The organism is Bacteroidales bacterium (genome assembly GCA_031275285.1).
Taxonomy (GTDB): domain Bacteria; phylum Bacteroidota; class Bacteroidia; order Bacteroidales; family UBA4181; genus JAIRLS01.
Genome location: JAISOY010000065.1, coordinates 1 through 50533, shown reverse-complemented (window position 1 = coordinate 50533; position 50533 = coordinate 1). Strand labels below are relative to the sequence as shown.

The window sequence follows — 50533 nt, the reverse complement described above, 5'->3', positions numbered from 1 at the left end:
GTTTAGCCTGGACAGATGCGGGAGAAGCCAAATCAAGAGGAATCGACGGGTCGCTTGATTTTAAAAGTAAATTAGGTAAGGATTTCCATATCCGGACATGGGCGAATTTTACTTATGCTGCCAGCGAAATTCTTGTTTTTGAAGAACCAGCTTATGAAGGGCACTCTATCTATCAGCAGTGGGGATTGATTGCTGAAAGGCTCTTTAACGACGATTTAGAGGCAGTTAATTCTCCGGTGCAATTCGGTAGTTATGGAGCCGGGGATATCAAATACCTGGATATCAACAGTGACGGTAGCATAACCACTGCAGACATGGCTCCTATAGGATACCCCACTCTTCCGGAAATCATATATGGATTCGGAATTTCCGCCGGATATAAAAATTTTGATATCTCCTGTTTTTTCCAGGGGTCGGCACGTTCTAGTTTCTGGATCAATGCCGCCGCCACATCACCTTTTGATAAAGGTACCAATCTTCTTAAAGCTTATGCTGACAGCCACTGGTCGGAAAATAACCGGGACATATATGCCATGTGGCCCCGGCTCAGTACCGGGATCAGTGAAAATAATGTTCCGGGAGCCTATTATGATTTATCCGGTGATCTGCAATGGGGAGCAAAGCATACCTGGTTTATGCGCAATGGTTCCTTTTTACGGTTAAAATCTTTGGAAATAGGTTATACATTGCCTTCAAAAATATTAAAAGCCATATATTTAAGTAATGTCAGGCTTTATATTAACGGCATCAATTTGTTCTGTTTCAGTAAATTCAAATTATGGGACGTAGAGATGGCAGGCGAAGGACTTGGCTATCCGATACAAAGATCTTATAATGCCGGAATTACAGTTTCATTCTGATTGTTGTGTTTTGTGTATGCATCAATAAGTTTAAATCTTTAATTGAACGGAAGTGTAACTACGTCGAATGATCAATTGGGTAGAATATTCAGATTATTACATATATTTGTTTTTATGGACAAAAATTTAGCTTTGTGTGGTTTGATTTTACCATGTCCTTCCATTCTTTAAAAGTAATTCAAAGGCCCTATTAAAAATTCTTGGAATCATTTTTTGAATTCAAATAAAGGAAGCAGTAAATCCATGCGACAGTTAGCTGACGGGTATAATAGGCAAATGAAGGATATAAAATAATAATAATAATATGCGTTTAATAGTGTGCTGTAAACGGTGTTCAACAAAAAACACATTAAAAATTAAGGCATCCGATAGAGTTGAATTTAAAAAAAGATATGGATGCAAAATAGATCTGACCTGTAAAAAATGTAATGCTATGAATAAATATGAAATTAGTGATATTAAAGCAGAACATAGATTTGATTCATCAATATTTTTTATAATAACCATAGCATTTATAGTATTAATAACATGGTTTTTATGGAGCTCTGCCAAAGGTCGAATAAGTTATTCATTTGGGTTTTTGCCAATTGGAATTTCTATTCCACTACTTGTTTTTAGTGTATTTACTAAAGTGAGAAATGATAAAGTTCGAAATTTTAATAAAAGTTAAATTCACAAAATAATGCTTAAGCAGATATTGCCATCGTAAGTCCGGAATATTTGTCTTTTGGCGGAAAGAATCTACATTATCAATGGGTTGATAAAGTTTTAATTCCACAATACAAAATGGGAATTTTTGAACATCCAGAAACAATGCCTTATAAATAAAATAACTATGAAAACTTTTTTTAATTATTTATACTATCGGACTTCAAAATTCTATGAGGAGTGGGGCGAAAAGAGTGGATACGTTGCTGGTAGTATCGTAGTGTTTTTAAGTTTTGGTTTTATCTGTTTATCCCTTTGTATATTTGTGCTATATATTTTTGATAAAAAGATCAATAATTATATTGTATGGGCAATAGTAATTATCTTTTGTGTGTTGAGTTTGTTTTTTATCAACAAAAGAAAATTTGCAGAGTTGTCAGAAAAATATAAAGACGAACAAAATAGCAAATTAAAGGGTTGGTTGGTATTTTCCTACTTAATTGGCTCGGTGATATTATTTTTTGTTTCATTATCTTTTTGTGGTTATTGGGTTAGTATAGAGATATGAGCAATAATTTTTAGAGCGTCAACCTCCGTTGTGCAACAGACTCCTGTGACTAGGCATCCCATAATGAAGTTGCACTGAAAACTATTGAAATTGAGTAGTGTAATACACCTGATTTACATTATATTTGCAAATCTTAGCGTGAACAATCATGGGAAGAATTATAGAGATATGTGCCAACTCGGCGCAGAGTTGTGTTGAGGCGGAAGCCGGAGGTGCACAGAGGGTAGAACTATGTGCGGGGATACCGGAAGGAGGTACGACACCGAGTTATGGCGAGATACGTATGGCACAGGAGTTAACGTCAGCTATTGACATAAATATTATCATACGTCCCCGTGGAGGTGATTTCCTTTATACTCCCGCAGAAATAGAATCGATGTTGTATGATATTGAAATGGCCAGACAGTTGAAAATTTACGGGGTAGTATTCGGATGCCTCACGAAACAGGGAGATATCGATGTGTCACTGATGCGCAGATTGATAGAAGCATCCAAGCCTTTATCCGTCACCTTTCACCGTGCTTTTGATGTTTGCCGTGAACCATTTGTTGCACTGGAGCAACTGATAGAATTGGGCTGTGACCGTATCCTTACGTCCGGACAGCAACCGGATGCAGTGCGCGGAATACCATTGATCCGGGAACTTGTCCTGCGTGCGGAGGGACGTATCATTATCATGCCCGGCAGTGGCGTGCGCGAAAATAATATCGCATATATTGAGTCTGAAACAGGAGCTAAGGAGTTTCATACATCTGCCAGGTCTGTCATACATAGCACCATGGAATACCGGAATGAAAATGTTCCTATGGGGAGCAGTGCAGTTACTTCGGAGTTTGAAACCGAACAAACGGATCGTAAAAAAGTAGCCGCTTATATATAGCTTAGAATTCGGCGCTTAACCGTACATTGACCCTGCGGGCCGTCAGGTAATTGGGAACAGCATACTGCTGGTTTTGCCTGTTTTGGTTATTGACAACCTGTACCCATAAATAAGAAATGGTATTTTTGGTATCGAACAGGTTGAATATTTCAGCATTTAACCTGATTTGTTTGAAAACTTTCCCTGAGCGGTCTCCTTTAAAGAATTCCTTGCTCAGGCCGATGTCCACGCGACGGTAGGCACGCATCCGGAATAGCTGGTCGAAGCGGTCGGGATCGGGATAGTTATAGGGTAGAGGGGTGCTGAAAGCCAGGTTAAGAAATACCCGCCAGGTAGATGCGCCCGGAATATAATCCTGGAAAAACAGGTTGAAGTTGACCCGTTGGTCTGTGGGAAGCGGGTAGCTGCCGTGACCGTCATCTTTTATGTTTCCCCTGGCCTGCATAAGCGAAATGCCGACCCATGATTCGGCATCTTTCACAAATTCGCCGTTCAGTTTGATGTCCCATCCTGTTACATATCCGGAAGCCATATTGTCTCCTGCGTAGTAGATCCGTACGTTTTCCATCCGGTAAGGGATGAGCCGGCTGAGTTGTTTGTAATACATTTCGGACGATAGTTTGAAGGGCCGGTATCCTATCCGGAAAGCGTATTCCCCACCGATAACATAGTGGACAGAGCGTTGCGCTTTGATTGTTCGGTTCATATTTCCGTCGGTATTGCGCAGCTCCCGGTAGGAGGGAGGCTGTCCGTACAGGCCGGCAGCAAAATGCGCGGATAGCCGGGGGTGCTGATGGGGTTGTATCCTCACTGATACACGCGGACTGACCAGGCATTCCCGGTTGACGTCGTTGTAGTTCAGCCGTAGGCCTGCGGTAATTGTCCAGTCCAGATGGTTCCCGGTCAGTTTTTGCCGGTATTGTACCCACGAGATCAGTCTGTGGACTTTCAGGTAATTATCGGCATAGCGCGACATTTTCAACCGGATGCTTTCCCCGTCGTAAGGTACCGAGTATCCGGCCGAGTCGATCATTATCCATTCATTCATCTTGTTATCGGTGATCTCCTGCCGGAAAGCCACCGACCATTGTAAAGAATGACGCCCCGTCTGATATTCGCCGATATGTGTTACCGAATAAACGGAAGCATCCAGATAGTTTCTGGCATGGCTCAGCTCACTACCGATACCGATATGTAACGTGCTGTCGGATACGGAAGATCCCGGAGCGTTACTTTCCAGCTCACTGAGCAGGTAGGAGGCTTCAATGTCGAATGTTTCCTTCTCATATGCTTTATAGGCCGATCCGTTTAGTTTAAGTATCCAGTTATCTGATGGACGGTAATTCAGTGTCATTGCCCCCAGGCCGCTGTTATACCGGTCCTGTTCCCGGCCATCGTAATAAATTTTGAGCTGGTAGGCATCGTAAATGGTTCCGAAATTGGTGGTACGGACTTCCGGTTCGAAATGGTATTTATTCTGCGCAATATTCACTAAAAAGTCTATTTCCCATTTTTCCGACATACGGTAGCGTAGCAGGCTTTGTACATCCAGAAAATCAGGAGAATAATCCCCTTCCGTATCCAGGCTGCCCAACAGGTATTGTGATGTTTTATAACGGATACCGGCAAGATAGGAAAAGGTTTTTTTTCCGGCCAGTCCTTCTATGGATGCAGATGCTCCCAACAAACTGACTGATGCATTGACTGCAAATTTTTCAGGAGTCCGGTACCTTACATCCAGTACGGAAGACATTTTATCCCCGTAACGGGCATCGAATCCTCCCGGAGAAAAATCAACCGATTCCACCAGGTCGGGATGAATGAAGCTGAGTCCTTCCTGTTGTCCGGACCGGATCAGAAACGGACGGTGTATCTCGATATCATTCACATAGATCAGGTTTTCATCAAAATTGCCTCCGCGTACCGAATATTGTGCACTGAGTTCATTTCCGGACGCTACTCCCGGAAGTGTTTTGATCAATGTCTCGATACTTCCCGAAGGATTGGGTAGTTGTTTAAATTCTCTGGTCTCGATCCTTTGTAATGTCCCTTCCTGGGGATGTAACCCAACTATAGAGACTTCCGGAATTTTTTCACCAGCCATTGTCAAGGTAAAATCTTGTCGGACAGTACGGGGCTTGTTTTTTTTCAGGTCCACTGTTGTATGTATGGTGGCATAACTGACATGTGATATGACAATGGAATAACTCTTTCCGGACACCAGTGATAATTCGTAGCGGCCATCCGGTGAAGTGCTGGTGCCCGTGTTGGTTTCTTCGATCAGGATGTAGGCCCCTTCTACAGGATGGCCTGTACTGTCGGTAACCGTTCCTGTCAGTAACGTAGATTCCTGGGCTGTCAGATAAGCAGGAAACAAGAAAAATAGTATGACTGTAAGGGAATAAAGACCTTCCTTCATGGATTTCCGTTCTGAAAAGACAAAGATAATCAAAAATGAATCCTGATTTTTAGCTATATTTGAAGAATATTGTTAGAAAGTTAGAAAGTTAGAAAGTTAGAAAGTTAGAAAGTTAGAAAGTTAGAAAGTTAGAAAGTTAGAAAGTTAGAAAGTTAGAAAGTTAGAAAGTTAGAAAGTTAGAAAGTTAGAAAGTTTATAACTAATAATTCTCAATTCTCAATTCTCAATTCGTATTACCCAATGCTTGTATCCAAAATTTTCAACCTGAAGAAAAATGAACGCCGGATTTTTTTTGAAGCTGCGTGGACAACTTTATGGGTACGTATCATCACGACTGTTTTTCATATAAAGCATTATACACGATGGTTAGGACAGTCCCGTCTGGAAACGGATATAACTACTCCGTCTCCGCATGAGAAAGAACAGATTATACAGGTAAAAGCGGCGATTGCCAGATGCCGGCATCTGGTCTGGTCACGTAAATGCCTGGTCGAGTCTATTGCAGCCAAAAGGATGTTACACCGAAGAAATATTCAGTCGACGATATACATGGGTGTTGCTAAAAATGATCGGGGAAGGATGATCGCTCATGCCTGGCTGAGAAGCGGAAATATATGGGTTTCGGGAGGACGGAACCGTCAGAAATATACTATTGTGGGTTGTTTTTCCTGATGTGTCAGGATATCTGTTGTAACTGGTAGATCACATTGGAAGTATGTTTGTCATTATTCCTGCTTTGACAGCTCAATCGGTTTTTTTCGGCGAAATTACGGATATCTTTCTCAGAAAGGAAATGCAGCGGATTGGTGGTTTTATTGAACCGGAATAAGCGGGTAGAGAAGAACTCTGTGAGCTTTGTGATCTGGTGCGCTTTGTTCATATTCCGGTTGGCATCGCGGATGATGATCATTCCCCCGGGATTCAGGTTTTCGACACACCGCTGTAATAACGCTTCCTGCTTTTCGGGAAGCAGATAATGCAACACGTCACTCAGGATCATCACATCGCAGGGGGTAAGGTCAAATACTGAAATATCTTTACCGATGAATTGTACCTGTTGATTGTGAGAAAAGCAATGGTTGGCCACATCGATTTTAGTGTGGTCATAATCCACTCCCGTTATTGTGCGGTCCTTCGACAGGAAGGCTAACATATAGGACAGGAAGCCATAGCCGCACCCGAGATCGGAAATAACAGCTTTTTGTGGGATCATTTCGTCGAATAATTTATAATTATGTTCCATACGCAATTTGATCCGTAAATACCATTCAAGCACCGGCCCTTTATAAATGTAGTTGGTGACCAGTTTGTTCCGGAAGTAAGGATTTTCGGGAACATCACAGTGTTTTTCCATCTTTGCATAGTGTTCCCTGATCAGGTGGCAAATATCATGGGCGTTTTCCCGGACCGTTTTCTGTCGTAATTCGTCATTGCCAATGCGGGGTAATATTTCCGTAGATAACCAGCCGTTACGGATATAGAAGGGATCATTTTTTGGCATTACCTGTCCATTGCCATGCATGACTATAGGTAGCACATCCAGCTGTAGCTGTTGTGCCAGATAAAAAGCCCCGTTATGGAATCTTTTTATGATACCGTCTATGGAACGTGTTCCTTCGGGAAACACAACGATCGAATAACCATCATCTACTAGTGACCGTGCTTTTTCCAAAGATTTTTCCACCCCTTCTTCCACACAATAAAATCCGGCATTACGGACCAATAAGCCGAAGACAGGGGAATACCACACCCATTTGTTCACCAGCATGATCATTTTCGGATATAAGGCAAGAATGCGTAAAATGTCCAGGAATGATTGATGGTTCGCAACAATCACTGCAGGCTGTTTGAAATTTTCACCTGCCTGATTCATGAGCCGGATCTTCATCAGAGGATAGCCGTGGAGCACTGCTTTGGATAATTTACTCATCAACCAGTGTAAAGCATATTTTTTCTTTTTTGAAGGAAATGGAACTATTTTCAAAAGTACGCTTATGATGGAGAGTAAAATACATCCTGAGCCGAATACCAGATAAAAGAATATGGCACACAATAAGCTCCGTAAGGTATATGGATATTTTCCTTTTGCTGTTCTTCCGGAGATAAAGAAACGGAACAGGAAAGGCTGTACGGTATAAGCGATCAACACTACCGATAACATCCCGAAGGTGGAGATCAAGGCAATGGACTTCAGGGCGGGGTGTTTGGCAAAGATCAGGACTCCGGTGCCGACAATCATAGCGAAAGTCGACATAAAGATGGCTGTTTTATGGAATGACAGGGTCTTTTTCCCGCTTTTGTATTCTTCGGTTAATCCGTCTGTGATAAAAATACTGTAATCATCCCCCAATCCGAATATGAATGTAGATACAATAATATTTACGATATTGAACCCGATACCGGTCATTCCCATGATACCTGAGATCCATATCCAGCTGAGCGCCATTGGAGCGAAAGTCATTAAGGTAAGCTCCATACGTCCGTAAGTTATTAAAAGAGCGAAGAATACTATGAATGAGGATATGAATAAAATCAAGTAGAAGTCATCGCTAATGATACGGACAAACTTACTGGCGAAATACGATCTGTCGAATATAACCAGGTTGTCAATTCCGTCGAGCTGTTGGTATACTTCGGCTTTTTGGCCTTCGGGAATGGTGATCTGGGACAGGATCATACTCATTCCTTCGGTTTCGGTCAGCCATTCGGAAAGTAACCCATCTTTCACCCACGATTCTTTAGTGAAATCAACAGGTCGGTAATCTTCATCAAGGAGCTCAAGAAAAGGTATAAAGGCTTTTTCGCTGAATTTCAGTTTTTTCCCTTCTTCGAATAATTGGTTTTTTAATGAGTTTTTTCGTTCTTTGGTCCAGAAGCTGTTCCAGCGATGGATACGAATTTCCTGTTCTTTTTCAGGAATCAGGAAAATATCTGCCGACGCATGATGAGTGATGAGTCCCTTATCCTGTAGTCCGGCAATTTTTTTCCTGTTTTGCAATTCGTTGAGTTCGGCTTCCTGCAGGTCGCTTCCTGTAGATACCAGGTATACAGTGTTTTTGCCGGGATCGGAATTGATCAGTTCCAGGTTCTTTTCTGCCTGTTGTAACTTTTTATCCATATAGTTAAGGTTCATCATATCGCTGTCGAATCTTGTTTTTCCGATAAAAAACAGACAGACGATACTAAAGACGCCCATAATGATCAATAAAACGCGTTGTTTTTCCGGTTGGTAGGACGCGATGCGCTCTATGGATTTCAATAATTTTGATTCTTTGGCTTCTTTTTGCTTCTTGGGTAATAAATGAGGAAGGACAGTAAGACAGAAGAGGGCGCTCCCCATCAGGCAGAATGCTGAGAATAGACCGAAATCAGCCAAAGCCTGTGACTTGGCAAAAGTTAATCCGAGAAATGCACCTATGGTGGTAAGGCTGCCTAGTGTTAATGGGAACGACAATCCTGCAACGACTTCGCGAGGTGAACGGGAATGTTTCGAATGGCTGATGACATGTATGGAATAATTCAGCGCAATACCTATTACTATCGATCCTGCACCGATTGTGATGGCGGAAACAGATCCCTTGATAAAGTAGAGGATCATTAAAGAAACGGCACCTCCGAATAATACGGGCAACAACATCAATACCGGATTCCTTTTACTTCGGAAGGCAATGATAAAAAACAAAAGGATAACAATAAGGGCGATGTTGAGCGTCAGCATCGTGTCCTGCCTTATCTGGCGGGCATTGCACACGCTTACGGCCGGTCCTCCGAAATACTCTGCAGTGATTTCCGGAAAAGTAGCTTTTAAATGATCAATGGATTCGTCCAAATGATCGACGATTTCTGCATTATGGGCACTTTCCGTGCCACTGCTTTCCGGAACCAGGAAAAACAGTAAATGGCGGAGGTCTTTAGTGAAAATATGCTGCCGGTAATGGTTGTATTGTTTATCCGGTTGTAACTGTTGAAGATGTCTTAATGCAAGTGCATTGATGGCCAACGGATCGGCTGCGATGAATCTGCGCATAGCAAAGCCGCTTGGGTTCGACAGTGTCGTATAATTGGACTGTAAGCGTGTTGCAATGGCTTTTTGTGTCAGCATACTGTCAATGATAACATAATCATCTTCCTCTAAAAAAACAGGAAGATGATCATATACCAGATCATATACATCATCTATCATATCGTCCTGTACCTGGCTGATGATATTTTTTACATAATCGGGTATTAACGGGGAGAGTAGGTTGGTCAGGCTGTCGCAGTAATCGATCAGCCTGTCCGGATTTTGAGAAGTATCTGTTTGACTCAGGTGTATGACAATGCGGTCGCGGATTTTAATATTCCTGAAAACGGTATTGGCCGTTTTCATTTCCCCGTCATCGGGAATGAACTGGGTAATGTCTTCTTCGAAATGTATGCGTGAAGTAAAGAATAGCGAAACGATAAAGATAGCTACAGTGATACCATATAGCAAAGCCTTTCGTTTATCAAAGAAGTCAAAAAGGAATAAAAATATTTTTGCCATCGTGCCTGCAAAAATATCAAATATTAATATATATGTCCATTAATTTATGGTTTCTGTAATAATGGCGGTTTACTCTGCGATTTTGCTTTTTTCTGTATTTCGATTTGTTTGACATATAACATAGGCGAAATACAGGATACTTGTATGGATCCGGATTCTGCTCCGCATATTCCTATAAAATACCCATAATCACCTCCTGCCTGTTCGATCTGGGAAAACATAGCCAAAGGAGTGCCTACCAGGTCAACGCCACGTACCAACTCATCCGGTCGTCCGTCGGCATAGATGCGGTATACTTCATTGGGTGTTACATTAAAAGCATTGGGGGAATACCTCCCTGTTTGTGTGAATCCTCCGGTTACCTTGGCAAAATAATAGCCAAATTCCTTGGATTGCCGTTTGAGTTCATCCCTGAGCGTTTGTTTCAGGTCTTTTTCGCTTTTGCGTTGTGATGTCTCTATGATCAGGTTCGATTGCCTGGTTACAGGGTTAAGTCCCGCAGATGCCCGCCCATGTCCGTTTGAGGAGGGGAACCCTTCAATGGGCACCCTTGACATCAGGAACCCTTTCAGGATACCGTTCTCTACCAGCATGACCTTTTCACTTTTCACGCCTTCATCATCATATTGATAGAAACCATTGATTTCCTTTCCCCTGAATTTATTGATGGTCGGATCCATATAAACAGTCATGAATTCAGGCAATACTAACTCATTGATTTTCTTTTTGAATGTTTGTCCGTCCGTTTCCTGACGCATTCTTTGTCCTTCTACCCGATGGCCGAAAATTTCATGGAAAAAAACACCTGATGCTTCGGCGGATAATAGAGCCGGCCCTGAATAGGTGTCTACCACAGGGGCATCTTTTAGCTCTTTCAGTTTCTTTACCATCAGTTCAGCTTCCCTGATCACCTCCTTATCCGATGGCATCTGGTTGGCCGATAACGCAAACCAGTTTTTATAGGTTGGTAGTTCCATACCATCGTCTGCTTTGACCATTGCGCCGATATTTAATTGCATATATACCAGGTTATGTGCTATTTCACTTCCTTCCGAAGATACATAGTATTTTCGTACAATCTGGACACTGATATCTGCCCACCCGTTAATGATATCTTCCGATTGCTTGAATACATCGGAGTAACGTTTCAGTTTCTTTTCCCAGTCCGCACGATTGAATCTGGTATGCGTGCCGGATAATTCAGGTTCAAAGTATTTGACAGGATTTTGGGGAGTGTAGTCCGGGGATGTATCTTCTTCCTTTACTTTCACGGCAAGATTGGAACGTACTTTTTCATACCTTTCCACGGCATTCTTATGCGCCTGGTCTGTCATCCACCAGATAGATTGTTTGATGGCATCTTCCGAGTCTTCAATGGGAAGATATGACGGATCGGTGTAGTTTGCAGGCATTGTTTCACGTAACTGATGGTAATTATCCAGTTCGTATGTCCCTATACGTACCATTGGCGTAAAGACACGGTTATGGGCAGCGCGGGAATAGACCAGACTACCCAAAGAAGTTCTTACCGTTTCAGACCGGGTATCATCCACCCGAAAGCTGATGAAGTAAGGCCGGTCAATGGAATCACTTTTTGTGGTAAAACCATCCATTTCGCGTTTCATTTCATCTTTTAATATCTCCATCAGCTTGTCTTGTGCGGAGACCGGAAAAGAAAATAAGGCGAAAAAAATGAAGAAAATGATATAAAGAAAGATTTTTTTTGTATCTTTAAGCATTTTTAAAATCAATTTGATTTATATTATCGAATATGGTACTTTCTGAACAACAAACACAGATAATTAATTGCAAATGTAACACAATTAAATCATATTTCGGTAAGAGGAATATCTAATCATTTATTAAAACACAGTATCATGAAAGCAACATCAATTTTTGCATTTTTAGGCGGAGCAGCGTTAGGTGCTGCCACAGCTTTGTTATTGGCTCCCGATTCAGGCCTTAAAACACGTAAGAAGCTAAAAAAGAGATTGAAAGATTATGGAATTGATTTAAACAAAGAAGAGTTGACTAATCTGATCCACAATCTTAAGACCAAGGCTAAACCGGAAAAAGAAACGGTTGAAAAAAAAGCGTAGTTTATTGTTGAGGAAAATGTAGAAAACATCTACATTTTCCTATTTTCAAAAATTGAAAAAATGGCACCTCGGGGAAAATACAAAACATTATTAAAAGACGGGAAAAATTACCTGGATACACGGTATGATCTGTTTCGTCTGGAACTGCTTGAAAAAACATCTACTATAGTTGCCATGGTGATCGTGGCAGTAATCGTACTTTTGTTATTGGGTTCGGTTTGGGTGTACATATCCTGCATTCTGATCGTATTGATGGAACAGGCTTTCGGAAGTTTTATTCCGGCATTCCTGATCATGGGAGGTGCAACATTATTGATTATGGGATTTCTTCTCTTGTTCAGGAAGAAATTGGTGTTGAATCCTTTAATTCGTAGTTTCAGCACGATTATATTTGATAGGTATTTAGATGATGACGATGATGATGACGACGATGAAGACGAAGAAAATGAATATGATGAAGACGACGATGAGGAATAGTTATTATTATCGTCTTTCCAATCTTGATGATATTTATCGGGAGAAAGAGCGGTTACGCAGAAAGATTAAACGGCAGGAAAAAAAGCTTTCCAGGGACTGGGAACGGATTGAGGATTCATTCCGTGTTGTGAACAAGGTTTTTAGTGTTGCCGGAAATTTATTTTCTTCAGCCACGTTATTGGGAAGTGCTGAAGTCGGCTACAAGTTAATATCCCACTTTTTAAAAAAACGTAAACAAAAGAATGTCGTACCTACCGGCAATAGCGACTGACTTGTAATGAAAAGAGATATTCATCAATGAATGCTGGGGATAATAAAGGCATTTATTGATATCAATACTCATTCCTGAAATAGAAAATATACAGATTGCCGGTATTGGTTTATTTTGTGATCCGGATCTCCATACATTAGTGATACTGCTTACAATGAACGGAATATCTCATTGATGAGATAGCGCAATGTTTCATAATTAGAAAAACAAAACCTATTTTTTTGAATCGATATTAACCATTAATATGCTCAGGGTTAATGTTAAAGCTGTTGATTTTTCAATAAAAGCACCGGTTAAAAAAACTTGATTTGTTAACCGGTAAAAGTTTCAGGTACCTGTGAATGAATCAGGGTAAATATTATGATATATAATTATTGAAAAACGCGGACATAATCAATTGTAAATTCCTGTGGGAGTGCTGATATATCCACTCCTTTTTGGGCGCCCCAGGCACCGCCGAATGCAAAGTTTAAAATGAGGTAAAATGGCTGGTCAAACGGCCAAGCTTCCCATCCGGGCTCATTATTATGCACGGTGAAGACTTTCTTTTCATCAAGAAACCAGTCTATTTTTTCGGCAGACCACTCTACGGCATAAATATGAAATTCTTTATCAGGGCCGGGGCATTCTACGGAAGTTCCTCTCCCTGTATTTTTGGTATGGTTGTATTTTTCGGAATGCAGGTTGAAATATATTTTGTCCGGATCATATCCCACATGTTCCATGATATCTATTTCCCCGCTTTTCGGCCATCCCCCATAATGTCCGGTTGTCGGCATCATCCAGATGGCAGGCCAGCTGCCAAGACATGAAGGCAGTTTTGCACGGACTTCTATACGCCCGTATGTCCAGTCCCCTTTACCGCGGGATATCAGGCTTGCCGATGTGACCGGACGATTTTCACCATCGATCGTTACAGAGTCGTTACGGGCGGTAATGATCAGGTGTCCATTACGTTGAACGACATTTTCGGTGCGTCCTGCCGTATAATACTGTATTTCATTATTACGCACATACCCTTGTTCGTAACTCCATTTTTCAGGATCGGGGAGTCCTTCACCGTTGAATTCATCCTGCCATACCAAATGAGTATAGGTTGATGTCCTGTAAAAGTTACTAAAAGATAATCGGGAAAATGTGGATTGCGTATCGTCATAAAACTGCATCATTAACTTTTTGTCTGCCTCGTTGATGATGTATTTTGACGGGTGATTCAGATAGTCATTAACAGGGATGATCCGGAAAACAGATACTTTATTGTCAGGGAAACGGTGTACCCACAGGGGTTCATACCCATATGAACGAATACGTGTAATACTATCTTCTTTGGTGAGATTGACTTCAAAAGCGATGCCGCCATCCGAATATCTCCAGCGCTGATTGGATACAAAATTTCCTAAAGAATAGAGAACCGGAACAGAATCAGAATCCGTGGCTATTTTTCCGAAAGGCTGTACGACATGCGGATGGGAACCGATAATGAGGTCGCAACCGTTTTTGGCCAGAAAAGAAGCCAGTTTTCGTTGCTTCGCATTTTCAACGTTTTCATATTCTTCCCCCCAGTGAATACAGGTAATAATTAAGTCGGGTTGTAATTCACGGGCCCTGGATAGATCTGCCGCCATACGAACGGTATCTATGCGGTTAATGATATTGGGTTTTAGTACGGGAAATCCGTTGGTGCCGTATGTGTAATTCAGGATCGCCAGTTTGATATTATTCTGTTCTAGGATTAACGGGTATTCGTTTTTCCATGATACGGAGTCTTTGAATGTCCCGGTATGTATAATCCCAAGGCTGTCCAGTTCGTCAATGGTTCGTTCCAGTCCTTGTTTCCCACGGTCCAATGAATGATTATTGGCCAAGGTCATTACATTAAATCCAGCATCTTTTAAAGCAACGGCAAAAGAACTGTGTGATGAAAATCGCGGATATCCTTCATACGGTTCGCCGGCCAGTGTCACTTCAAAATTTGCTATGGCTATGTCGGCTGAAGAGATATAATCCCTGACATATTGTAAAGAAGGGAAATAGTTATAGGAACTGTCTCCACCATCATGCCATGCTCCTTTGAGTTGCATGCCATGTCCCATTACATCACCGACAAAAATTAATTTAAGACTGTCAACAACAGGGACTTCCAATACATCGACCTGGTGTATTTCTTCATCGGGAGTGAACTTTGCAGAGAACAATACAAAAAAAACCACTGCACAAGCCAGTATAATCAATAACTTCTTCATCCGGAAACAATCATCATTCGACCCCCCATACAATAATGCAACTTATTCTTATACAAAGATAAGAAAAAAAGCGAATAATATTGATAAAACCTGAAAGGTTCGATTGATTAAGTAATACCAAACCATAAATTTCATACAATCATCATTTTTTAAAGGTTACATGGGAACTCGCATGACTTTTATTATTATGAACTTAGACGATTTTATAGAAATTATACTTTGTTTCATATTTAAGTAAACGTAATCAATTTGATCAATATGACTTAAGAAAACAACAAATAGCACTGAGTGCTTAAATAACATGATTCATTGCTGAAAATACACTATATTTGTTCTTTTTTTGCGAGGTAGTTCTGAGAATTAAATCATTAATTATAGGATAATTAAAGTTTATTTGGTCGCCTCAGGATCCTTATTTACTAAAAATTGATTGTTATCATAAAAAGTACGCTGTATGCAAGTATCGTATCGATGGTTAAAGGAGTATATCCAAACCGACCTGAAACCTGAAGAAATATCTAAGATTTTGACCTCTATCGGTCTGGAAGTTGATTCATTGGATGAATGGTGTCCTGTTAAGGGCGGTCTTGAGGGTTTTGTGATCGGAGAGGTTTTGACTTGCGAAAAACATCCGAATGCCGACAAATTGAGTGTAACGACAGTAAACGTAGGTACCAGCTGTCCGCTTGGGATCGTGTGTGGGGCTCCTAATGTCGCTGCCGGGCAAAAAGTGGTGGTAGCAACTATAGGTACGACCATATATACAGATGAAGGGAATTTTGAAATCAAGAAATCAAAAATACGCGGGGTTGAATCCGAAGGGATGATCTGCGCTGAAGATGAAATGGGACTGGGACAATCGCATGACGGTATTATGGTGCTTGACGCCGCAGCTGTTCCCGGAACATTGGCTAAGGATTACTTTAAAATAGAAACCGACTATATTTTTGAGATCGGACTTACTCCCAACAGGATTGATGCGGCTTCCCATATTGGTGTGGCCCGTGATCTGGCTGCATATCTGGAAGTAAATGTTCCTGAATTTTCAAAAAAAGAGAGATATCAGATACCTTCAATTGATCACTTTTCAATAGATAATAAGCATCTTCCTGTCGAAATTGTGGTGGAAAATGCAGAAGCATGTCCCAGGTATTGCGGGTTGACTATCAGTGGTGTTCAGGTGGCTCCATCACCGGAATGGTTGCAGGTCCGCTTGCGTTCTATCGGTATTTCTCCCATCAATAATGTTGTGGATATCACTAATTTTGTACTTCATGAAATGTGCCAGCCGCTACATGCTTTCGATGCGGATAAGATCAAGGGAAACAAAGTAGTGGTAAAAACTTTGCCGGAAGGTACGCCTTTTGTTACGTTGGATGGAGTAAAACGGAAGTTGGCTGCGGATGACCTGATGATCTGTGATGCAGAAAAAGGAATGTGTATCGGTGGTGTATTCGGTGGACTGGATTCCGGTATTACGGACGGGACAGTGAATGTTTTCCTGGAAAGTGCATATTTCAATCCCAGGTTTATCAGGCGGACTGCCAAACGGCATGGATTGAACACAGATGCATCGTTCAGGTTTGAAAGGGGAATCGATCCCAATAATACCGTGTATGCTTTGAAACGGGCAGCTCTTCTTATCAGGGAGATAGCCGGAGGAAAAATCAGTTCCGATGTGGTGGATGTTTATCCCGATCCTATCGGTCCTTTCCCTGTTGAATTGAAATACAAACGGATCAACAGGCTGATAGGTCACGAAATAGCGCCGGATATCATAAAAAATATCATGGAAGCCCTGGATATCCCGATAGAAAGCCGGACAACGTACGGCATGGAAATTAAGGTACCTCCCTACCGTGTGGATGTTCAGCGGGAAGCGGATGTCGTGGAAGAAATCCTGCGTATTTACGGATACAATAATGTGGATTTCAGTGATGAACTGCATTCTACGCTTTCATACTCTCAAAAACCTGAACGGGAGAGGATCGTGAATATAACCGGTGATTTTCTGAGCAGCTGCGGATTTAATGAGATCATGTCCAATTCCCTGACGAAAATGTCTTATTATCAGGATTCGGAAATGTTTAAAGCAACACAATCTGTGACCATCCTCAACCCTTTAAGCCAGGATCTGGGATGTATGCGCCAGACATTGCTTTACGGCGGATTGGAAGCAATTATCTATAATTCCAACCGTAGAAATCCGGACCTGAAATTATATGAATTCGGTAATTGTTACTTTAAAGAACCGGCACATCCCGGCCAGCCATTGGCGGGCTACACCGAGCAGCATCACCTGGCTTTGTTTGTTACCGGAAATAAAATGGACGGGAACTGGAATACTCCGGTGCAGGCTTCCACTTTTTACACTTTGAAGGCATATGCTGAGAATATCTTTAAGCGTTTGGGAATTCACCTCTCTGCATTAAAGATGGATGAAATCGATTCCAATGAGATATTTTCAGAGGGACTTGTTTATTCAGAGAAATCGGATGTCGTTCTGGAAATGGGAGTTGTACATCAGAAGTTATTGAAACAATTCGATATAAAAACGCCGGTTTATTATGCGGATTTTCGTTGGGATACCGTATTACGGTTATTGAACGGCCTGAAGATAACCTATGTGGATCTTCCCCGTTTCCCGGAAGTGCGTCGTGATCTGTCTTTACTGGTAGATAAAAAGATTCGTTTTGCAGAAATACAGGATGTGGCCCGTCGTGCCGAGCGCAAATTGTTGAAAAACACCTCGCTCTTTGATGTATATGAAGGTGAAAAAATAGCAGAGGGAAAGAAATCGTATGCGGTGGCATTTACCTTACAGGATATGGAGCAGACCCTTACCGATAAACAGATCGATAAAGCCATGCAACGGATCGTCCAGGCGCTTGAAAAAGAAACAGGAGCCCAGGTACGTCAATAAGTTTGAAATTTAAAATACGCTGAAAATAATGAGTGATTCTACCCATTTACCGGTTGAAGAAACAAAGCAAAGCCTGAATTTTATCCAGGCGATCATCGAAGAAGACATCCGTTACGGAAAGGACGGAGGGAAGGTGCATACGCGTTTTCCGCCCGAACCGAACGGATATTTACATATCGGTCATGCTACGGCTATATGTCTTAATTTTGGCCTGGCCAAGCAATACAACGGAAAATGTAATCTTCGTTTTGACGATACCAATCCTACCAAAGAAGATGATGAATATATCGGATCGATACTGGAAGATGTTCAGTGGTTAGGTTTCCGGTGGGACGGAGAGGTGCTTTATGCTTCGGACTATTTCGGGCAATTGTATGACTGGGCAGAAAAAATGATCCTGGATGGGAAAGCCTATGTAGACGACCAGCCGGCAGAAGTGATCAGCGCTCAGCGGGGAACACCCACGGAGCCAGGAACCAACAGTCCTTACCGCGACAGGTCCCCGGAAGAAAACCTTGATCTTTTCAGGAAGATGCGGGTAGGGGAATTTGAAGCCGGAACAAGGGTGTTACGGGCTAAGATCGATATGTCTTCTCCCAATATGCTGTTGCGGGATCCGATCATGTACCGCATCATGTTTGTACCCCACTACCGGACCGGAACCCAATGGTGTATTTATCCGATGTATGACTTCACCCACGGACAGAGTGATTACCTGGAAGGAATTACCCATTCCATCTGTACACTTGAATTCGAGGTACATCGTCCTTTGTATAACTGGTTTCTTGATCAGTTGATCGATACGGAATACCGTCCCCGGCAGATCGAGTTCGCCCGCCGCAACCTGAGTTATACGGTGATGAGTAAAAGACGTTTACTGGAGCTTGTACAGAAAGGTATTGTGGCCGGATGGAATGATCCCCGTATGCCGACATTATCGGGATTACGCAGGGCCGGATATACACCCGAATCCATCCGGATGTTTGCAGAAAAAGTAGGTGTAGCACGCCGGGAAATTGTCGTGGATATTGCCCTGCTGGAATATTGTATCCGGGAACATCTGAACCGGATAGCTCCCCGGGTGATGGCCGTACTGGATCCGGTGAAAGTGGTCATTGACAACTATCCTGTCGGATATAGCGAAGAGGTGGAAATTGAAAATAATCCGGAGGATCTCTCTTCAGGTACGCGGATGGTTCCCTTCTCAGGGGAATTATATATTGAACGTGGTGATTTTATGGAAGATGCACCTAAAAAGTTCTTCCGGATGACGCCCGGCAATGAGGTCCGGCTGAAAGGGGCCTACATAGTGAAATGTGTCGGTTTGGATAAGGATGCGGATGGAAATATAACCGCCATCCATTGTACCTATGATCCTGAAACGCGTAGCGGGACAGGCACGGATGCCAACCGGAAGGTGAAAGGGACCCTGCACTGGGTTTCTGCCAAAGATGCCATCGACGCGGAAGTGCGGCTTTATGACCGGTTGTTCAGGGATGAAGATCCTGCCGGACATAAAGATATTGACTTCAAAGAATTCCTGAATGAAAATTCACTGGAAATAAGAAAAGGCTGCAAACTCGAACCGGGTCTGGCCGGCGCACAACCGGGAGATCGTTTCCAGTTCCAGCGTCTGGGTTATTTCTGTGTGGATAAGGATAGCACTGCCGGGGAATTGGTTTTTAACCGTACAGTGACGTTAAAAGATTCCTGGGCGAAACAGGGGAAATAATTACAGGTAAGTTTATCTGTATTTTGATAAAACCGGTTTAACTTAATCGGAAAGACTTTAACTGATTCTGTCTGAATGATAAATTCAGTTTATCTCTGACATTACATGCTGCCGTAAAAGGAGTACACCTTTAAAACAGGTTTTCTCTTCCTTTTGCCAGATTCAGATTTGATTATATTCCAAGTGGCATTACACACTGAATTTATGAATTCGGCGAAGACAAATGACCGTTTAACGTGCAATATACCACTCAACGGGGGAATAAATATCACATCATTATATTGTTTTAAAATAATAACCCTGAATATTATTCAATCGGTTCAAAAAAATGCGTAAATTTGTTGAAATATATTTAAATAACATTATTAACCAAACATTAACCAGCTATGAAAACTATCTTTATTGTTTTTGTTTTATCGATTACAACACTCTCATCCTTTGCCCAGACAACTCATACTTTTAATAACCAGAGTGTAATTGTGCGCAATCCCAATGTTTATCCCTGGGGAGTTAATATAAACTTTGATTATAGTGCAGGACGGTGGGGAAGGGAATTTAATATATCATACAATGGCACCGGAAACTTATTTTCATTTGGCGCTGTTGCTGATGGCCCGGTACTTGATTATGGCTATATCGGTGGTAATAATCAAACTGATGGAATCAATGCAAGTTACCCCTGGATGACTTTTAAGCCCAATGGTAATATAGGTATTGGTTCATTAGCTCCTAAAGCCAGACTTGAAATATTTAATACTCCTAACCAGGGACATCTTATACTTTCTGCGAATGATAATCAAAATGCGGAATTAACGCGGATAAATATTGATTTCCATGTTGCCGACCAGAATCATACAGTCGGACGTATTGCCTCCTATTATTCCAATTCTGCAAATGGTGGTTCGGGTGGGCTTAAATTTTTTATGCGTAAAGAAGGGAATCTGATCGAAACATTAAGTTTAAATTCAGCTGGGAATGAGGTAAAAGTGGACGTTATGGGTACACTGAGAGCAAATGAAATTATCGTTGAAAGCCTTGGAGCTGATTTTGTATTTGCCGATGATTACCATTTAAGACCTCTTAAAGAGTTAGAAGAATTTATTATTGAAAACAAACATTTACCGGAAGTTGCACCTGCGGAAAGCATGGCAAAGAACGGGATGGAGGTTGGTGAAATGCAGGTTATATTACTGCAGAAAATTGAAGAATTGACCCTATATATCATTGATTTAGAAAAGAAGTACACGAAACTTCAGGAAGATTTTGACAAACAGAACAGAGAAAAGTAAAAAAATGAATGTCATTTCTATTCGTAGAATTTACTTTGTATAAAACAGCAAGAGGCTGAATTCTAAGTTATTTCTTTTATTAAAATAAATTTGGAGATAACTTAGAATTCAGCCTCTTCAAAAAAACGTCTGATTGGTCTCTTTTGTATCAATATTGTATAATATACTCCAGATACCAGACTCGGCACATAAAATCCCATTTTTATAATCTTTTCTGCAACAAATGCATTTCCAGTCCGGAAAAAGCGATTTTACTAGCATGTGTAATAAATGTATACAAACTCGGGAAAATGATTGCTTTTCGAGGATCTTAAAGCCTAATAACAATGCATTTTTTAATTGTGTTGTTATTAGACTTTAAGCTAAATTATAAATTTAGTTTGACAAGGAATGTAATAATATCTTATACCTTCAACTTTTTTATTTACGGAACAGAAAAAGAGCCAAAATATTCTTCGAACTGCAATTTCATTTTTCTTTTTCTTAAAACATCCTGATTATGTTCCGAATCATAATGTATCAGCCAGTTATAATCCAATATGGGATTATCATTATAATCCCATTTTCCTATATATGCTCCGCTTTTTTTATCATATACGTCAAATAGTTCTTTTTCGTATTTATGGAAATATTTGAAAGCCCTTATATTTGCATCCTGTTCAACACGATTGTGACTATGCTTTTTTTCTTGACTAAACAGGCTTTGTAATCCCCGATTTGTCAAGTAATACCATCCTGTGGCCTGACTTTGTAAGTAATGCCCATACTCATGCTGAAAAAGACTATTTTTTGGATCAGCCTGGATTCCACGTTCACCGAAAATATAACTTCCGAAAGTGACCCCACCTCCTTCTTTCCATTTTCCATATGTTTCAATTACAGTTGCTCCACCATAATTGGTGACACTTTTTACTCCGTCGAATAAATTCTGGACCCCTGCTCCCGTGTAACCAATTGCCGTTTGTGGTGCCTGCCATGTAAACCGGGAAATAACTTCCCAGAATCTACCCCACCCATCTTTATTAGGATCACTTCTAAACTGACCCAAATCTATTTGCCATGCTTTATTGGTATTGGACCATGATGCTGTTGGGTCATAATTTTTCCAATCCCATTGAAATAAGCCTGTCGCAAAGAAATCGACGATCCCAGTAATAATTGTCCATAGAAAAAATTCTCCGCTCGGATCCGTATAAGCCAATGGATTATTCAGACAGTAACTATAGCGGTTAAAACTTTGTGTATTATCCGGCATCTGTACATAAGGGTCAATACTCAGGAAACGTCCTAAAACAGGATCGTACATGCGGGCATTCATATTGACCAGTCCGAACCCGTCTAAATGTTCATGTCCGGTAAAGCCCCGCATGGTGATATCACTTCCAGCTGTACGTGTACGTTTACCCCATGCATCGTAATGATAACGGGATGAGATGTTTTTCGAACCGTCGGACAATACCCTCAGGCTTCCCAGATGATCGGTGTGGGCATAATATAAAGAACGTGCTCCACCGGAGGTAACAGTTATTGCTACCAGGCCTTCGGGACTGTAAATATAATCGTATTCCTTAATGCTGTTTCCCGTAACTTCTTTTTCGTAATTACCGTTATAATACCGGGTGGTTTGTGGGGTCGTTACGCCGGCACTCTCATAAAAACGGCTGATGTTACGCTGTTTATCAGGCCCGTAAGCGAAGGTTATCCTTTGTCCGTCCATTGCTACTGATGATGTGCGGTTGAATGAGGTGTGCTCCAGTTCAAACATCCGTGGAGAATAACCTGTAGCCAGATTATTGATACCTGACACAGCATGATTATTACTTCCATACAGGTAAGTGCCTACATCATACTTGCTCTCGATACTGCCGTCGGGTTTATAGACGACACTCTGTGCGGCTGCGTTGTTCAGGCTTATCGAGTTTAAGCGTTTCAGGCCGTCATACCCGAAGTCTTCCTTGCGGAGGAGTGTTTTGTCATTGCGTTGCTGTAGATTGCCTGAAGAAACGGTGAAGTTGTATGCTATTTCGTCAACTTTGGATGCCCCGTTATTTAAGGAGATGTTTTGTAGCATCATATTGCTGTCATATTCCGTATTTCGTATCAATCCATTACCCAAGGTGCTTGATGTTACATTTCCCAAAGCATTTACCGTTCCGGCCTGCCATAACATAGTATTATTTGCGGCATCATACAAAGCACTTAGATATCCGTCGCCGGTGTAATGATGTGATAACCTGAATCCGGAAGGGGATTTCTTTTCCAGCGGTCGTCCGTATCGGTCGTATGAATATTCGGTAATATAATCCGTGCCGTCAATCTTTTCCATTATTTCTTTTGGCATGCTCAGATTATTGTACGTAATTTTACGTAACTCCGTATTTCCGGTTTTAATCTTCTCCAGTTGTCCCTTTCCATTTCCCGAAGATACATACTCATAAGTCAGGTTCATTTCCGGGATATTCTCCGATATCACCCTTCCGGCAGCATCATAAAGGAATGAGGTTTGTTGTCCTCGCGCATTGGTACGGTTCCGTAATTTTCCATAAGCATCAAAGACATAACGAAGCGTATCTCTGGTATTCGGATCTTTTAATGCGATGCGATTTCCCCGGTTATCATATCTGAAAGTGGTTGTCGATCCGTTTGTCGTTGCTGTTGCCGGCTTGCCGAGACTGTTATAGATATAACTGATGGTTCCTCCTCCGTCGGTGATGCTCTCTATCAGTCCTGCATTATTGAGTGTAGTGGTACGGAATGTATTATCGGGATAATTCACGGTTGTTGTATTACCACTATAAACATAACCGGTCGTTCCGGCTATGGATATTTCCGATCCAAGGCGTCCGTATACATCATAAATATATTCTGTGTATTTGCTATCCGGATTGCCATACCCGGGCAGGTAACTGCGATAAAGTTGCCCTTTACCGTTATATTCCTTTTTGGTATATATGTCGCCCGAAAAACCTTTTGTCCGTGATTTTATTTCCTGTCCGGTTGCATTGTACCATACTGACCGGGAAGGCGCTCCTTGCTCCGTACGGTCAATGCGGTAGACCTGGGAGCTACTGATATCCCATGCTCTGGCAAAACTGACCGTATTACCGGAAGGAAGCGTTTCTTTTATTATTTGTCCGAATCCGTCATATTCGTAACCTGATGTGAGGTTGTCGATTCTGGTGACCATTTTCACCCTTCCGAAAATATCATATTGTGTACCCGTAGTTCCCGATGCGTCGGTTATTCCGGTTTGACGCCCATACGCGTCATATTGGGATGTAACCGTCACTGTAGGGCAATTATTCGCATTGGTCGTTATGGTTTCCGGAAAACCGAATTTATTGAAACGGCTATATGTGGTGGTCACGGCAGCATTCGTTCCCGAATGTTCTACATTTGATAACACCCTTCCCTTATCATCATATTGTAAAGTTGTGGTTTCTGTATAAGTACCCTGAAGGCCGCTTCGTTTTATCTGGATGTTTTCGGGACGGTTTTTAAATATACTGCCTTTGGCAATCCACGAAATGGTGGTTTCAGTTTTCATATCTCCCCTGGTTTCTGTAATTTTATACGGATTTCCATGATCGACAGTAGCGGCTTTGTATTGATGTTCCGTCGTTACTGTTAAACCTGTCAGATGATCTGTAGTAACCTGTCGGGATACATAAGGGAAAAACCTTTTTGGAGCAACATATAAGTAATTATTGGTATAATCAACGGTTGAAATATCGGTGGTACCGGAATAATTTTTTACTTCCTGTTTTGTCGTATATACCATATAATAAAATGTATTATGATCGTAATGGGTAATGGTTTTTCGATTTTGTTGGTAATTAATTTGTTCTACTTGTCCAAAGCCTAAAAAACCTTTTCCCTGCCGGTGTATACGAGCATCCGTATAGTAGTATGATATATGATCATTGAATCCGCTATTATTCATAATGCTCATTGACTTGACCAGATAGAGAGGTACCTGCATACTGATGACCGGAAAGCTATGAGATTCTGTTGTTCTCGAATATACATCAGAGGATGTCATGGGAGTATATGTGAAGCTAATCCGCCTGTTCAGGCCATCGGTAATGGATTGGAGCAGTAAATTCTGTTTTTTATCGAGAGATTTCAATATTAATGCATCGATATACCTGGTGAAACATATTTCCGGGACACCATCTCCATTGAAATCCGAAAAATATAAATATTTCCAACTTGTCTCCATATTCATGTCGCTTGCCGTGATAAGATCGGAGCGAACGGTTTCGAACTGGAAGCCTTGACCATCAAACAATCCTATCCTCATAGGAAATCCATACCCGTTATTCCGGGAACAATGTATAATATCCGTCCTACCATCCCTGTTGAAGTCTGCAGCAAACCATTTACCTGTGATATTCAAATTTGGAAGCGACTTTTTCTCAAATGCAGTTCCTTTTGAAAACAGAATATAATATTCATTTGTACTGTATCTCTGAACAAGAATATCTGAATTCCCATCTCCGTTAAAATCGCCTACAAGAGGACTATAATCAAATGATGAAGTGTATTTCAAGTCAGTACCTGAGCATATCAATGTAAAGCTAGAGCCGTTCAGTTCATATACCCTGTATCCGGAATTATCAAGTACCAGCAGGTCTAATTTTCCGTTGCCATTAAAATCAATTATATTACGGTCATACGGGAGCTCATCATAATGTCTCTGTCCCCATGTAATTCCTCCGGTAGCAATCAAATTTCCGTTTTCATCATACAATCGTTGACTATCCTTTATTAAAATCTCGTATTTTCCGTTGCCATTGAAATCTCCTGCAATTTCTTCAATGTTGTTCGATGTATTACCAGTGTTGAATCCCTTATAATTATAAGTTAGTCGTTCTCCGTCAGAAAAATAATAATTATATCTGTATGTTCCATTAGGGGCTGCCGAAACCAATACAACGTCCATTTTACCGTCACCATTCATGTCGGCAAGAAATGCTCTCCTGAACCCTTCAGATAATGAGATAGAACTTTTTTTATAAAATTCAACTATCCCATAATAGGATGTAGCCAGGTACAATGATAACTTATCCTCAGTAGTATAACTGTTTTTTACTGGATATTCAATAAAATCCGTCTTCCCGTCACCATTGAAATCGCCAAAGAGAATATTGCTACCGCTGCTTTTGGCAGGATGAATCCAACCGTAATCTTCTTCTCCAGGGGTGACATCTCCTTCTCCCCAGTTCACCAATGTGGAATTAAATCTCACATTGTTTTGACCATATTCTTCAATTTCGGTCAATTTTGAATAAAATCCATCAAAAAAGTAGTTAAATTTATATTCCCTGAAATTGATATTTGTGGAAGTCGCCTTGATTCGTCTCAACAAGACGGTTTGCTTGGCCACATTTCCGGCAATGTAGGATGTCTCTTGATCAGTGCGCATTTCGTAGAAGAATTCTATCCGGTTGTAAGGCGATAATCCTGTATTTCCTGTATAGTCTATTTGTTTGAGGCGAAATTCGCCTGTACTATTGTTTTCGGTGTAGGAATAGGTCATATAATTTCCCGACGGATCGGTTACTTTTGCCAATAGCCAGCATAAAGGAACAGAAGAACCTGCAGCTTCTATGTACGAATCAGTAGTTGTACCGTATTCCAATAACCACCCATCCCTGGTTTTTACTTCAAAGTAAAGGGATGCACCAATTGTTTTACAGGCAATTTCGCTGAAACTTTCTATCTCGGTCCTGTATTGGGCGCCATTAGTTAGATTTGTTCCCGAAGCCAGCATTAAACGTTGTCCGTCCAACATCAGGTTATCGGTGTTATTGAGTTGTATTGCCTCTGTTTTGGCATCATGGTGATATGTTTTACCGGAACGGCTTATTACCGATACGCCGGCCAGGTTCCACCCATATCCCAACAACCCGTTGCTGTTCTGACTATTGTAAGCTAAGGATAGATTCGGTTGTACGCCTCCGGTTCCGGGAGGAATAGCAATGGGTATCTGATAAGTTGCAGCGCCTGTGGGAGTAACTCCGGCCACTCCCTGAGTGCTGCCTACGGCATATGAAGTGTTCAGTCCCCGTGCTTCAGAAGGAGGAGTTGACTGATAATCCGCAGAAATGACAATATGTTCATCAATAGCCGCACGCATTCTGTAACTACCTGTTGCCTTATAACGATATCCGTTCGAAAACTTGACATAATCACGGGCGATATGTTCTTTTGTGCTCCCGCTTTCATTTATTGACCGGGTAATACTTTGCTGTCCGGCTGCCCTTAAGGACAATAATAATAAAAGATATATAGATAAATATTTCATGGTATTATTCTTTAATGATTTTCCATTTCGATACAACTTCTCCCAGGCGGATATCCAACAGGTACATTCCTGCCGGGCCTTTGATTTCTATAGATGTCGATTCCGATTTTATCTGTGAGGACAATACTAATCGTCCTGTGCTGTCATACAGGAAAAAAGTGTTTTTCTGGCGTGCATCCAGGTTTGTAATCGCCAAAGTGATTTTCCCGGAGGTCGGGTTCGGATATATTGTAATTTTCTGTTCGCCCATCATTATTGACGGGATTTCTTCTTTCTGCTGTGCAGCCATGGTTTCGGCACTGCTGGTATCAGTATCCGCTTTCATTCTTGACAGGGAAACGACATAACGGGCTGTCATATTCCCGTCGTTATCGTATTCGAATGAAACGGGGGGAGTCGTCTGTCCCTGCAAATAAAGGGACAGTAATAATCCGGTGATGATTAGAATTGTCTTCATAATAATTAATATTAATATTTGAAAATGATATTTGTGTTATCAGCAGGGTTTGTTACTCGTTATTTCCTGTCACTGCTGCCCGTAAATCATTGATCTCTGCCTGTTGTAAACCGAGCTGCTTTCTTAACTCTTTATTCTGTTTCTCCTGCTCAATCATATACAATGTCAACTCCTCGATCTTCTGTAATAACTGTATCTGGAATTCACCCGTATTCACACCATTCCGGATCATGGTATCTGCCGGAGCGATATCCGGGAGGTGCTTGTTTTCAGTGATAAATTTTTCTACTTCATGTAAAGGTTTTAACCGGTAATTTTCCTCAAATACAAAGTCTGCTCCAGCATTGGCTTCCACTACTATTTCGCGTGCCAGGATATCACCGGCTACGGTGAGTTTTGCGGTAGGATTTGTTGTACCGATACCTACATTGCCGGCAAAATAATTGGGTTTATTTCCTATAACCCAAATATTATTTGAAAAATTGTTACCAAAAGAATTAACATAATCATCTATTTCACTTTTAACACTGTATGTATCACTGCCTATATTCAGACTTCCATTAGTAAAAGTAGGATTTTGTTCATAATTCGAGTAAAAATAATAAGTAGTTGAGCCCTTTAGCCAGATAATAATATTTCTTAAACTATTATTGTCTGATGCATCGGTCCATCCGGCTATAAATTTGTTCGTATTATGGTGATTATACTGTTTAAGGTCTACATCTATGAACTCAGATGCATTTCCCCAGTTGGAACAATGGAACTTAAATGTAGCTATCATACTGCCATGCCAGTTACCATTTATATGGACACTTGATCTTCCTAATTTTAAGATTGTTTCTTCATTGTAATTCCAACCGACATCTTTAAAGGATACAGGATAATATTTGTTACTTTCGCCGTCTAATGTAAAATGTCCGCTTGCCTGCCATTGGCCAAAAGACGATACCACCGAAACCACCAAAATAAGCTGGGTAAAAATTACTTTTCTCATGTCTGTTATTTTTTATTTGTTTATAAGTAATTGATTGTTTTTAAATTAGAAAATCAACAAACCGATACGGTTATTTTTCTTTTTTCAGTTTCTTTAATTCATTTGTCAGCTCTTCCATTCTTTTTTGCTGCAGTTCCTGGTGTTTTTTTAATACTTCATTCTCTTTTTCCTGTTTTATCACATATAGTGTCAGTTCCTCGATTTTTTGTAATAGCTGTATCTGGAATTCGCCCATATTCACACCGTTTTGTATCATGGTATCAGCCGGTGCGATATCCGGGAGGTGCTTGTTTTCAGCAATAAACTGTTCTACTTCCTTTAATGGTTTTAACCGGTAATTTTCCTCAAACACAAAGTCTGCTCCTGCATTGGCTTCCACTACTATTTCACGAGCCAGAATATCACCTGCTACAGTAAGCTTAGCAGCGGGATTCACAGTGCCGATACCAACATTTCCATTGGTTTTTATAGTCATTCTGTCTGTATAACCGGCTATAAGCCGTAAATCATGATTGGATTCGGTCCCAACTCTTCCAACTTGCCCAGACCATGTAATATCAGAAAATATACCGGTTTTTATTTCATTACCTCTGACAAGTAGTTTCGCATGTTGAGGACCATATATGTCTAATACTTTTTGCCACCCTTGTCCATTATCAATACTGGTAGTTCCTATACCAACATTACCATGAATTACAACATCTCCGTCAAAAACCCCAGCTTTACCGGCATTACCTTGTTTAGCATATAAAGCAGTCCAACCATTTCCACCTGTTTTTTCAGGAATATTCGTTAATGCAGAAAATTCTGCTCCTTTTAAATATATGTCATTTTCATAATCATAGTATCTCACTCGGAAATTTCTATCATTAAGACTTCCCTTATTACCTGCTATTTCAAAAATCGCAGAGGGATTTATCGTTCCTATACCAACATTACCATTATTAAAATAGATATTATTCCCAGAAGTTTGCCATTGCCCAAAAGACGATAATACCGAAAATACCAAAATAAGTTGAATTAATATTACTTTTCTCATGTTTATGAATTTTAATGTTTGTTTATATGTAATAATTGTCCTTTAAATGATGAAATCACCAAACCGATACGATACGGTTATTTCTCCTTTTTCAGTTCTTTCAGTTCATTTGTTAAGTCGTCTATTTTTTTCTCCTGTTTTATCACATATAGTGTCAATTCCTCAATTTTCTGTAACAACTGTATCTGGAATTCACCCATATTCACACCGTTTCGGATCATGGTATCTGCCGGTGCTATATCCGGGAGGTGCTTATTTTCAGTAATGAATTGTTCCACTTCCTGTAACGATTTTAACCGGTAATTTTCTTCAAATACAACGTCAGCTCCTGCATTGGCTTCCACTACTATTTCACGCGCCAGGATATCGCCGGCTACAGTGAGTTTAGCAGTTGGGTTTGTTGTACCGATACCGACATTGCCATTTAAGTTAATCCTCATCCTTTCATATAATGTGATATTTTCCCCGGCATTCCCTACACCGGCCGTTCTAAATTCAATTGTCCCGTTATATCCCATACGCATGGAAGCCGCGTGGTCACGGGTCTTATAAGTGTAAACATCGTTAGTCGCCGTAAACCCCAGATTATATCCGATTTCATCATAATGACTTCCTGAACGACCAATGCTTAAATTGCTTACATAGGTATTTCCATTGACATGTAACTTGGTTTTTGGATTTGTTAAGCCTATACCAACGTTACCTGCATTAAAAAAACTATGTTCATTACTGTTTATTAAGATTTTCAGTTCATGTTGATTAGGACCGAGTGCAGTATATAGTCTTAGTTGTGAATAAAGGGATTGTTGTGTACATCCTCCGGGTTTAAGATCCAATGAATTATGTGCCCACTTTCCAGCAGGACTCCCCATAATAAGACTATGACCATACCAATGAAGATATGAATTGTTCCAACCATTATTTCCATCAATTGGTTGTAGATATAATTCACCATTAATGTGGAGTTTATATGATGGATTATCAGTTCCTATACCTACATTTCCTCCACTGTAAAATAAATTACTACCATTTGTTAACCATTGGCCAAAAGACGATACCACCGAAACCATCAAAATAAGCTGGGTAAAAATTACTTTTCTCATATTCTTTAGATTTAGAATTATTAATAATAACTTGGTTCAACACAAATAATACTTTTATATGTGACCTGTTCCATACTATAATTGTCGATTTTTATTTAGCCTTTCATTGTATATGTTCCCCGTAATTTAACTGTACGAATACATTGTGTCCTGTCTCAGCGTATGCGATTTTTGTTTTGTGTAAACAAAAACTTACAATCCTCCTCTAAATATAGTTAATATTTTGTATTTAAAATAAATTTTTCTTTTTATTAAGTTTGCTTACCGTAAATTTACTTACTATGGAAAAGCAGTTAAACTTTTATCTTACTCACATCATTATTTGTCTTTTGCTGCTTTGACAAAAAAAGAGGACGAGCCAGACCGGTCTATAGATTATGTCGTATTCCATCATGGATCTATCATTCTAAAGAATGCTTTGCTAAGTATTATATTCCGGATTGCTCTTTAAAAAACCTGGTGATTTAGGCGACTTAAATAACAGAAAAAGAAACGGGTAAAATGTTATAATATAAGTTGATACTTTAAAACATTGTTATGGTTTATTATGTTGAGTCAGTCGCTTTTGTGTTTTGAGTGAAAAAATATTACTAAAGTTAAATACTATCTAATTATATAGATCCGGCCGGACATAAAGATATTGACTTTAAAGAATTCCTGAATGAAAATTCAATGGAAATAAGAAAAGGCTGCAAACTCGAACCGGGTCTGGCCGGCGCACTACCGGGAGATCGTTTCCAGTTCCAGCGCCTGGGTTATTTCTGTGTGGATAAGGATAGCACTGCCGGGGAATTGGTTTTTAACCGTACGGTGACGTTAAAAGATTCCTGGGCAAAACAGGGTAAGTAGAATTTACTGTTTTTTAGAAAGGGATATTTTTACAAGAATATCATCGGAAAAATCCGGAATTATCACTTCATTTATATGATCCAGGGATTTTGATTTGATGTTATATTGTTTTATAGTTTCCAGGCTTACAGGTGAAATGAAATCTATTAAATAACTTCCGGATGGCAATCTTAAAGTTAATTGTTCCGAATTAATATGTTGCCCGGTTAATAGAGTGCAGATATATGTGATGACACAACTTCGATTCAGGTCGCCCATAGTGGACAAAAGCAATTCGGAATCATTTTGTACAGCTGTATAATCAGGATTAAATGTCCAAAAAGGAATAGTTTCAAAAAAAGTACGGACGCTGGGTAAAAAGTTACTTCCCGGAGCACTATAGTTCATGTCGTTAATTCCTTCACAACCATCCCAGGAGTGATGCGTCCAGAAACATCCGGAACAATTGAATATCCATGCTTGTTTTCTCCTGTGAACAGGATCATCGTTCATGTGTCTTTTTTCTCTTCCTGACTCGTTATTAAATGCCGGTTTGTTATGTGATCTTACATTCCGGGCCACTGCCTGATACCAGTTTTTTAGATGATGTGTTGCTCCTTTCTGGTCATTTAGTTGATCAATAGTTTTTATATCTGATGGTGTTGATCCGGTACATGTATGAACTATAGCCAGATCTATCCAATCCCTGTTTGTCCAGACAGCATTGTCTGTTGTAATGTCTGATGTACAGACCGGTCTTTTGTATGGATCATTTTTTTTGAAATATTTGGCAGCGGCTTTTTGAAATTCTTCATTTTTCACATATTCGTTTTGTATTTCCCATGTCAGAATATTTGAATATTTTCCAAGCCTTTGTATGATATTCTTCCAATAATGTATTTGGGTATTGATCATTGACTTGTCAAATGACATTGTCAGATATAGGCAAAGGTCTATTCCAATTCCCATTTCACCAGCCAGACGAACACGATTTTCCACTTCGTTCCAGTAACTCTCATTGAGTTTTGAATAATCAGGATTTTTTCTTGTTCCACCCCATGGCCACAAGTCTATTTGAAGGACATCATAATAAGGCAATCCTTCCAAAGCTACTCGGATTGTATTGATTCCTTCTTTTTGTGCTTTTTTTAAATACCCAATAGGGTCAGAACACGCAAAATATGCCCATGCTGTTTTATTTAATATAAAAATGTAATGCCCGTTACCGTTAGTTAAATAGTTTTTATAGGTTGTATCCACAGTATAAGGCGCATCCCAAGGAAGTTCAAATGTTACCATTTGAGCCTTTAATGGGATGATTAAAAGTGTAATAAAGATTATAACAAAGGACCTTTTACCAATTATAAACATTGATATACCCTTAGCATGAATTTAAAGGATTTCAGATATAGGTTTTTAAGACCTAATCGTTGATAAGCAGAACATCATCCTTGCCGAAAAGGCAGGTCAGCGTGATGAATAATCCATGATTTTTCATTTTTATATCATATTTCCTGCTGTAGACATCCTTATCGAAAGAAATTTCAGTAAACCCGAAATTATACCCCGCCATTAATTGGAACCTGAGGAGTTGTACACCCACACCGACCCCAACGCCAAAATCGAATGACGGACGGGAATCATCATTTTTTTTATTGCTCGTTGTTTCCAGTTTTTTGTATTTATCATCTATTTTCTGTAACACGTCTTTTTTGAAATACCTCTGCCGTGAAAAAAGACCGAGGCCGGCATACGGACCAGCCTGGAATATCAGCTTTGGTTCACCCAGATCCAATTTATATTGTAGATTGATCGGCACCTGCAAATAATACAATGAAAATAATCTTTTAGCACTCCCATTGCTTTCATATTCATCCTTAAAGCCCTGCATGGAGAACATTAATGACGGCTGCAAATAAAAAGACCTGTTTAACCGGAAATCGCCAAGTATACCTCCCTGGAATCCGGACTTCATACCCCAATCAGGCGCAGGTGCATCTCCAACAACTGATCCGGAAATGTTGTAAATACCTGAAAGGTTATATCCTGCCTTTATCCCGAATTTCCTTTGGGCATGTACGCATACCGTTGATGATATCACTATCAATAAGAGTATTGTTTTTTTCATATACATGTCTGTTTTTAATAAATATGATTTATGTTATTATGATTAAAATGCCTTAAACCCGTATCGATAGGCTAAAAATGTTGAACGGATGATCGACCACTACCAAAATAAAAAACGGTGCAATGATAGATATAGTATTTGGTATCACAAAAAAAAACTGCGATAATTAATCAGCTGTTTTGGAAAATGTAGAAGAATAAGGTATGATATTTGTACTTTATTTACATGTATTTAAAACGGGTACTGGCTTTTAGATATTTCCGAATGCAAAAAATAATTCTTATTACAGGCGCATCTTCCGGTTTTGGAAAAGTAACTGCCTCATATCTGGCAGGGAAGGGGCATATTGTTTTCGGGACAAGCAGAAAAAAGAAGGAAAATCCTGATTTTCAAATGTTGGAAATGGATGTAACCCGGAAAGATACTATCCGTTCCTGTATTCGTACAATCATTGAACAGTATGGTAAAATAGATGTACTGATCAATAATGCAGGAGTTGGAGTGGGTGGTGTTCTCGAATATGCTACAGAAGAGGAAATTGATATCCAGATAAGAACTAACCTGATCGGTGTGATGAATGTTTGTTCAGAGATATTGCCGTATTTTAGGGAACAAAAGGGAGGCGTAATTATCAATGTCAGTTCATTAGCCGGCTTAATGGGCATTCCTTATCAGGGATTATATTCTGTATCCAAATTCGGTATAGAAGGGTATAGTGAAGCATTATCACTTGAAGTAAACCAGTTCAATATTAAAGTAGTAATAGTTGAACCGGGTGATTTCAGGACCAATTTTACATCCAACAGGATTATATCAGATTCATTGCTTCATGATGAAGCATATCGGTTATCTTTCGAGAATGTATTAAAAGTTATTGAAAAAGAGGAAAGTAATGGATTAGATCCGATTTTGTTCGCTAAAAAGATAAATGCGATCATACATAAGAAAAATCCAAAATTCAGGTATTCGATAGCGAAAGCCGGTCAGAAAGTATCTATTTATGCTAAAAAGATATTGCCGGCCAGATTATTTCAAAAATTTTTGAGTATTTATTATAAAGTAGCTGTATCATCATAGAACAGTTATCTTATAGAAGGAGATTATAAATATGGACATTAGGACCGTTAATGTAACAAGATACATTATGCCTTTACGTGAAGGCGGTTCTTTGCCTGCGTTAGCAGAGGCAGATGACGGGTTCAAATATGTAACGAAATTCAGGGGAGCAGGTCATGGTACCAAAGCATTGATCGCCGAATTAATCGGAGGAGAGGTTGCCCGTGCTTTAGGATTGCACGTTCCGGAGATTGTTTTTATTTACCTTGATGAGGCTTTCGGGCAGACGGAAGGCGATGAAGAAATACAAGATCTTTTACGTGCCAGCAGAGGGCTTAATCTTGGATTACATTTTTTATCGGGATCGCTTTCGTACGATCCGGTGGTGACTACAATTGATCCTGAGTTGGCATCAAGGGTAGTCTGGTTGGATGCATTTCTTACCAATATTGACAGAACCGCCAGAAACACCAATTTACTTACCTGGAACCGGGAATTGTGGTTGATCGATCATGGTGCTTCTCTTTATTTCCATCATTCGTGGGTAAACTGGGAGAAGCATTCGCATAGTTCTTTCCCTCTGATCAAAGATCATGTTTTACTACCTCAGGCAGGAATGATAGAAAAAATCAATGCAGAATATAGAAGTGTATTGACTCAGGATAAAATAAAAGAAATTGTGAATTTAATCCCCGATAATTGGTTAGAATGGGAAGGGAATAATGAAACGCCTCAGGAATTAAGGGATATTTATATTCGCTTTCTGATGGAACGACTCAATTATTCCGATATATTTGTAAAAGAAGCGCAACATGCCCGAAGAGCATTTATATGAATATGCCGTAATTCGATTTGTTCCTAAAATTGAACGAAAAGAATTTATTAATGTAGGAATCATCTTGTTTTCAAAAAGAACAGATTTCCTTAAGGCACGTTATTGGGTGAATGAAAATAAGCTCAAAGCTTTTTCATCTGATCTGGATTTTGATTTATTATATGCCCATCTGGAGGTCTTCGACATCATATGTTCCTCAAAAAAAGAAGGAGGTACTATTGCTTTGCTGGATACTGCCGAACGTTTCAGGTGGCTGACGGCAGTGAGGAGTACTTCTATCCAAACATCGCGTCCTCATCCGGGTTTCTCAAAAGACCTGGATCAAACTTTTGAAGCACTGTTTAAGGAATTGGTTCTGTGAATAGTTGTTTTGGTTGGATAATTGTAATTTTAATAAATTGATAGTTAGTGCGTTATTTAAATTAATTAAAAATAATGAATAAAATTGTTGCGTAAATGGAAATTTTTATTTATCTTTGCATTGTAAAGTGAAAAGTATATATTTTCAATGTGATATAAAACATTGATCAAGATAGTAAGATATTAAAAATTAAGTAGTTAGTTTCTGTGTTAGGAAGAGTGCCATCGTGAAGATGCCACTCTTTTTTTATATGATATATTTATCATAGCGAAAGGTAACCAAAATAATTAAAATACGTATCTATATATAGAATTTGTTTTTAAGATTAAATGATTACTATAAGTTTGAGTAGTGGTTAATTAATTGATTGAAACCCTCTATTGATTTTCTCAGTAGAGGGTTTTTTCTTTAGAAAACACTTATTATTTAATGGATTTTCCTGTCTTATATTACTTAAATGCAGGCAACAAGTATTTCCAGATCAGGTTGATCTCTGCCTGCATATCCCCAATATGGGCTGTAGTAACAATTACTGCATCTTTTTCAGGAATAACAATGATGTATTGCCCGTTTGCTCCGTCAGCACGATAAGCGTTATTACGGCACCTCCATATCTGATAACCATATCCTTGCAGCCAATCACTGTCTTTTGGTTTTATTTTCAGGTTCTCTCTTTTTACACCTGCCGGAAGAGATGCAATGTGGGAAGAGGTCGCTTCATCAAACCAACTTTCAGGTAGTATTTGTTTTCCGTTCCATTTTCCTCTTTGCAGGTAAAATTGTCCCAGTTTAGCCATATCTTCTGTTTTTATATATAATCCCCATCCTCCGGTGTTTATGCCTTGTGGGCTTTCATTCCAGGTAACGCCGATAATTCCTAAAGGACGAAATAAACGGGGATATAGGTAATTTATGAGTTGTTCCCCGGTTACTTTTTGGATAATAGCCGAAAGCATATAGGTCGCCAGGCTATTGTATACAAAAACGGTTCCCGGTTTATGCTCGATAGGATAGGAGAGAAAGGCTTGTACCCAGTCTGTATCGCTTTCATTGCGGATTGATCTTGTCGGGTCTGTATCATGACCAACAGACATAGTTAATAAATGGTGTATTTCCAGTTCTTTCAGGTAAGGACTTACATGATCCGGTAGTTTATCCGGGAAAAAAGATATGACTTTATCAGTGACCTTTAACTTTCCTTCTGCTACAGCAAAGCCGATAGCCGTAGCTGTATATGTCTTACTTACGGAGTTCATGATATGTGGTTTATTGGCGGCATGTTCGCCGAACCAATATTCCACAACGACCTTTCCGTGCCTGAGGATCATCAGGCTATGCAAGTCCTGTTTGTTTTGTTTCACAGCATCGAGATATTTCATGATACCTTTGGCATGTATATTCTCAGCTTCAGGAGAACTTCTCGGTAGTGATTTGGTCAGTTCGTTGTAATTGGTTAATTCAATTCCTTTATCACGGATCACCTCTTTTATTTTTGTATTGGTAAAAAGATCCGTAACCCCTTGCCTGTCTTCGGCTACCCATTCATATCCGACATGCCCTACAGTTTGCATCTCGTCATTGTCAAGGGCAGGATGATCAAGGAAAATATAATTTTTTCCGGCTTCCAGCTTATCCAGCATTTTGATAAAACTGGTTTCTTTTTCTCCGGTTTTATTGGAACCTTCATACCCGACAAACTGTACATTATAGCGTATTGCTGATTCACCCCTGTCAATCACACTCAGATGATATTCGTCAGCTAGCTTTTGGACCATTGCTACCACATCTTTATCGAAACGCATGGCCCCCATATGACCCGAAAGATGGCTAATCTGAGGTATATTTTTTAGTGCCAGCTCTATTTGTGCCCGGAACTCTTGTTCTACTTCTGATAGTTTCCAGTTATTTTCCTTCACAGACTGCCCCGGATATGATGGGTGTGGTCCCATCATCGGGTAAAAAAAGTTGTTTTCATCAGTCAGACTTGAACAGTCTGTCAAAGGTCTCCATTTGATATTTTCCCATTCGCTGGTAATGGTTAAGTGTACCCCCACATCAATGCCCGGATTTTCACGAAGTAATTTGGCTGCTTCGGGAAACCATGAGGTAACAGGCATAACTTCTACTGTAGTTTCGATACCGTTTTTATAGGCTTCAATACAGGCAATGTTGACTGAATGAAATGCCCCCATGTCATCAGACCGGACTATTAGCCTAGGTTTAGTTGATTGTCCGAAAACAGATAGGGAAATGATGCAGAGCAGCAGTATACAGATAATGGCTTTTTTCGAGGAATAATTTTTCATCGTAAAAACAGTTATTTAATATTTGAACTTAATTTGTTTCATTGCGCTATTTGCAAACAGGACTAATTATTAATTATCATTTTAGAGAGGTGATACACAAAAGTAATTATTTTTAAGAGACAATTAATCCCTGTATAGCAATGTTCTTATCCCGAGATGTATATAGAAGTTGTTCTTTGTTTTGGATTTAATGACCTGATGTCGGTTTGATAACATCAATTCAGCTTGTAGGTTCCACTTTTGTATCAGCGTACGTGCTATTTTTAATTCCTGGTATATGGTTGTTGCACGTATTCCCTGTAATGTTTTGTGTCCATATGCTTCACCATGTGTCGTATTACTTTTGTAAAGGTTGCTGCCAAAATTACTTCCTATAGAATCTATTCCTTGTACGGCATAAGTATTTATGAAATGGACGGACCAATCCGGATTAAGCGCCCAGCGAGCGATAAATAATCCCTCCCTCAAATTGGCTCCCATAGGATGGGCAAGAGGCTCTCCGAGATGGGCATAATTTTGTAAAGGGTAGTAATGGGTATAATTAAAGGGTCTTACCTGATTTAGTTCTATTTGCAACATCACCGGCCGTTTTTTTCCCAGGAAACTACGAAGACCGATCTGAAAGGCATATTTATTTGCCCACCAGCCATTTCCGGCGGTCAACTCGTCAAACTTAAATTCATCTAAAATAAATTGTCCATATAAATAATTGTCCTGCCATATTTTAAGTTTTGTTCCCACTCCTATCATAACATTATCCGGAGAGCCGACGGAAAATTCTACAGGCCGGAGAAAAATAACAGGATTAAGGTAATTGATATCAAAAGTCCTCCGGCTGATTGAGTCGACAGCATCCCAGACAACAGCTTCGAATAGGTTTATGTTGATACTGGGTGTGATGTTCCAGCTGAGCATATGCATGGAAGCATATTTTTTATGGCGTTTGCTAAAATCTTCTTCTAATTCATAGTCAGTCATCCGGGCTGTCATAAAGGAATATTGAATATTCCAGAATTTGAAAGTTGTTTGCAGGAACGGATAACTGTTTGCATTGTCAGAAAGAAAAAGAGACCGGTAGCCATCACCCCAGAAATGCCGGTCTTTTCCAATCCGTAAAGAAATATATTTTATCGGATTCCATTCAATATTAAAGTTCAATGACTGGTAGAGATAAAAGTTCTTTTTGTGGGCAAGATAACGGTCATAATGGGGAATGAGATTCGTTGAATCGATATGAAGTTGATCAGTCTGATTAAATTGCCGGCCCGTGAGAGAGTAATTGAGATTGACAAAAAACGATCTTTTGAGAGAAATACCTGTATGGACACCTACACCGTAAATTTGTTTGAATGAGTTTCCCCCTGAAAGTTCAATATGGCCAAGAGGGGAGATAAAATAGCGGATATTTTGAGATAATGAATCAGGATATGCCTTATTTATATCCCAATTACGTACCATTGTATGTGTTTCCGGGTTACTATAAACCGTACGGATATAGCGCCATTCTAATTCGGGATGTAATCCTGACGTGATCTGTGCTGAGGAATAGGGATAACTGATGTACAATAAAAAAATGATCGCTAGAAGACGTACATACATGATCATTTCAATAATGGTCGGTCTATTTTATCTTTTCTTTTTAACCTTTTCATTTTCATCAACATGATTGATTTTTCGTACCCTGTATTCAAGAAGAGAAGAAAAGATTGTAGCGATGGATAATATGCAAATCATCAACCAGATTATGCCAATATTTTGTAATAATAGGGCCAATGCTATGACACAGATATTTACAAAAACGATGATCATGGTTGTTTGTATATGAGAATAACCTAATTTTAATAAGAGATGATGAATATGATTTTTGTCAGCGGAAAACGGAGACCTTCCACGTAACATTCTGACCAGGAATACGCGTATGGTATCATACAAAGGAATAATTAACACGGCAAAGGAAACGGCCGGTGCCGATTTAATTGAGAATGCAGAAGTAAAACCAATATTTTTTTCATTGAACAGGATTACCTGAACACTCATCAGGAGACCGATAAGCAATGAGCCTGTGTCTCCCATAAAAACTTTATTTTTTTTCCCGAAAACATTGAAACGGAAAAAAGCCAACAATGTCCCAAAGACAGCAGCAGACAAAAGACTATATTCAATATTTCCGGATACAAAAAACCATATCCCGAAAAAAGAAGTGGTGACCATTCCGACGGAAGCCGCTAATCCGTCTACGCCATCGATCAGGTTAAAGCTATTGATGATTACAATGATCACAAATGTCGTTAAAAATAGGCTGGTGAAGGTAGATATATGGCAGATTCCCAGGAAACCATGAAGGCTGGAAAAATAAACATCTCCGGGAATAATCAGTACCAATGCCGCTGCTATTTGTCCCAATAATTTTTTACCGGGAGCGATGGCCAATATGTCATCTTTTATTCCGATAAAAAAAATGATAATACAGGCGACTAAAATATATTGTAAAGAAGGAACCAGGCTGTAACTGATAAATGAACCGGCAGATATGGTTATTCCTGCGAAAATAGCAACACCTCCCAGAGTTGGAATCTGTTGTATATGGCTTTTCCTTCTGCTGGGTTCATCGAATAGTTTCTTAGCACGGGCAACACTTACAATAGATGGAATAGAGAAGTAGGTTACCAGGAAAGAGACAATAAAAGTCAATAATAATACTATTTCAGGAGATAAATCTTTCATAGATTAATATAATGCCGGGCTTATCCGGAAACCATTATGCTTTAGAATAAAAACGAACCCAATCTACCTCTAATTTTACCGGTTGGGTCAACGGACGGGCCTCATTGGACATTCCGGAACCAAAAGCGATGTACATAGGCTCTGAAGGAATACCCCTTTGAGCTACTTTAAAGGTAACTCCATTTATAGACCAAATTAGATGACTGGAGGTCCATTCTAAAGAGAAAATAAAACTCTTTCCGGTAAAAGCACCGGGTAGAGCAGTGATATCGTTGCTAATGCCGTTAGGGTCCGCTATATCCCCCCAATAATTGCCTAAATAGAACTTGCCATTCACATATTTGAAAATATTGATCTGTGGTAGCATCTTTTCCCCAGCCAGCCAGAATGCGTGATATGCATTGCCTTTAGGAATTTTCACTTTGGCTTCTACTTTTCCATACTTATGGCGGAAAGATTTTCCTGTATTGATAATACCTGAAGTATAGGAAAAATCACGTGAAACAAATCCCATCAAAGGATTCCAGGTTAGTCCGTTAGCCTTTTCATTTCGTGTCTCAATAGATAAAACAGATCCGGATACAGAAATGTTTTTCCCATCAGTGATATAATGCTGGTCACCCATCAGGGAGTAACTTTCATTTAATAACTTATCTCCCCAGTAATAGCGTGTTAACCAATTGTTCGTGTCTAATTTGTTTTCTGCGAATTGATCTTCAAATTCCAGATTCCAGGCTTTTATTGCAGCAAATTTTGCTTCATTAGCCTTATCCTTAAAATATTTGGTTAATTGAGCTGATTTTTGCAGACCAGCAAATTCTTTTTTCAAAGCTTCTATTTCTTCACGATCGGTATTCGGATCATTTTCTTTTTCCTCAAATTCGGGTGAATTTAAATATTTATTGAGGTACTCAAACCGTTCCAGTTCTTCAGATTGGGAATATGCTATAAAATCTTGATAGTCCTGAGTAAGGGTATCGTGTTGTTTTTCTATTTTGTTTGTACTTGGGAAGAAACCCAGTTTTACTTTGATTCCTAGTAAGCTCATACGTTTGTATTATGGTTCAAAATTGCAAAAATAGCTATAAAACTGAATATTTGATCGAATTTTATGTTTATTTTTTGTTTTTTTACAAAAGACACTACAATAACTTAACGGTTGTTCGATGAAGTACTTATTTAGAGTTGTTTTTGCATCATTTCCACTAAATATAATGAAAATATCAGTTCATGTAAATTCCGTAAAAATCCTATAGTAAAGATATTTTTTTGAATATATCAACAATTAATCGTAATTTTGAATTTGAAAAAATCTAATGGGTTAAATGCTTATTTTTTATGGGCGATAAACTGATATTTTTTGTTGATGACGAACCCATGTTCATCAATTTGCTTGAGTATACCTTTAAGGCAAAGAATGGTTATGTCACCAAAACATTCAGCAATGGGGAAGATTGTATTGAGCATTTATATATGAATCCGAGTTTGGTAGTGGTAGATTTTTTCTTAGGTGGAAATAATGCGGAAATGACGGGATTGGATCTTGTTAGAAAGATAAAGAAAGATAGTCCGTTTGTATCTGTGATTGTTTTATCCGGGAATGATGATGAAAAAACCATTGAGGAAGCCAAGGCGTCCGGTGTAGAAGAATACATCATAAAAGACGGGTATTTCATTGATAATTTGATAGAATCCATTTCAAAAATATTGCCGCCTGAAACAAATTAAAAAGAGGAGGTTGTTTTCTCCTCTTTTATTTTAAATCTATCCATATAAATATTGCGCTACCCCTGCGTATCCGACATGAGGGTTCATGCACATTACAGGAATCTTGGCACTGTTGGCGATAATTTCCTGTTCTTCAGCGCCGAATATATAATCAAGGAGTGTGATATGCTTGGTGGTCGTTACAATAATTAAATCCGCATTCATTTTTTCAGAAAAACGTATCGTCTCACCGGAGAAATTACTGGATTTTGGCGCTGTATGGATTTCATATTCAATATTGTGTTGCTTGAGGAAACGAATGGCGAAATTTAAGTTGGTATTTACTTTCTTTTGCAGGTCACTATCGGAAACCGGATACTTAAATAAATGGATTTTAGAAGCAAAATTACGTCCTATGTAAATAGCCCATTGTAATTTTTCTTTGTTCTCAGACTTAAAGTCAATAGGAAAAACCACATTGGATATCTTGTTGCTTTTATCAGGTTTGGACTGGACAACAATAAAAGGAGCGTTTGATCCTGTAATTACTTTCAATGCTTTACTGCCAAATAATTTTTGAGAACCTTTTATACCGTGTGTTCCCATAATCACTAATTGAGTGTTGGATTGTGTCGCATAGTCGGAAATAGCAGAAAACAGGCTACCTTCTTTTACAACAACCCTACATATAATCCCCTCATTGTCAAATGTCCTATTACATACCTTAGCCATCCCTCTGCGCGCTTTATCTATTACACCCGGTGATGCTCCCGGATCCACAATATGGAGTAATTTAATGCTGTATTTCATAATGTGTGCAATTTTTACAGCATGAGCTAAAGCATATTCAGAAACTACAGTAAAATCCCATGTAACAACGATTACATTATTGTCTTGATTATCTTGCATTTTTGTTGATTTTTATCATAAAATTAGCATTTCCCAAGGTCATAATTGATTCGGGTAAACATAATAAATATTTACCTAAAGATACGGAATTTTATTATTTTTATTGTTCAGCTTCGTACATTTTTTTCTATTTTTCTATAGAAAATCCCGATAATGGCTATTAATCATTGAATGTTAAAAAATCATACAAAACTCCGGTCTTGGGGTTCAGATGTTTTTTGTACTTTCGCATCAGAATTTAGGGTGTAATCAAAAAAATAAGATATGTCAGACGATAAAAAAATTATTTTCTCAATGGTTGGGGTGAATAAAACTTTCCCTCCGCATAAGCAGGTATTAAAAGATATATATCTGTCATTTTTTTATGGAGCCAAAATCGGTATCATCGGATTGAACGGTTCAGGAAAATCAACATTATTAAAGATAATAGCAGGAATTGAAAAATCATTTCAGGGAGAAGTGGTTTTTTCGCCGGGATATTCTGTCGGTTATCTCGAACAAGAACCTCATCTGGATGAAAGTAAAACAGTAAAAGATATTGTTCAGGAAGGAGTTCAGGAAATTGTAGACTTGATGAAAGAATACGAAGATGTGAACAATCGCTTCATGGAACCGATGAGTGATGATGAGATGAATCAATTAATGATCCGTCAGGGAGAATTAACAGAAAAAATTGACCAGGTGGGCGGCTGGGATCTTGATAGTAAGCTTGAGAGGGCAATGGATGCATTACGTTGTCCGGATGCTGATACTCCTATTTCTGTCTTGTCCGGAGGAGAGCGCCGTCGTGTAGCACTTTGCCGTTTATTATTAAGGGAACCGGATATTTTGTTACTGGATGAGCCGACCAACCATCTTGATGCCGAGTCGGTGCAATGGCTTGAGATGCATTTGCAACAATATAAGGGTACTGTGATCGCCATTACGCATGATCGTTATTTTTTGGATAATGTAGCTGGATGGATTCTGGAACTTGATCGTGGAGAAGGAATACCATGGAAGGGAAATTATTCTTCATGGCTAGAGCAAAAGACAAAACGTATGGCCCAGGAAGAAAAGCAGGAAAGTAAACGAAGAAAAACGTTGGAACGGGAACTGGAGTGGGTACGTATGGCACCAAAGGCCAGGCATGCAAAATCGAAAGCCCGTTTGTCGGCGTATGATAAAATGCTGAATGAAGACAGCCAACAAAAAGAAGAGAAATTGGAAATATATATTCCCAATGGTCCGCGTTTGGGAGATAAGGTAGTAAAGGCAGAAGATGTGTCAAAGTCATATGATGAAAGGTTGTTGTTCGACCATCTCTATTTTAATCTTCCTCCGGCAGGCATCGTTGGGGTAATTGGTCCGAATGGAGCAGGGAAAACCACCTTATTCCGGCTGATTATGGGAATGGAAAAGCCCGATACCGGAACTTTTGATGTCGGTGAGACGGTAAAAATTGCCTATGTTGATCAAAGCCACAAAGATATAGACCCGGAAAAAACCGTATACCAGGTAATATCACAAGGTAATGAATTGATACCCCTCGGCGGAAAACAGGTAAATGCACGTGCATATGTTGCACGTTTTAATTTCAGTGGTGCAGATCAGGAGAAAAAATGCGGAGTATTATCCGGTGGGGAAAGAAACCGGTTGCATCTGGCTATGGCCCTGAAGGAAGAAGGAAATGTACTTTTACTGGATGAGCCGACGAATGATATCGATGTGAATACTTTGAGGGCACTTGAAGAGGGTTTGGAGAGTTTTGCAGGTTGTGCCGTAGTCATATCTCATGATCGCTGGTTCCTTGATCGTATTGCGACGCATATTCTTGCTTTTGAAGGTGATTCAAATGTGTATTTTTTTGAAGGTTCTTATTCTGAATACGAGGAGAACCGGAAAAAACGTCTTGGAGATGAAGGTCCGAGAAGGATCAGGTATAGAAAATTGATAGAATAGCCGCTTAATCAGAAAAAATCGCTATATTTGAATAATTCGTATAACACTTAGCAAATGCGGTTGTTGTATGGGAATTTAAATGTAATATCATGAAATGTGCTGCCTTTCCATCTTCCTTTTATGTAAAGAACAGGAAAAAATTAGCGAGTATGCTTCCGCCAAAATCATTGGCTTTGATATTTTCCAATGATAAGATGCCTCGAAGTGGTGATCAGTATTATTTATTCCGGCAAAACTCCAATCTTTTTTATTTGTCGGGCATCAACCAACCACGAACCATTCTTACACTTTGTCCGGATCACCCTAATCCCAAATACAGGGAAGTATTATTCATCCTTCAACCCGATACGTTGAGTGAAACCTGGGACGGGCATCGATTGACACAAGAAGAGGCAACTTCTATTTCCGGGGTAGGAACGATCATGGATATTGATAAGTTGAAACATTTTATCGATGATTTGGCCTATCCTTCGGATCATATTTATTTTGATATTGAAGAAAATGTAAAAAGGGATATCGAATTAATCACCTATGATCTGCGGGTTACCACTGCACTTAAAACCCGTTTTCCCCTACATCAGTACGGGCGTTTGGCACCATTAATGACTTCTCTTCGTTTTTTGAAACAACCTGAAGAAATACAATTGATCCGTTGTGCCTGTGATATTACAAAATTAGCTTTTGACCGGGTGATTAAAACTGTTGAACCGGATATGTTCGAATATGAGATTGAAGCTGAAATGACCTGTGAGATGTTGCGTAATGGTGCTACCGGACATGCTTTTCTCCCGATTATAGCTTCGGGCAAAAATGCTTGTGTATTGCATTATCATGAGAACAATCGTAAAATCAGGGATGGGGAAATGGTTCTGCTCGATTTTGGTGCTGAACTGGCTAATTATAATTCGGATTGTTCCCGTACTATTCCTATATCCGGTCGCTTTACACCCCGTCAACGACAATTGTATGACTCGGTATTACGGGTGTTTCGCAATGTGATAGGGATAATGAAATCAGGTATGTCCATTGTGCAGATTAATCTGCAAACACGCCGGTTTTGGGAAGAAGAACATATAAAGCTGGGGCTTTATTCAATGGAAGAACTTCGCCGTCAGGATCCGGATAGACCATTATACCAGAAATATTTCATGCATGGGGTAACTCATCCTTTAGGTTTGGATGTTCATGATGTGGGAGACCGCTATGAGCCGATTCAACCGGGAGTAGTGCTCACCTGTGAGCCGGGGATTTATATCCCTGAAGAAGAGATCGGTATTCGCCTGGAGAATGATGTGCTCATCACTCCTTCAGAGCCTATTGATTTAATGAAAGATATTCCTATTGAACCTGAAGAAATTGAAAGATTGATGAATCAACGAACTAATTGATTCTGGGATAACTAATATATTTAAATAATAGTTCAAAATTATATCATACATATATGAAATCATTTTTTACCCTTCTTTTTCTTGATAAAAAGAAGCAAAAATCAAGGCTTGCTTCCTCAGCGACCAGCCACAGCACGCTACGGGACGCCGGAAGAACTTGCCTGGCGGCTCAGACAGCTTCCGGCTTGCCCCTTCACTTAGCAGGGCTGGTGCCCACTTCCGGAAGCTCAGGCCTCCCAGATGTAACACCACTGTATGAGTACAGGAAATATGATATATGTGAACTAATTATGAACACCTACTTATCATAATGATTAAAGCTATATTTTTCGATATTGACGGGACTTTAGTGAGTTTTAAAAGTCATACTGTTCCCCGGTCAACTGTTGATGCGATTAATGAAGCAAAGAAAAACGGAATAAAAATATTTATTGCTACCGGACGTTCATTTCCTCAAATACCGGATCTGGGTAATTTACAATTTGATGGTTATATCACACTAAACGGAGCTTATTGTATTACAGACAAGGATGATATTGTTGTAAAGAATCCAATACCGGAGGATGATATCAAGGCCCTGTTGACTTATCTGGAAAATGGACAACAGTTTCCTTGTTCATTCATGACAAAAGATAAGATTAGCATTAATTATGTTAATCAGAGAGTGGAAGAAATGGCTCGGTTAGTAAATTTACCTGTTCCTGGAATAATCGATATTCATGAAGCTGCAAAAGATGAAATTTTTCAAATTAATGTATATGTAGATGAGGATGTGGAACGACAATTAATGAAAGATATTTTCATTCATTGTGATTCCAGCCGTTGGAACCATTTATTCGCCGATATAAATGTTCAGGGCAACAGTAAACAAACCGGAATCGACGAATTTCTCAAATACTATGATTTAAGAATTGAAGAGACAATGGCTTTTGGTGATGGTGGAAATGACATGTCCATGCTGAAACATGTTGCAATTGGAGTTGCGATGGGAAATGCGAAAGATCAGGTAAAAGCTGTAGCAGATTATGTAACTGATTCTGTAGATGATGATGGAGTCCGGAATGCACTGGTCCATTATAACATCATCTAAATAAAAAAACCTTTATCTTTAAAGATAAAGGTTTTTTTATTTAGTCAAATTTATTTTATTTTTCGGAAACATCCTTATTTTCAACTTTTTGTGCAACAACACCTTTTATTGTTAATTTAACAGGTGAATTTTTTGCATTAGAATAAACGGTCACATCTTTCATAAAAGGAGAGGCGACATTGGTGGTGAGATACTTTACTTTGATGGTTCCCTTTTCTCCCGGTTTGATTGGCTTTTCTTTCGGGCAGGTAGGAACAGTACATCCACATCCGGAACTGCATCTTTGGATAATGATCGGTTCTTTACTCATGTTGGTGAATGTAAATTCATATTCTGCTTTACCATTGTATTCGATGGTACCGACATCATGTGTAGTTTCATCGAATTTCATGTCCAACACTTCCTGCTTTTCTTCTTTTTCCGTTTTGGTTGCTTCTTGAGCAAATCCTTTTACTGCTACAGCAAAACAAACAACCATTATAAATAATATTTTTTTCATTGCGCTATGTTATTTTAATTTTTAACTGATGATGTATTATACGAATTAAACGTAAAAAGGTTTAGAAACCAGTTATCAAAATTCATGCCTTTTCCGCTATTTTACTTTGGAGGTTAACGGGTATTTTAAGTTTTCGAATTTTGTCAGGTCACATCTGAAAGATCCTACTATGATATCAAACTTAATACTTATGGGTATTTTATTCATATCATCGCTGAACCATATCGTCATATCATCATTACTTTCAAAAACACGTCCGGGTTCGACAATAGGAACAAATTTGAAGCATTTGAATTTTCCAGCACTGACAGATATGGTTTCTTTACCTTTATATACAATATAAAACGGAAATAAACTATCACCGAAATAAGTATCTAAATGGATGATATCATCGGGTTTTAATGCATTTAAATTCAATCTTCTGACATAGAATGCGACAGAAGCCATGTCTAAAGTATTTTTAGGGACAGATACCCTGCCATTTCGCTGGCTTTCCACATATAACGAATCGTGGTTATACATTACTTCATCATAATAACGGTAACTTCCTTCCCGGATGTTACGGACCGCCTTATCCGGAAGATTGTTTTCCAGATTGAAATAACTTTCATAAATATCATGTACTTTGTATATTTTGTCAATTAACCCGGTTGTTTTCCCTTCCAAAACTGCATGATAGACAGATTTATTGTTAAGGGTAGTTTCATTAGCCGATATTTTTACTTGTCCTCCGGTAATAATTCCATAACGGATTTTATAGGTCAATATTTCTCCGCTTTGGAAAGCTGGTTCTTCCAGGTAATCCTTTTGTGTCTCAGATGGGAGAAAAGATATTAGAAATAATGGAATGAGAAAAGCAATATGCATTGTTTTTATGTTTATCAGGTGTATACTTCAATAACCATATACGTTTTATTTAACTATATTGTTACAGGGATTCTGTTATTTTCCGTTCTTTAGAAAAAGCTTATAATGTTCGTATATAGAGGCTTGAGACATTAGTGGTGGTTGGGAATTTCTCTTATACCTGTTGTCTCTCTCTTTGTTAATGATACGGGCTTTTACATTATCCTGTAACTGATCGGTGATAATGAATTTTAATTCTTTCTGCAAATCGGGATCATACACAGGAGCTGCCACTTCGATCCGGGCGTTTAAGTTTCGGGACATCCAATCGGCTGATGATATATAATATTTCTCATTACCACCATTACAAAAAATAAAAATCCGCGAATGTTCGAGGTAACGTCCAACGATGCTAACAGCTTCAATATTTTCGCTGGCTCCTTTCACCCCCGGTATCAGGGAACATATACCCCGTACTACCATTTTAATAGGAACTCCGGCCTGGCTTGCATGGTATAATTTGCGAATCATCTCCGGATCAACCAGGTTATTTATTTTTATTAGTATCCAGGCTTCTTGCCCGGCTTTGGCATTCCGTATCTCTGCATCAATCATGGAATAAATCTTTTTACGCATAAATTGGGGGGATACGAGTAAGTGCCTGAATATTGGATATTTAAATGGGTTTTCAAAATAATCGAAAAGCTTTTCTACTTCTCGTCCGATACGTTGGTCAGATGTAAGCAAAGCAACATCAGTATAAGCGGCTGCATTGCCTTCGTGAAAATTTCCGGTGCCGATTACCGAATAATATCTTGTCCGATTGCCTGTTCTTTTGGTGATCAGGGTGAGTTTGCTATGTACTTTCAATCCCTGTATGCCAAACAAGACCTTTGCTCCGATTTCTTCCAGTTTACGTGCCCAGTATATATTGGCATATTCATCAAACCGGGCTTGCAATTCGATAACAACGATCACTTCTTTCCCGTTTTGTACAGCATTCATTAAGGCACTGATTACCCTTGAGTTATTCGCTACGCGGTAAAGTGTGATTTTGATTTTTTTTACGTCCGGATCA

Annotated in this window: 36 protein-coding genes and 1 pseudogene; 18 read left to right on the top strand and 19 right to left on the bottom strand. The window is 39.4% G+C overall.

Features of this window, described 5'->3' with window-relative positions; translation table 11 throughout:
• From LBQ60_06330 to LBQ60_06320, 3 genes are all read left to right on the top strand, one after another.
• On the top strand, positions 1-860 hold an 860-nt coding region (locus tag LBQ60_06330), incomplete at its 5' end, for a SusC/RagA family TonB-linked outer membrane protein (GenBank protein MDR2037523.1).
• Positions 861-1695: 835 nt separating this feature from the next.
• On the top strand, positions 1696-2076 hold the full coding sequence (locus LBQ60_06325) for a hypothetical protein (protein MDR2037522.1): 381 nt from the start codon (positions 1696-1698) through the stop codon (positions 2074-2076).
• Positions 2077-2224: 148 nt separating this feature from the next.
• The gene (locus LBQ60_06320) at positions 2225-2956 is read left to right on the top strand and encodes a copper homeostasis protein CutC (protein ID MDR2037521.1); all 732 of its coding nucleotides are present in this window, start codon (positions 2225-2227) and stop codon (positions 2954-2956) included.
• Position 2957: 1 nt separating this feature from the next.
• Here LBQ60_06320 and LBQ60_06315 read toward each other — a convergent pair whose 3' ends face one another.
• Complete coding sequence (locus tag LBQ60_06315) at positions 2958-5375, bottom strand: TonB-dependent receptor (protein ID MDR2037520.1); 2418 nt, start codon at positions 5373-5375, stop codon at positions 2958-2960.
• A gap of 240 nt (positions 5376-5615) precedes the next feature.
• Here LBQ60_06315 and LBQ60_06310 point away from each other — a divergent pair, with 240 nt between their 5' ends.
• Positions 5616-6047 carry a lasso peptide biosynthesis B2 protein gene (locus LBQ60_06310; protein MDR2037519.1) on the top strand — a complete coding sequence of 144 codons (432 nt, stop codon included), beginning with the start codon at positions 5616-5618 and terminating at the stop codon, positions 6045-6047.
• Positions 6048-6051: 4 nt separating this feature from the next.
• Here the strand turns inward: LBQ60_06310 and LBQ60_06305 are convergent, their stop codons facing one another.
• On the bottom strand, positions 6052-9900 hold the full coding sequence (locus LBQ60_06305; GenBank protein MDR2037518.1) for an MMPL family transporter: 3849 nt from the start codon (positions 9898-9900) through the stop codon (positions 6052-6054).
• A 44-nt stretch (positions 9901-9944) separates the two neighbouring features.
• Complete coding sequence (locus LBQ60_06300) at positions 9945-11546, bottom strand: TldD/PmbA family protein (GenBank protein MDR2037517.1); 1602 nt, start codon at positions 11544-11546, stop codon at positions 9945-9947.
• Positions 11547-11777: 231 nt separating this feature from the next.
• Between LBQ60_06300 and LBQ60_06295 the strand changes: the two genes are divergently transcribed.
• From LBQ60_06295 to LBQ60_06285, 3 genes are read left to right on the top strand one after another with little or no spacing between them, the layout of a single operon-like run.
• Positions 11778-11999: a YtxH domain-containing protein gene (locus LBQ60_06295; protein MDR2037516.1), complete on the top strand. Its 222-nt coding sequence runs from the start codon at positions 11778-11780 to the stop codon at positions 11997-11999.
• A gap of 60 nt (positions 12000-12059) precedes the next feature.
• Complete coding sequence (locus tag LBQ60_06290; GenBank protein MDR2037515.1) at positions 12060-12476, top strand: hypothetical protein; 417 nt, start codon at positions 12060-12062, stop codon at positions 12474-12476.
• A complete protein-coding gene (locus LBQ60_06285; protein ID MDR2037514.1) occupies positions 12466-12747 on the top strand; it encodes a hypothetical protein in 282 nt (93 codons plus the stop codon). Before LBQ60_06290 ends, LBQ60_06285 begins: the two co-directional genes overlap by 11 nt.
• A 371-nt stretch (positions 12748-13118) precedes the next feature.
• Here the strand turns inward: LBQ60_06285 and LBQ60_06280 are convergent, their stop codons facing one another.
• Positions 13119-14990, bottom strand: a complete 1872-nt coding sequence (locus LBQ60_06280) for a CapA family protein (GenBank protein MDR2037513.1) — start codon at positions 14988-14990, stop codon at positions 13119-13121.
• A gap of 454 nt (positions 14991-15444) precedes the next feature.
• Between LBQ60_06280 and pheT the strand changes: the two genes are divergently transcribed.
• The 3 genes from pheT (at position 15445) to LBQ60_06265 (ending at position 20934) form a co-directional block, all read left to right on the top strand.
• Positions 15445-17913 carry a phenylalanine--tRNA ligase subunit beta gene (gene pheT, locus LBQ60_06275; protein ID MDR2037512.1) on the top strand — a complete coding sequence of 823 codons (2469 nt, stop codon included), beginning with the start codon at positions 15445-15447 and terminating at the stop codon, positions 17911-17913.
• 28 nt (positions 17914-17941) lie between these two features.
• On the top strand, positions 17942-19645 hold the full coding sequence (locus LBQ60_06270; protein MDR2037511.1) for a glutamine--tRNA ligase/YqeY domain fusion protein: 1704 nt from the start codon (positions 17942-17944) through the stop codon (positions 19643-19645).
• A 386-nt stretch (positions 19646-20031) separates the two neighbouring features.
• Complete coding sequence (locus tag LBQ60_06265) at positions 20032-20934, top strand: hypothetical protein (GenBank protein ID MDR2037510.1); 903 nt, start codon at positions 20032-20034, stop codon at positions 20932-20934.
• Positions 20935-21358: 424 nt separating this feature from the next.
• Here the strand turns inward: LBQ60_06265 and LBQ60_06260 are convergent, their stop codons facing one another.
• The 5 genes from LBQ60_06260 to LBQ60_06240 form a co-directional block, all read right to left on the bottom strand.
• Complete coding sequence (locus LBQ60_06260) at positions 21359-27244, bottom strand: FG-GAP-like repeat-containing protein (GenBank protein ID MDR2037509.1); 5886 nt, start codon at positions 27242-27244, stop codon at positions 21359-21361.
• Between the two features lie 4 nt (positions 27245-27248).
• A complete protein-coding gene (locus LBQ60_06255; protein ID MDR2037508.1) occupies positions 27249-27701 on the bottom strand; it encodes a T9SS type A sorting domain-containing protein in 453 nt (150 codons plus the stop codon).
• Positions 27702-27753: 52 nt separating this feature from the next.
• Positions 27754-28695 carry a hypothetical protein gene (locus tag LBQ60_06250; protein MDR2037507.1) on the bottom strand — a complete coding sequence of 314 codons (942 nt, stop codon included), beginning with the start codon at positions 28693-28695 and terminating at the stop codon, positions 27754-27756.
• Positions 28696-28765: 70 nt separating this feature from the next.
• Entirely contained in the window at positions 28766-29734 is a 969-nt protein-coding gene (locus tag LBQ60_06245) for a hypothetical protein (GenBank protein MDR2037506.1), read from the bottom strand.
• A gap of 77 nt (positions 29735-29811) precedes the next feature.
• Positions 29812-30837, bottom strand: coding sequence for a hypothetical protein (locus tag LBQ60_06240; protein ID MDR2037505.1), 1026 nt, complete (start codon positions 30835-30837; stop codon positions 29812-29814).
• Positions 30838-31488: 651 nt separating this feature from the next.
• Between LBQ60_06240 and LBQ60_06235 the strand changes: the two are divergent.
• Positions 31489-31686, top strand: a pseudogene (locus tag LBQ60_06235) (glutamine--tRNA ligase).
• A 3-nt stretch (positions 31687-31689) separates the two neighbouring features.
• Here LBQ60_06235 and LBQ60_06230 read toward each other — a convergent pair.
• Positions 31690-32964: a DUF4038 domain-containing protein gene (locus LBQ60_06230; protein ID MDR2037504.1), complete on the bottom strand. Its 1275-nt coding sequence runs from the start codon at positions 32962-32964 to the stop codon at positions 31690-31692.
• Positions 32965-33088: 124 nt separating this feature from the next.
• Positions 33089-33793, bottom strand: coding sequence for a PorT family protein (locus tag LBQ60_06225; protein ID MDR2037503.1), 705 nt, complete (start codon positions 33791-33793; stop codon positions 33089-33091).
• Between the two features lie 264 nt (positions 33794-34057).
• Here LBQ60_06225 and LBQ60_06220 point away from each other — a divergent pair, with 264 nt between their 5' ends.
• From LBQ60_06220 to LBQ60_06210, 3 genes are read left to right on the top strand one after another with little or no spacing between them, the layout of a single operon-like run.
• Positions 34058-34870, top strand: a complete 813-nt coding sequence (locus LBQ60_06220) for an SDR family oxidoreductase (GenBank protein MDR2037502.1) — start codon at positions 34058-34060, stop codon at positions 34868-34870.
• Between the two features lie 31 nt (positions 34871-34901).
• Entirely contained in the window at positions 34902-35684 is a 783-nt protein-coding gene (locus LBQ60_06215; GenBank protein ID MDR2037501.1) for an aminotransferase class I and II, read from the top strand.
• Positions 35662-36045 carry a DUF3037 domain-containing protein gene (locus tag LBQ60_06210; protein MDR2037500.1) on the top strand — a complete coding sequence of 128 codons (384 nt, stop codon included), beginning with the start codon at positions 35662-35664 and terminating at the stop codon, positions 36043-36045. The genes LBQ60_06215 and LBQ60_06210 overlap by 23 nt, the downstream gene beginning before the upstream one ends.
• 449 nt (positions 36046-36494) lie before the next feature.
• Here LBQ60_06210 and LBQ60_06205 read toward each other — a convergent pair whose 3' ends face one another.
• From LBQ60_06205 to LBQ60_06190, 4 genes are all read right to left on the bottom strand, one after another.
• On the bottom strand, positions 36495-38351 hold the full coding sequence (locus tag LBQ60_06205; GenBank protein ID MDR2037499.1) for a ChbG/HpnK family deacetylase: 1857 nt from the start codon (positions 38349-38351) through the stop codon (positions 36495-36497).
• 123 nt (positions 38352-38474) lie between these two features.
• Entirely contained in the window at positions 38475-39950 is a 1476-nt protein-coding gene (locus LBQ60_06200) for a capsule assembly Wzi family protein (GenBank protein ID MDR2037498.1), read from the bottom strand.
• Between the two features lie 27 nt (positions 39951-39977).
• Positions 39978-41075: an undecaprenyl/decaprenyl-phosphate alpha-N-acetylglucosaminyl 1-phosphate transferase gene (locus LBQ60_06195; protein MDR2037497.1), complete on the bottom strand. Its 1098-nt coding sequence runs from the start codon at positions 41073-41075 to the stop codon at positions 39978-39980.
• A 34-nt stretch (positions 41076-41109) separates the two neighbouring features.
• Positions 41110-42123, bottom strand: a complete 1014-nt coding sequence (locus LBQ60_06190; GenBank protein ID MDR2037496.1) for a glycoside hydrolase family 16 protein — start codon at positions 42121-42123, stop codon at positions 41110-41112.
• A 290-nt stretch (positions 42124-42413) separates the two neighbouring features.
• Here LBQ60_06190 and LBQ60_06185 point away from each other — a divergent pair, with 290 nt between their 5' ends.
• Positions 42414-42803 carry a response regulator gene (locus LBQ60_06185; GenBank protein ID MDR2037495.1) on the top strand — a complete coding sequence of 130 codons (390 nt, stop codon included), beginning with the start codon at positions 42414-42416 and terminating at the stop codon, positions 42801-42803.
• Between the two features lie 36 nt (positions 42804-42839).
• Here LBQ60_06185 and LBQ60_06180 read toward each other — a convergent pair whose 3' ends face one another.
• Complete coding sequence (locus LBQ60_06180; GenBank protein ID MDR2037494.1) at positions 42840-43691, bottom strand: universal stress protein; 852 nt, start codon at positions 43689-43691, stop codon at positions 42840-42842.
• A gap of 264 nt (positions 43692-43955) precedes the next feature.
• Between LBQ60_06180 and ettA the strand changes: the two genes are divergently transcribed.
• The 3 genes from ettA (at position 43956) to LBQ60_06165 (ending at position 48110) form a co-directional block, all read left to right on the top strand.
• Entirely contained in the window at positions 43956-45632 is a 1677-nt protein-coding gene (ettA, locus tag LBQ60_06175) for an energy-dependent translational throttle protein EttA (GenBank protein MDR2037493.1), read from the top strand.
• A gap of 89 nt (positions 45633-45721) precedes the next feature.
• A complete protein-coding gene (locus tag LBQ60_06170) occupies positions 45722-47020 on the top strand; it encodes an aminopeptidase P N-terminal domain-containing protein (protein ID MDR2037492.1) in 1299 nt (432 codons plus the stop codon).
• Between the two features lie 310 nt (positions 47021-47330).
• Positions 47331-48110: a Cof-type HAD-IIB family hydrolase gene (locus LBQ60_06165; protein MDR2037491.1), complete on the top strand. Its 780-nt coding sequence runs from the start codon at positions 47331-47333 to the stop codon at positions 48108-48110.
• Between the two features lie 55 nt (positions 48111-48165).
• Here the strand turns inward: LBQ60_06165 and LBQ60_06160 are convergent, their stop codons facing one another.
• The 3 genes from LBQ60_06160 to LBQ60_06150 all read right to left on the bottom strand — a co-directional run.
• On the bottom strand, positions 48166-48609 hold the full coding sequence (locus tag LBQ60_06160; protein ID MDR2037490.1) for a DUF1573 domain-containing protein: 444 nt from the start codon (positions 48607-48609) through the stop codon (positions 48166-48168).
• 96 nt (positions 48610-48705) lie between these two features.
• Positions 48706-49476: a DUF3108 domain-containing protein gene (locus LBQ60_06155; GenBank protein MDR2037489.1), complete on the bottom strand. Its 771-nt coding sequence runs from the start codon at positions 49474-49476 to the stop codon at positions 48706-48708.
• A gap of 75 nt (positions 49477-49551) precedes the next feature.
• Positions 49552-50533: phospholipase D-like domain-containing protein (locus LBQ60_06150; protein MDR2037488.1), on the bottom strand; the 982-nt coding region annotated here is incomplete at its 5' end.

Coding starts and splice junctions, on each gene's coding strand:
- LBQ60_06325 (MDR2037522.1), top strand. CDS start 1,696: ATGAAAACTTTTTTTAATTATTTATACTATCGGACTTCAAAATTCTAT.
- LBQ60_06320 (MDR2037521.1), top strand. CDS start 2,225: ATGGGAAGAATTATAGAGATATGTGCCAACTCGGCGCAGAGTTGTGTT.
- LBQ60_06315 (MDR2037520.1), bottom strand. CDS start 5,375: ATGAAGGAAGGTCTTTATTCCCTTACAGTCATACTATTTTTCTTGTTT.
- LBQ60_06310 (MDR2037519.1), top strand. CDS start 5,616: ATGCTTGTATCCAAAATTTTCAACCTGAAGAAAAATGAACGCCGGATT.
- LBQ60_06305 (MDR2037518.1), bottom strand. CDS start 9,900: ATGGCAAAAATATTTTTATTCCTTTTTGACTTCTTTGATAAACGAAAG.
- LBQ60_06300 (MDR2037517.1), bottom strand. CDS start 11,546: ATGGAGATATTAAAAGATGAAATGAAACGCGAAATGGATGGTTTTACC.
- LBQ60_06295 (MDR2037516.1), top strand. CDS start 11,778: ATGAAAGCAACATCAATTTTTGCATTTTTAGGCGGAGCAGCGTTAGGT.
- LBQ60_06290 (MDR2037515.1), top strand. CDS start 12,060: ATGGCACCTCGGGGAAAATACAAAACATTATTAAAAGACGGGAAAAAT.
- LBQ60_06285 (MDR2037514.1), top strand. CDS start 12,466: ATGAGGAATAGTTATTATTATCGTCTTTCCAATCTTGATGATATTTAT.
- LBQ60_06280 (MDR2037513.1), bottom strand. CDS start 14,990: ATGAAGAAGTTATTGATTATACTGGCTTGTGCAGTGGTTTTTTTTGTA.
- pheT (MDR2037512.1), top strand. CDS start 15,445: ATGCAAGTATCGTATCGATGGTTAAAGGAGTATATCCAAACCGACCTG.
- LBQ60_06270 (MDR2037511.1), top strand. CDS start 17,942: ATGAGTGATTCTACCCATTTACCGGTTGAAGAAACAAAGCAAAGCCTG.
- LBQ60_06265 (MDR2037510.1), top strand. CDS start 20,032: ATGAAAACTATCTTTATTGTTTTTGTTTTATCGATTACAACACTCTCA.
- LBQ60_06260 (MDR2037509.1), bottom strand. CDS start 27,244: ATGAAATATTTATCTATATATCTTTTATTATTATTGTCCTTAAGGGCA.
- LBQ60_06255 (MDR2037508.1), bottom strand. CDS start 27,701: ATGAAGACAATTCTAATCATCACCGGATTATTACTGTCCCTTTATTTG.
- LBQ60_06250 (MDR2037507.1), bottom strand. CDS start 28,695: ATGAGAAAAGTAATTTTTACCCAGCTTATTTTGGTGGTTTCGGTGGTA.
- LBQ60_06245 (MDR2037506.1), bottom strand. CDS start 29,734: ATGAGAAAAGTAATATTAATTCAACTTATTTTGGTATTTTCGGTATTA.
- LBQ60_06240 (MDR2037505.1), bottom strand. CDS start 30,837: ATGAGAAAAGTAATTTTTACCCAGCTTATTTTGATGGTTTCGGTGGTA.
- LBQ60_06230 (MDR2037504.1), bottom strand. CDS start 32,964: ATGGTAACATTTGAACTTCCTTGGGATGCGCCTTATACTGTGGATACA.
- LBQ60_06225 (MDR2037503.1), bottom strand. CDS start 33,793: ATGAAAAAAACAATACTCTTATTGATAGTGATATCATCAACGGTATGC.
- LBQ60_06220 (MDR2037502.1), top strand. CDS start 34,058: ATGCAAAAAATAATTCTTATTACAGGCGCATCTTCCGGTTTTGGAAAA.
- LBQ60_06215 (MDR2037501.1), top strand. CDS start 34,902: ATGGACATTAGGACCGTTAATGTAACAAGATACATTATGCCTTTACGT.
- LBQ60_06210 (MDR2037500.1), top strand. CDS start 35,662: ATGCCCGAAGAGCATTTATATGAATATGCCGTAATTCGATTTGTTCCT.
- LBQ60_06205 (MDR2037499.1), bottom strand. CDS start 38,351: ATGAAAAATTATTCCTCGAAAAAAGCCATTATCTGTATACTGCTGCTC.
- LBQ60_06200 (MDR2037498.1), bottom strand. CDS start 39,950: ATGTATGTACGTCTTCTAGCGATCATTTTTTTATTGTACATCAGTTAT.
- LBQ60_06195 (MDR2037497.1), bottom strand. CDS start 41,075: ATGAAAGATTTATCTCCTGAAATAGTATTATTATTGACTTTTATTGTC.
- LBQ60_06190 (MDR2037496.1), bottom strand. CDS start 42,123: ATGAGCTTACTAGGAATCAAAGTAAAACTGGGTTTCTTCCCAAGTACA.
- LBQ60_06185 (MDR2037495.1), top strand. CDS start 42,414: ATGGGCGATAAACTGATATTTTTTGTTGATGACGAACCCATGTTCATC.
- LBQ60_06180 (MDR2037494.1), bottom strand. CDS start 43,691: ATGCAAGATAATCAAGACAATAATGTAATCGTTGTTACATGGGATTTT.
- ettA (MDR2037493.1), top strand. CDS start 43,956: ATGTCAGACGATAAAAAAATTATTTTCTCAATGGTTGGGGTGAATAAA.
- LBQ60_06170 (MDR2037492.1), top strand. CDS start 45,722: ATGAAATGTGCTGCCTTTCCATCTTCCTTTTATGTAAAGAACAGGAAA.
- LBQ60_06165 (MDR2037491.1), top strand. CDS start 47,331: ATGATTAAAGCTATATTTTTCGATATTGACGGGACTTTAGTGAGTTTT.
- LBQ60_06160 (MDR2037490.1), bottom strand. CDS start 48,609: ATGAAAAAAATATTATTTATAATGGTTGTTTGTTTTGCTGTAGCAGTA.
- LBQ60_06155 (MDR2037489.1), bottom strand. CDS start 49,476: ATGCATATTGCTTTTCTCATTCCATTATTTCTAATATCTTTTCTCCCA.